Annotated in this window: 42 protein-coding genes (1 of these 42 running past the window's edge); 32 read left to right on the top strand and 10 right to left on the bottom strand. The window is 40.3% G+C overall.

What is annotated here, in order from left to right; all coding sequences use genetic code 11:
- The first annotated feature begins 147 nt into the window (after positions 1–147).
- The 7 genes from ACHWSC_RS21840 to ACHWSC_RS21870 all read left to right on the top strand — a co-directional run bounded on the left by ACHWSC_RS21840 (position 148) and on the right by ACHWSC_RS21870 (position 10,089).
- Positions 148–495, top strand: coding sequence for a helix-turn-helix domain-containing protein (locus ACHWSC_RS21840; RefSeq protein WP_075991827.1), 348 nt, complete (start codon positions 148–150; stop codon positions 493–495).
- A 176-nt stretch (positions 496–671) separates the two neighbouring features.
- A complete protein-coding gene (locus tag ACHWSC_RS21845; protein ID WP_201670561.1) occupies positions 672–1,265 on the top strand; it encodes an RNA polymerase sigma factor in 594 nt (197 codons plus the stop codon).
- A gap of 96 nt (positions 1,266–1,361) precedes the next feature.
- Positions 1,362–2,501, top strand: a complete 1,140-nt coding sequence (locus ACHWSC_RS21850; protein WP_394678163.1) for a FecR family protein — start codon at positions 1,362–1,364, stop codon at positions 2,499–2,501.
- A gap of 94 nt (positions 2,502–2,595) precedes the next feature.
- On the top strand, positions 2,596–6,204 hold the full coding sequence (locus ACHWSC_RS21855) for a SusC/RagA family TonB-linked outer membrane protein (protein WP_394678164.1): 3,609 nt from the start codon (positions 2,596–2,598) through the stop codon (positions 6,202–6,204).
- Positions 6,205–6,216: 12 nt separating this feature from the next.
- Complete coding sequence (locus ACHWSC_RS21860) at positions 6,217–7,665, top strand: RagB/SusD family nutrient uptake outer membrane protein (protein WP_394678165.1); 1,449 nt, start codon at positions 6,217–6,219, stop codon at positions 7,663–7,665.
- A gap of 76 nt (positions 7,666–7,741) precedes the next feature.
- Positions 7,742–8,932: a DUF255 domain-containing protein gene (locus ACHWSC_RS21865; RefSeq protein WP_313183370.1), complete on the top strand. Its 1,191-nt coding sequence runs from the start codon at positions 7,742–7,744 to the stop codon at positions 8,930–8,932.
- Positions 8,933–8,940: 8 nt separating this feature from the next.
- On the top strand, positions 8,941–10,089 hold the full coding sequence (locus ACHWSC_RS21870) for a TlpA disulfide reductase family protein (protein WP_313183368.1): 1,149 nt from the start codon (positions 8,941–8,943) through the stop codon (positions 10,087–10,089).
- 480 nt (positions 10,090–10,569) lie between these two features.
- Here the strand turns inward: ACHWSC_RS21870 and ACHWSC_RS21875 are convergent, their stop codons facing one another.
- The 5 genes from ACHWSC_RS21875 to ACHWSC_RS21895 all read right to left on the bottom strand — a co-directional run bounded on the left by ACHWSC_RS21875 (position 10,570) and on the right by ACHWSC_RS21895 (position 13,951).
- On the bottom strand, positions 10,570–11,103 hold the full coding sequence (locus ACHWSC_RS21875; protein ID WP_201665094.1) for an NADPH-dependent FMN reductase: 534 nt from the start codon (positions 11,101–11,103) through the stop codon (positions 10,570–10,572).
- Between the two features lie 558 nt (positions 11,104–11,661).
- Positions 11,662–12,195: a GNAT family N-acetyltransferase gene (locus ACHWSC_RS21880; protein WP_394678166.1), complete on the bottom strand. Its 534-nt coding sequence runs from the start codon at positions 12,193–12,195 to the stop codon at positions 11,662–11,664.
- 86 nt (positions 12,196–12,281) lie between these two features.
- Complete coding sequence (locus ACHWSC_RS21885; protein ID WP_394678167.1) at positions 12,282–12,680, bottom strand: DNA mismatch repair protein MutT; 399 nt, start codon at positions 12,678–12,680, stop codon at positions 12,282–12,284.
- A gap of 20 nt (positions 12,681–12,700) precedes the next feature.
- On the bottom strand, positions 12,701–13,099 hold the full coding sequence (locus ACHWSC_RS21890; protein ID WP_182980963.1) for a hypothetical protein: 399 nt from the start codon (positions 13,097–13,099) through the stop codon (positions 12,701–12,703).
- Between the two features lie 201 nt (positions 13,100–13,300).
- On the bottom strand, positions 13,301–13,951 hold the full coding sequence (locus ACHWSC_RS21895) for a hypothetical protein (protein ID WP_394678168.1): 651 nt from the start codon (positions 13,949–13,951) through the stop codon (positions 13,301–13,303).
- A gap of 336 nt (positions 13,952–14,287) precedes the next feature.
- Here ACHWSC_RS21895 and ACHWSC_RS21900 point away from each other — a divergent pair, with 336 nt between their 5' ends.
- From ACHWSC_RS21900 to ACHWSC_RS21920, 5 genes are all read left to right on the top strand, one after another.
- The gene (locus tag ACHWSC_RS21900; protein ID WP_394678169.1) at positions 14,288–15,793 is read left to right on the top strand and encodes a sensor histidine kinase; all 1,506 of its coding nucleotides are present in this window, start codon (positions 14,288–14,290) and stop codon (positions 15,791–15,793) included.
- Positions 15,794–15,860: 67 nt separating this feature from the next.
- A complete protein-coding gene (locus ACHWSC_RS21905; protein ID WP_394678170.1) occupies positions 15,861–17,357 on the top strand; it encodes a TlpA family protein disulfide reductase in 1,497 nt (498 codons plus the stop codon).
- Between the two features lie 5 nt (positions 17,358–17,362).
- The gene (locus ACHWSC_RS21910) at positions 17,363–18,037 is read left to right on the top strand and encodes a LytR/AlgR family response regulator transcription factor (RefSeq protein ID WP_394678171.1); all 675 of its coding nucleotides are present in this window, start codon (positions 17,363–17,365) and stop codon (positions 18,035–18,037) included.
- A gap of 268 nt (positions 18,038–18,305) precedes the next feature.
- Positions 18,306–19,004, top strand: coding sequence for an RNA ligase family protein (locus ACHWSC_RS21915; RefSeq protein ID WP_394678172.1), 699 nt, complete (start codon positions 18,306–18,308; stop codon positions 19,002–19,004).
- Positions 18,962–20,113: an AAA family ATPase gene (locus ACHWSC_RS21920; RefSeq protein WP_394678173.1), complete on the top strand. Its 1,152-nt coding sequence runs from the start codon at positions 18,962–18,964 to the stop codon at positions 20,111–20,113. The genes ACHWSC_RS21915 and ACHWSC_RS21920 overlap by 43 nt, the downstream gene beginning before the upstream one ends.
- Positions 20,114–20,251: 138 nt before the next feature.
- Here ACHWSC_RS21920 and ACHWSC_RS21925 read toward each other — a convergent pair whose 3' ends face one another.
- On the bottom strand, positions 20,252–20,746 hold the full coding sequence (locus tag ACHWSC_RS21925; RefSeq protein ID WP_286732503.1) for an STM3941 family protein: 495 nt from the start codon (positions 20,744–20,746) through the stop codon (positions 20,252–20,254).
- A gap of 289 nt (positions 20,747–21,035) precedes the next feature.
- On the opposite strand from ACHWSC_RS21925, the gene ACHWSC_RS21930 reads away from it, so the two are divergent.
- Positions 21,036–21,608 (top strand): Crp/Fnr family transcriptional regulator, encoded by a 573-nt coding sequence (locus ACHWSC_RS21930; RefSeq protein WP_286732502.1) that lies wholly within the window; start codon positions 21,036–21,038, stop codon positions 21,606–21,608.
- Positions 21,609–21,640: 32 nt separating this feature from the next.
- On the opposite strand, the gene ACHWSC_RS21935 is transcribed toward ACHWSC_RS21930, so the two are convergent.
- Positions 21,641–22,126: a hypothetical protein gene (locus ACHWSC_RS21935; protein ID WP_286732501.1), complete on the bottom strand. Its 486-nt coding sequence runs from the start codon at positions 22,124–22,126 to the stop codon at positions 21,641–21,643.
- Positions 22,127–23,109: 983 nt separating this feature from the next.
- Here ACHWSC_RS21935 and ACHWSC_RS21940 point away from each other — a divergent pair.
- From ACHWSC_RS21940 to ACHWSC_RS21965, 6 genes are all read left to right on the top strand, one after another.
- Positions 23,110–26,277 (top strand): SusC/RagA family TonB-linked outer membrane protein, encoded by a 3,168-nt coding sequence (locus ACHWSC_RS21940; RefSeq protein ID WP_394678174.1) that lies wholly within the window; start codon positions 23,110–23,112, stop codon positions 26,275–26,277.
- A gap of 10 nt (positions 26,278–26,287) precedes the next feature.
- Positions 26,288–28,165, top strand: coding sequence for a RagB/SusD family nutrient uptake outer membrane protein (locus ACHWSC_RS21945; protein WP_394678175.1), 1,878 nt, complete (start codon positions 26,288–26,290; stop codon positions 28,163–28,165).
- A gap of 248 nt (positions 28,166–28,413) precedes the next feature.
- Entirely contained in the window at positions 28,414–29,805 is a 1,392-nt protein-coding gene (locus ACHWSC_RS21950; RefSeq protein ID WP_075991844.1) for a DUF1080 domain-containing protein, read from the top strand.
- 11 nt (positions 29,806–29,816) lie between these two features.
- Complete coding sequence (locus ACHWSC_RS21955; protein ID WP_394678176.1) at positions 29,817–31,232, top strand: Gfo/Idh/MocA family protein; 1,416 nt, start codon at positions 29,817–29,819, stop codon at positions 31,230–31,232.
- Positions 31,233–31,486: 254 nt separating this feature from the next.
- The gene (locus tag ACHWSC_RS21960) at positions 31,487–33,169 is read left to right on the top strand and encodes a glycoside hydrolase family 32 protein (protein ID WP_394678177.1); all 1,683 of its coding nucleotides are present in this window, start codon (positions 31,487–31,489) and stop codon (positions 33,167–33,169) included.
- Positions 33,170–33,545: 376 nt separating this feature from the next.
- Positions 33,546–34,043, top strand: a complete 498-nt coding sequence (locus ACHWSC_RS21965; RefSeq protein WP_394678178.1) for a DinB family protein — start codon at positions 33,546–33,548, stop codon at positions 34,041–34,043.
- 29 nt (positions 34,044–34,072) lie between these two features.
- On the opposite strand, the gene ACHWSC_RS21970 is transcribed toward ACHWSC_RS21965, so the two are convergent.
- Complete coding sequence (locus ACHWSC_RS21970; protein WP_236590272.1) at positions 34,073–34,462, bottom strand: helix-turn-helix domain-containing protein; 390 nt, start codon at positions 34,460–34,462, stop codon at positions 34,073–34,075.
- Positions 34,463–34,589: 127 nt separating this feature from the next.
- On the opposite strand from ACHWSC_RS21970, the gene ACHWSC_RS21975 reads away from it, so the two are divergent.
- The 13 genes from ACHWSC_RS21975 (at position 34,590) to ACHWSC_RS22035 (ending at position 53,721) form a co-directional block, all read left to right on the top strand.
- Positions 34,590–35,120, top strand: coding sequence for an NAD(P)H-dependent oxidoreductase (locus ACHWSC_RS21975; RefSeq protein ID WP_394678179.1), 531 nt, complete (start codon positions 34,590–34,592; stop codon positions 35,118–35,120).
- 282 nt (positions 35,121–35,402) lie between these two features.
- Positions 35,403–36,083 (top strand): response regulator transcription factor, encoded by a 681-nt coding sequence (locus tag ACHWSC_RS21980; RefSeq protein ID WP_088160929.1) that lies wholly within the window; start codon positions 35,403–35,405, stop codon positions 36,081–36,083.
- Between the two features lie 2 nt (positions 36,084–36,085).
- The gene (locus ACHWSC_RS21985; protein WP_394678180.1) at positions 36,086–37,432 is read left to right on the top strand and encodes an ATP-binding protein; all 1,347 of its coding nucleotides are present in this window, start codon (positions 36,086–36,088) and stop codon (positions 37,430–37,432) included.
- 90 nt (positions 37,433–37,522) lie between these two features.
- Positions 37,523–38,797 carry a TolC family protein gene (locus tag ACHWSC_RS21990; RefSeq protein WP_394678181.1) on the top strand — a complete coding sequence of 425 codons (1,275 nt, stop codon included), beginning with the start codon at positions 37,523–37,525 and terminating at the stop codon, positions 38,795–38,797.
- On the top strand, positions 38,794–39,900 hold the full coding sequence (locus ACHWSC_RS21995; RefSeq protein ID WP_394678182.1) for an efflux RND transporter periplasmic adaptor subunit: 1,107 nt from the start codon (positions 38,794–38,796) through the stop codon (positions 39,898–39,900). Before ACHWSC_RS21990 ends, ACHWSC_RS21995 begins: the two co-directional genes overlap by 4 nt.
- A 1-nt stretch (position 39,901) precedes the next feature.
- Positions 39,902–42,997 carry an efflux RND transporter permease subunit gene (locus tag ACHWSC_RS22000; protein ID WP_394678183.1) on the top strand — a complete coding sequence of 1,032 codons (3,096 nt, stop codon included), beginning with the start codon at positions 39,902–39,904 and terminating at the stop codon, positions 42,995–42,997.
- 407 nt (positions 42,998–43,404) lie between these two features.
- On the top strand, positions 43,405–44,304 hold the full coding sequence (locus tag ACHWSC_RS22005; RefSeq protein WP_120334805.1) for a dihydrodipicolinate synthase family protein: 900 nt from the start codon (positions 43,405–43,407) through the stop codon (positions 44,302–44,304).
- Positions 44,305–44,473: 169 nt separating this feature from the next.
- Positions 44,474–45,931: an aldehyde dehydrogenase (NADP(+)) gene (locus ACHWSC_RS22010; protein ID WP_394678184.1), complete on the top strand. Its 1,458-nt coding sequence runs from the start codon at positions 44,474–44,476 to the stop codon at positions 45,929–45,931.
- A gap of 35 nt (positions 45,932–45,966) precedes the next feature.
- On the top strand, positions 45,967–46,965 hold the full coding sequence (locus ACHWSC_RS22015; RefSeq protein ID WP_394678185.1) for a 4-hydroxyproline epimerase: 999 nt from the start codon (positions 45,967–45,969) through the stop codon (positions 46,963–46,965).
- A gap of 40 nt (positions 46,966–47,005) precedes the next feature.
- A complete protein-coding gene (locus ACHWSC_RS22020) occupies positions 47,006–48,268 on the top strand; it encodes an NAD(P)/FAD-dependent oxidoreductase (RefSeq protein WP_394678186.1) in 1,263 nt (420 codons plus the stop codon).
- A 31-nt stretch (positions 48,269–48,299) separates the two neighbouring features.
- Positions 48,300–50,072, top strand: a complete 1,773-nt coding sequence (locus ACHWSC_RS22025) for a DUF885 family protein (protein ID WP_394678187.1) — start codon at positions 48,300–48,302, stop codon at positions 50,070–50,072.
- A gap of 6 nt (positions 50,073–50,078) precedes the next feature.
- Positions 50,079–51,503 (top strand): APC family permease, encoded by a 1,425-nt coding sequence (locus ACHWSC_RS22030; RefSeq protein WP_394678188.1) that lies wholly within the window; start codon positions 50,079–50,081, stop codon positions 51,501–51,503.
- The gene (locus tag ACHWSC_RS22035; RefSeq protein WP_394678189.1) at positions 51,490–53,721 is read left to right on the top strand and encodes a DPP IV N-terminal domain-containing protein; all 2,232 of its coding nucleotides are present in this window, start codon (positions 51,490–51,492) and stop codon (positions 53,719–53,721) included. Before ACHWSC_RS22030 ends, ACHWSC_RS22035 begins: the two co-directional genes overlap by 14 nt.
- A 251-nt stretch (positions 53,722–53,972) precedes the next feature.
- Here ACHWSC_RS22035 and ACHWSC_RS22040 read toward each other — a convergent pair whose 3' ends face one another.
- Together ACHWSC_RS22040 and ACHWSC_RS22045 are read right to left on the bottom strand one after the other, a co-directional pair.
- Positions 53,973–55,646, bottom strand: coding sequence for a M1 family metallopeptidase (locus tag ACHWSC_RS22040; RefSeq protein ID WP_394678190.1), 1,674 nt, complete (start codon positions 55,644–55,646; stop codon positions 53,973–53,975).
- A gap of 22 nt (positions 55,647–55,668) precedes the next feature.
- Positions 55,669–57,671 carry the 3' portion of a DPP IV N-terminal domain-containing protein gene (locus tag ACHWSC_RS22045; RefSeq protein WP_394678191.1) on the bottom strand. Its footprint extends 172 nt past the window's final position, so only the last 2,003 of its 2,175 coding nucleotides appear in the window; the start codon falls outside the window, past its right edge — the gene reads right to left on this strand; the stop codon is at positions 55,669–55,671.

The raw sequence follows: 57,671 nt of genomic DNA on the forward strand, positions 1-57,671 counted from the left end.
TACTCAAATGGATTAAAAAGTGTTTGTATGCTCATTTTTCTTGTTTTAAATCGTGAATCTTCACAAAGATATTTTAAATAGTATATATTTGTAACTATTATTGGTATAAACTAGTTACCTTTGCGTAACTATTTTGAATATATTCAAATGAAAAGGACTGAATTTAAAAGTTGTTCCTGCGCCATGCAGCGTTCTATGGCAATTTTAGGTACCCGATGGAAGCCCGTGATTATCTATACTTTGCGTGATCGAAAAGCCCGATTTGGCCAATTGGACGCGCTTATCGAAAACATTTCTCGGAAAGTCTTGACCAGTTCATTAAAAGAATTGGAAGAGGATGGTGTAATTTTGAGAGAAGAGTACAGGGAGCTTCCGCCACGTGTAGAGTATTCTTTGACAGAAAAAGGTAAGGCATTAATACCTATTATGTGCCAATTGGCAAAATGGAATGAAGCCTACTATCAAGAGCCTGTGTCAACTGAATTGATCGCGTAGAAATTATAATCTAAATACATAGATCTTGCTTCGTATTTACGCCAATCGCTATCGAATGGAATAGTATCTTGTCAACCGGTTTGGCCTGTACGTTTTCTATCGCTTGCCAGCGCAGGATTGTTGGTCACAATAAATGAAATTTTCATATTTATTTAAAATTTAAGTAATATTGAATTGTGAAAAACAAGGTAAACCAAGAATTTAGCAAGCAAGATTTTTTAAAATCGTTTCGAGAGGGCAGAAGGGATGGTTTACAGTTTCTGTACAAAACTTTCTATAGTCCAATGTGCTATTTTTTAGAAAAGATGAATCTTGATAAAGGTACCATCGAAGAAATAGTGCAGGACGTATTTTTAAAGCTTTGGGAGCGCCGGATTGATTTTGATCATGTTGAATCAATCCGTGGTTTTCTCTACACAAGCTGTAGAAACGCCGCTTTAAACAGGATTCAAAAAGAAAATCGGATTCAACAAAAAAACAATTTTTATACGTCACAAGTTGATCTGGTCGATTTACCGATCAGCCATCAAATGATCTATATGGAAACGCTTCGAACGATCCATGATGCCATTGATACGCTGCCTGAGCAGTGTAAGCAAGTGATGCGTAAGTTGATTGTTGAAGATCTAAGCCCACAGGAAGCAGCAATCTCCTTAGGACTAACCACTAGTACGATCTACAATCAAAAGAAAAGAGGAATTGAACTTTTGAGATTAAGACTCAAGCCTGACCAGTTTTTTTGCCTACTTTTGCTTTTACTCTATTATTAGAAAATTTATACTTCTGATACATAGTTTCTTGTGGAAATATCTGCCATCTTTTTAGAGAAACGAAATCAAAATATTGTTTTAAGTATATAGAGCAATATGGAGCAAATACCCCAACATATCATTTATTTACTGAGCAAATCTAAGCTGGAAGGATTGCGCGATGACGAAAAATTGCAGTTGGACTTATGGAGGTCCGAAACGGATGCAAATAAGGGGCTATGTGATCTCATTGACAACAAAGATCAAATGCAAGCGGATTTAGACGGGATAGCCCGTTATGATTGGGAGGAATCATTTGCCCTCTTTGAACAAGATTACCTCAATACCCCATACACTAAACCTTTTTATAAACGCATGTGGTCTTACGGTATTGCAGCAGTACTGATAGGATTATTGGTGTTATTTTTTATCCATAATCTTTCGGATACGGTATATCAGGAGACTCCGGATAAAGATATTCAACCCGCTCAAATGACGGGGGTAGTTCGTCTGGGAGATGGACATTCAATTTCGATGGTTCCAGGAGATACTTTATTATCGTTTGCTGCTCCCATGAAAAATAGAACCAGCCAAACGGATAGCTTATTCGCGACAACACCCAAAGGGGGAAAAATGACCATGGTATTACCTGATGGGACCAAGGTATGGATGAATGCCAAAACGAAGTTAGATTATTATGAAATAGATAGTATGCGGGAAGTTCGTTTAGTGGGGGAGGCTTACTTCGAAGTTGCCAAGAAACATTTGCCATGGGGAGGTGAGGTCCCAAAATTGAAACCTTTCGTGGTACAAGCAGGGAAGGTCAATATCTCTGTATTGGGGACACATTTTTATGTGAAATCAACCAAGAATCTAGAAGACTTTAGAACGACATTATACGAAGGTAAAGTTCGGGTTCGACAGGGCGACAGGCAAATTATACTGTTGCCAGGGGAAGAATCTTATATCAAACTCGGGCAGATCGAACGACGAATAATTGATCTTGACGTGCGTAACGCATTGAAAGACGGATATTTTGTGTTCAATTCGGAAGCTTTAGGGGGTATAATGGATGAGTTGGCGTCTTGGTATAACGTAGATGTCGTCTATCTCGATAACCAAATAAAATCGGAAAAATTTGAAGCGATGTTGTCGCGTAACAGCAGCCTGAAAGATATCATCAACGTACTGGAGAGTACAGGGAAAATTAAGTTTAAATTTAAAGGAAAGACCATTTATGTAGACAAAACAACCTAAATGAAAAGAAGAAACCCTAAACGCTTGCAACATTTAGGGCTTCAGATCAAGTAATTCTAACTGTAACAGAATTTTAATTCTTAACCTAAAACAAATGTATAAAAATTATGCACAACTTGGTCGTGCCCTACACGATCAAACGCAACAAATGAAAAACAGCGATCGCCCAGATATTTGGGGTAGGCCGCAATGGAGGGGAAACATTATGCGCATATCGCTTACAACCATCATGATGTCTTGTTGTCTGCTTCATGTTGGAGCTAAAACGTATGGACAGGACATATCGATACATGAGAAATCTGTGTCATTGAGAAAGGTTTTTTCAGAGATCAATAAGCAGACCGGCTATTCTTATGTATGGGCGGCCACAACCATCGACCCAGATACAAAGGTTAACTTAACTGTTAAAAAGGAATCGTTAGGAAATGCACTTGGGAAGTTATTGGACGATTTGGATCTCGATTTTGAGATCAAGGGGAAGATTATTGTCGTACATGAAAAATCTCAACAAACACAACGATCGATCGCTAATCAGTTAATGACGGTAAAAGGTTTTATTGTCGATTATAACAACAGACCACTTCAAGGTGCAACGATTCGTGTAAAAGGTGTTCCAAAAGGGACCGTTACAGATCAAAAAGGACATTTTGAAATTGACGGTGTTAGTTCAAATAGCTTTTTGGACATTACAATGGTCGGATTTGCTCCGCTTACGATTGCAGCTAAGTCCGATTTGGGTACGATTACCTTAAGAGCCTTGGATGAGCAATTGCAGGAAGTAAATATTACGGTCAATACAGGATACCAAAAAATAAGCAAAGAAAGAGCAGCAGGTTCAATTGCGCAGGTCACTGCCAAAGACATGGAAGGACGGCTCCAGCCTAATTTGCTGGACCGGATCGATGGATTGTTGCCGGGACTAAATTTGGTTCGGAATACGTCAAGTCCGCAGAATAATAAAAATAATCTGGGTATCGAGGTTCGCGGACGATCTACAATCAATGCCCAGGCTGCGCCTCTGATCGTCGTTGACGGTATGCCTTTTGAAGGCGACTTAACAGCCATTAATCCCAATGATATCGCTGCTATAACCGTTTTAAAAGATGCGTCGGCAGCCTCTATCTACGGCGTACGTTCCTCCAATGGTGTCATTGTGATCACAACAAAAATAGGCTCCGCAGGTAAAACAAAGATCGACTATAGCAATACACTTTCTTTTAGGGGACTTCCAAGCCGTAGCTATCTTAATCAGATGAGCAGTGCTGAACTGGTCAACTTTCAAAAAGAAATGTTTAATTATCGTTCGGGCGATTATGCTGTTATTGATCCTAGAAAAGCAATGAATGATGTGTATCGGATTTTGTACGATCGTAAAGGTGGTCTTATTTCAGAAGAAGAGATGGAAAAACGTCTGGATGTATACCGAAATCGTGACCGCTTCAGTCAAATGGATAAGTTTCTGAACACTACTCGATTCGATCAGCAACATAACCTCGCTGTTTCTGGAGGCTCCGATCGTTATACCTATCATTATTCCCTCAATTATACCCAACCAGGAGATTATAATAAAGGCCGTGCAACAAATAAGGAGCTGGGATTCAGTCTGAAAAATAATTTTAAGTTTACCGATTGGTTTAGTTTACGCGCAAACGTATTAGGGAAAAATCAAAATAGAGAAGGCGATATTGGCTTCAATTTCTACGATAACTATATGGGGGGCAAGGCATCCTATTATCTTCTTGAAAATGAAGACGGTTCTCCGGCGCAATGGTATAATTCAAAATCGCAATTTGAGATTGATCGTTTGAATGCCTTGGGACTGGAAGATGAAACTTATATTCCTTTAAATCACGTCGCAGCGATTCATGAAAAGTTCTATAATAAATACCTTAATTTAAATTTTGCTGCCAACTTTAAGCTAGTTAAAGGGTTGGACTTCGATCTATCCTATCAAAGTGAAAGAACAGAAGGGTACAATGGAACTTTAAATAGGAAAAATTCCCAGTCCGTTGTAGGTATGGTCAATGACGCGACCCAAATTGGAAAGGACGGGGCAATCAAGCGCAATATTCCGCAGGGGGGACAATTTGCCGAACAACGTAACGATGTCAACAGCTATACCTTACGTGGTCAATTCAATTATCAATATAACAGTCGGGATAAACATGAAATTATAGCTATTGCAGGTGCTGAGCGCAGGCAAATTAACAATCGTTATACAAATATTTATAAATACGGGTACGATGAAAGCAGTTTAGTCTATAAGGGGATTAATGAAGAGCTTTTTGGTATTCAGATCCAAAATACACAGGCACTTTTTAATAGCTATACTATTTCGAAAAAAGAGACTGGATTTAAGGATCTAGTCGATAGATTTGTTTCCTTCTATGCCAATGGATCTTATACCTATGATCGTAAGTTGACTTTGAGTGGAAGCATCCGGATGGATCAATCTAATCTGTTTGGCACAAATATCAAAAATCAATACAAACCTCTTTGGTCCATAGGCGCTTTATATCATCTGCCAAAAATTGATTGGGAACCATTAGATCGTTGGTCGGTGCGTGCGACTTATGGCGTAAATGGAAATGTGCCAAAGGATAATGGACCATATTTGATTTCAAGGGTGAATAACAATCTGAACTACTTTAACGGTGAAATGCAAGCCTACATTGATTCTCCGCCTAATCCATTGTTGCGATGGGAGCGAACAAAAGTATTCAATGTTGGATTTGATTTCTCACTATTTAAAGATAGACTTACGGCTACCCTTGATATCTACAATAAAAAAACTTCTGATTTATTGGGGAATACGCCATTGGATCCAACCTTGGGATGGGATATGGTGTTGCTTAATTATGCTGATATGCAGAATCGAGGGATCGAGTTGGGGCTGAATGGTAAAGTGATCCAACGTAAAAACTTCAGTTGGAACAGCACAATAAATTTTAGCTACAACAAAAACAAGATCACAGACCTCTACGTTGAGCAGAATACACCGTATTACTACTATTATGCTCCTCAAAATCGTGTTGGAATCCCAATGGGTAGTTTATATAGCATAGATTATGCGGGATTAAATGATAAGGGACGGCCTTTGGCACGAAAGGCTGATGGTAGTCTGGTCGAGACCACGCAAAAATTGACTGTCGATGATTTAATCTATGAAGGTACGACAGTACCTCCCTACACTGTTTCTTTCAGAAATGGATTTCGATATAAAGATCTGACGCTTTCCTTTATGTTCATTTTCAATGGTGGTCATGTGATGCGGGGAGTTCATCCAGAGTTCCTGAGTAAATACGCGGAGCTTAACTACAATAGTAACTTCGACAAATTATGGTTGAATTATTGGAAGAACCCTGGTGACGAAAGTAACCCTGATATTGCTCCTGCATTTGTTTCTGCTGCTTCAGGCAATGTTTCCGATATTTTCAATGCTGCACATAAATTTGTTCAGAAGGCTGACTATATTAAATTGCGCGATATTTCATTATCCTACAATCTTCCTGCACAATGGATTGCACCGACAAAACTTTCTTATGTGCGTCTAACGGGACAGGTATTGAATGCATGGCGTTGGGTCGCTAACAAGGATAATCTCGATCCCGAGGTTTGGGCTGGGTATAGTACGGTAACGAGTCCAAGTAGAGGTATACAAGCACCAATAATTTACAATTTAGGTGTATCTGTAGGATTTTAATAAGAAAATATCATGAGAAAAATATATATAGGATTGCTATTCGGTTTATTGACATTGAATAGCTGTAGTAAATATCTGGATATCAAACCTAAAGGTTTTACAATTCCAGAGAATCTGAATGATTACAAATTGCTTCTAAACGATCAATCTTTAGTAAGAGCTTCCGCTGTCTATCCGAACTATTTAGTAGATAATTTACAGTCCGGAGACCCTCAGGATGTACAATCAGCAGCAAGCTATGACTATTATGACTATGTGAAAAAACAACTCTATAGCTTTGCCCACGGTGCTATATTTGAAGATGGCCAGTATGATCCATACTGGGAATCGGCTTATAGCCATATATTCACTTACAATGTTGTTATTAATAATGTATTGGCAGCAAAAGAGGGTTCCGAGACAGAAAAGAAAAGGGTTTGGGCTGAGGCTAAGGTCGGTCGTGCATTTGAATACCTTAGTCTAGTGAATATCTATGCCGCGCATTATAATCCTGCAAGTGCAACAAAAGATCTAGGGGTACCTTTGGTACTGAAAGAGGATATCAATCAAAAATATGAGCGCGTGTCTGTTCAGGCGATCTATGATCAGGTAATTAGCGATCTTAATGATGCGCTGCCAAATTTGAGTACAGTGCAGTCAAATAGATTTCAAGCAGTGCGTTCAGTCGGTTTCTCTTTTCTAAGCCGTGTTTACCTCTATCAGGGAAAATATAAAGAGGCCCTTGAGAATGCAAAACAAGCACTTGCGGTCAATAAAACGCTCATCGATTATAGTTTATATACCAATAAGGATAAGACGACTTGGGGACGGGTTTGCCTAAAAACAGATAATTCTGTCCAATTTCCCGACTCCAGAACTAATACGGAGGCCGTATGGTCTCGGTTAGGAACAAGTTCATTAGGTAGTCCCAATGCCGAATTTTACGCCTCTAAAGAGCTGATTGATACTTATGTTAAAGATTTGCCTGCAGGTGCAAAGGATAAACGTTATGAATTATTTTTCTGTCGCGATCAGGCTTCTTTAGGTGCTACTATTGTAAAATTTCCAGGACGGGTTCTTTTTGCTCCCTACGTCGAATTTAGCACTGGATTTAATACACCTGAATTGTTTTTGATTGCTGCAGAAGCCGCTGTTCGAACAGGTAATGCGACCGAGGCCCTAGGTTTCTTGAATACATTACGAAATAGCCGAATAGAGAATAATAAAGCGTTAACCTCAACGGATCCAAAAGTTGTTTTACAGACGGTACTTGACGAAAGACGTCGCGAGATGCCATTTATGGCATCCGATAGGCTGATTGATTTGAAACGACTCGCTATAGCAGACAATTTTAAAAAGTCAATCCAACATCCATTAGCAGGGAAAGTTTTCGAAATGGAATCCACGGATGCCCGGATGATACTTCCAGTTCCGCCCAAGGTACTTTCCTTGAATCCCGGAATTCCACAATACGAACGATAACAAAATTAGATGTAGACCGCTCATCCTAATCAATTTCTATGATCATAGAAATTGATTAGGATCTTAATAAAAAAAGATGAAAAAGATACTATTGACAGCACTGGCTCTTTCGCAGTCGATGCTATTGCTTGCGCAAGAACATATACAGTTTCAGAAGATCACTTTTGATCAGGCAAAGAAATTGGCTAAGCAGGAAAATAAGCTGATTTTCCTGGATGGATTTACCTCCTGGTGTGCTCCTTGTAAATGGATGGAAGGGAATGTGTTTTCACAGCCTGAAGTGGCTCGTTATTTTAACAGCAGGTTTATCAATACTAAATTTGACTGTGAGATAGGAGAAGGTGTAGATATTGCTAAATTATACCAAATCAGAAGTTTTCCTACTTATTTATTTTTAGATGGACAGGGGACATTGATCTACAGAACCCAGTCTCGCATGGAAGCTGATCTTTTCCTGAAACAGGCACAGCAAGCTAATGATCCTAATTTTCAGATCCCCAATTTGCGTAAATCGTATGATTTGGGTATGCGGGAATCGAATTTCCTGATCCGCTATATTAAAGTGATGGAACAAACCGATAATCAAGCAGCAAATGCAGCAAAAAAGGCATTGGACAGCGTGGCTACCGATGAATTCTTGAAGAGCCCAAATGGATGGGAGACCATAAAAATGATGGCACAAAGCCTGGATGATCGCTACGGTAAATTTTTTGAGTCGAACAAAGCTTATTTTAAAAGTATAGCGACGCCTGCAGATTTTGCAAAAAAGGAGGCCCAGCTGCTGCGTTATGCCATGTATGGCTATATTAGAGAGCATAAAGTAGATGAATTTAATGCTGGCGTAGCCTACTTTGAAGGGTTAAAAGATCCAGAACAAAAAATTGAAGCTGCATTGTATAAAGTAGAGTGGACTGCAGCACATGGAACCGATAAGGAGTTTGTTGTCCTTACGAATACATTGAGAAAAGGCCTGCTCAAGAATGAAGATGAACGGTTGAGTTTTATTGCCCGCCGCAATGCCAATGCGAAGGGAACTGTTGCAGATCCAGTTATCCTAAAACAATGCTATGTGCTGGCTAAACAGGCTGTTGTATTGAATCCATCAAGCTATTCTAATCAAGGAACATTGGCCGATATTTGCATCGCATTAAAGAAAAAGAAAGAAGCCGTTCAAGCGGCGGAAGCTGCACGTGGCTTGGCTGAACTGGAAACTTCAAAAATTATTAAACTGGCCGATGCTCTTGTGGCGCGTGCTAAAGCACTGTAATTATCAACATGAAAAAAATAGCTACATCGTTATTCTTGGTTTTAAGTTGTCTCGGGACAGTATTGGCTCAAGGACAGCGTTTTCAATTAACAATAAAGGGGAAACAATTTCCTGCAAAATCTAAAGCATTCGTTCGCTACATCGTGGACAGAAAATTGACAATTGACTCTATTAATTTTGGTCCCAATGAAGTTATCTATAAAGGGGAAATCATGGAACCAACGCAAGTCATGTTATTTTATTCTAAAGATGGGGCTTCCTTCTTTAATCGCAAAGGTGGACCGATGGAGCGTCTCACATTTTATGTAGACCCTCAGGAACCCAATACGCAAATCACTGTTCAAAGTCCTTTCGAGTCTTCCCTGATACAAGGCGGGAAACTACAGGTAGCCTATAAGCAGTATCAAGATTATTTAAGCTCCTACGACAAGAAGCTCATGGTTCAGCAATCTAAAAGAGCTGATCTGTATCAAGCAAAAAATCGTGATGAAAGTGCACTCAACCAAATTGGGTTAGAAATAGACAAGATCGAAACAGAGCGTAAGAAGGCGCAACGAAATTTTATAGTCAATAATCCAGACAATTACTTCAGTTTATTGGCCTTGCAGGAAGTTGCCGGCTACGATGATAATGTGGTTACCACTGAACCTTTGTTTTTCAATTTGTCATCAAGATTAAGGCAGACAGCAATTGGGAAAAAATTAGAAGCAGATATTCAACTGGCAAAAAAGCTAGGAATTGGACAGCCAGCTTTAGACTTTGCACAAGTAACTCCTGAAGGTAAAGAGTTAAAACTCTCAGATTTTAAAGGTAAATACCTGCTATTGGATTTTTGGGCGTCATGGTGTGGTCCTTGCCGCGCTGAGAACCCTAATTTGGTTAAAGCTTATCAAAAGTTTAAAGGATCAAGATTTGAGATACTGGGTGTCTCACTAGATAAACCCGGGAAGAAAGATAACTGGATGAAAGCAATTGAACAAGATGGATTAACCTGGCCTCAGGTGTCGGACCTGAATGGCTGGCAAAATCAAGCCGCTCAATTGTACGGTATTCAGGCTATCCCGCAAAATTACCTCATCTCTCCCGAAGGTAAGATTGTTGGAATCAACTTAAAAGGAGTAAAGTTGATAGAGAAACTCGAAGAGCTTCTTAAATAAATTTTAAGGAGGGGCAAATCGCCCCTCCTTAATTATGAACCCTTAATAGCTGCTATCGCTATGGGGTCAGTTTTCTGTTATAGCGCTGCTCTTTGGGGGGCTAAGGTAAGGGCTTGCCGCTTATTCGCCATTTGTCTGCTATTCCGTTGGTGTTTGTCTGCTATTTCTCTGCTATTTCTCTGCTGTTTCTCTGCTATTTCTTTGGTGTTTCTCTGCTATTTCTCTGCTATTTCTCTGCTATTTCTTTGGTGTTTCTCTGCTGTTTCTCTGCTATTCCTTTGGGATTGCTAGGGGGCTGATTCGCTTCTTCTTTGCTATTTCTTTGTCGTTTTATTGGTGTTTTATTGGTGTTTCTTTGCTTTCAAAGCAAAGAAAAGGTAAGCAAAAAGTCAATAATATGCAAAGTAATATGTACTCAGTACATCGGCATAAGTTATGCAGAATGCACGAAAAGGCAAATAGATTTTTAGCGGAATGCCACTAGGAGGAAATTTGTTGCTTAAAGTCTGCTATTTTTTCCTTCAGACTATTGAGGTGTTCAGGACTGATTACACCATTATCCTGATCAAAATTTTCGTAAAATTTGGGAAGCGAAAATGTTTCTTTGATGATCGCTCCAAACTGCGGGAAAAATTTCTGCGCTTCGGCCATCACATTTCCGCCACCATAACCTCCTGGTGAAGTTGTCATAAGCAACATGGGTTTATCCTGGAAAACTTTAACATTTATTCTAGATGCCCAGTCAAATACATTTTTAAATGCTACGCTATAGGAGCGATTATTCTCTGCGAGGGAGCAAATGATCATGTCACTGGAGGCTATATGATCTAGGAAAAGCTGTGCTTCCTGTGGGAACCCATTCTTTTCTAGGTCTACAGAAAAGACAGGCATGTTATAGTCATTCAGGTCGATCAAATTAACCTCGTGCCCCTCGAAGCTTTTGAGTACAAATTTGACCAATTGTTTGTTAATTGATGTGGAAGAATTACTACCAGCGAATGCAAATATTTTCATGTTTTATCCTTTATGATTATCGGTTGTTTAAATTTAGTCAATTTCTCGAAACAATTAGAGATTTAGAATTGACTTGTCGTTTCTGATAGGTTTTGATTATATGGTATAATTTTTTGAAGTCCTCGCTATGCATATTTCGTTCATTTATTATCATGATTAAATTATCTGTTGCCTGAAGTTTTATGGTTCTGAATTTAAAATATTTTTCCTCCTTACTGAATAACTTTATGATATTAAACGGATTCCGAAAGTGATTCATATCAATCACTTTTTTTGTATATCTGGTTATATGACACATATTTAAATCCTTTCGATATAATCCACCTAAGTTTACTTTGGTAAGTGTATCTCCAGATATTTCGAAGTGCTCAAATCTCCAAACGCCAGTAAATATGATGAGCCCACAGCAAGTCTCCCATATTATCCCTAACAGAGAAATGGAATACTTAGAAATTATTATTGGGAATATAGCAATACAGCCAAAAAGAAGAATAAGTATAGGAAATGTATGATCACAGTGCAACTTGATATTCTTTTTATCCATGAGAAATTGCTGTTTTATTTTTCCGTTCTAAAAATAGCGTATAATGAAATATCGTAATAGCGGCCGTCTTTCTTTAGATGTTGTTTTAACAGTGCCTCTTTTTTCATTCCTATTTTTTCCATGACTTTTCCCGATGCTGGATTATGAGGGAAGTAGGTCGCAAAGATTTTGTTAAAGTTTAATTCTTTAAATCCAAAATCAATGATTGCTTTTGCAGCTTCAGTGACATAACCTTTATTCCAGTAAGGAATACCTATCCAGTATCCCAACTCAGCCTTATCCGAGCCTTCATCATGCAGACCAATAGCTCCGATCAGTTTTTTATCTTTATTTCGAATAGCAAAAGTGAATCCTTTACGATTGGCAAATGCTTCTTCCGCTAATTTAAGCCAGTATTCAGCATCCTCCTTTCGGTAGGGATAGGGGATATTTGATGTAAAGTCCGAATAGACCTTGTCTTGCAGATAGTCTACAATCTGTGGAATATCAGTCGGGTCTATTGCGTTAAGAATGAGTCGTTCTGTCTCTAATTGTGGGAAATCTTTCATCTGATTAAGTCTTCAGTATGGCAAAAATGAAATTAGGGGTTACTTAGTTTTTATAAATGTAGGGAAGTTTTATGAGATTCTTTTCCTTATATTTTTTCGGGTGTAATAACTGTAAAATACTCTTCTACAATTGGTCGATCGGTATCGGTCCAATCAAAATGCGATAGTTCTGCCGAGGAGACCCATATTGCTTGGACATATTCTAGCATGTCAACTTCGCCAGAAGAAAAGGTGCAGAGAACAGGATAGCGACAAGGTGCCGGACTTTTATGGGCTTGTTGCGTCATCTCTAAGGGCCTTCCGACAAGAACATCTATACTTAGCTCTTCCCTGATTTTGAGCGACAGATTTGCTTTCGTTGGCAGGTGGGACTCGGTTATGCGACCAGGAAATTCCCACTTTAAGGCATGTGTCACCGATGGCGGGCGCTGACAAATGAGTACCTTATCATCCTTCCTTATAATCGCACAAGTCAAATAATGCATAACGGTTTAAAGATAGACAATTAGGAACTAGATTCTTTACTTTCAATCTGATGACTTTCAAACAGCTCAATGCGGCCTTCAATAATTAACAAATAAAAGTTTTCAAAACAATCCTGATAGATCTTTTGTTCCAATGATTTTATTTCTTCAAAGAGATGTTCTTTCGCTACTGCAGCGTAACATAGCTCATTTTTTGATGTTGTTATCGTTTCTTGGCAGGGTGTATCGTGAAGCTGTTTGTACAGGTCGCCTAAATCTGAAATGTCTTCACTACGGTGGTAGGAGGGATGAAACCATACCCAAAAGTCTTCTTGATTTTTATAGGGATGAGGTAATAATTGAACAGACGTATTTCTGAATAGATCTCCCGGATGCTTTTTATAACGGAAATGAGTGGCTGTGGTCTTTAAACTATTCATAAAGTTAATTTGTTTGTAGGTTTACAAAAAATAATTCAAGAATAAAGATGTCATCTTAAATATAGGTATTTTTTTTAGTATTAAAAATTTACAGTTGACGTTAGCACTAATTAGATCGCGATAGGATACAGAATACCACAGTCACAAAGCTGCACTTGAGCTGTTCCGCTAAAAAATGTAAATCGTATTCATTTTATATTATCATCCCCAGAGCATTTTGATGAGAACGGATATTGTGAATACGAATAATCCGATATAGAATATGTTTGTCCCATGTTTTCTGTCATGATCCGAATAGGAAAATATCCGTTCGCCATTCGGTAGGCTCTTTTTGGAACTAAACAGCATATACCCGATTGCAATTCCTAAAAGTCCACCTAGAAATGCTGAAATATAGCCGAAAATAACCCAATACTTCTGTTGCGGTTCCGGTTCCCGTAGTTGCATGAGTCGCTTCTGTTTCAAAAGATCAAGCTTTTCCTGATCCATCTCTTTCCCTCTTTTTAATAAAATTTCTCTAGCCAGTGCGTAGTCTAATTTGTTCCATTCATCGGGTTTTTGAAGAATTTCTAAGAGCTCTTCGTCGGAAAACTGATACAGGTAATGGTCGTCTTCAACCAAAGGGAGAGACTGCATTTCCTGCTCTTCTAAAATAGATTCTGCATTTGCGAAATTGGCAGGGTCTATTTGAACCTCATATTGATATCCAGCCGTGTTTCCTGAAAATGTAATATCCACGGGGGGGACATTATCTGCCAACCGCGTTGTTACACCTTTTTCCGAAAGTAGTTTACGGCATTCTTGAGCCTCCTCTAAACTAGAGAACCTTTTTAACACGATATATGTATCCATGTGATCAATTATTTTTTAATCCCTGTATTTAGATCATCTGACAGTCCAATGCTGTGTGCAATCTTGGCTATTTGCCGTAACACCGCAAAATCGGACGTGAATGTGTAAATAGTGGATTAATTATGTAGTGTCTTTTTTGAATAAAGTTAATAAAGCCGGTTTGATACTTTTCAGCTTAAAGATAGTAAAATCAAATTCTATTTTATAGAAACAACAATAGAATCCCAGCTATAAGGTGCAGAAAAATTTTATTCATCACATTTTTGGTGGTATTCGTCACATTTTTCTGTTTTATGTTTTCATTTCAATTAATATTGCCTCATCAAAACCAATAACATGAAACTGAAAGACGTAAGAAAAATAGAATTTTGGATGGCAACTGTCGTATTTGTCGCTGTTGTTTATGCTTTGCTTGTTGATACAAACAATCGGGATGATAGCGGTATGCATAACTATTTCCTTCACCAAAAAATAAGCTACTCCTATTTCTTTAATTTTTTTGTACCGAACTTTATCATTGATTTGCTTCTATATGTGTTGTTTCTCCTTTTAAATTTTGTCCTTATTCCTTCCCTCATCAACAGAAAACGTGAGCTGCGGAATTATTCATTACTAGCTGCTCTGATCTTGATATCCGGACTGATATTAGGTGTATGCCGGACCTATAGCCACGCCTACGAATTGAAGGATTATGACAGTATTCAAAGAAGCTATAATAGTATATTTTTTAAGGCTTTTGCGCAAGCTATTTTATTAACAATTATAATTTCTTTCTACACCTGCGCGCAATATCTGATCAGCTATTTGCTTAAAAGCAAGGCAGAAAATCTGACCCTGCAAAAGCAGCTAAAAATGGATTTATCCTTTGGAATTGGTTTCTGGTTTATTGGATTGTTTTTTTTGATTACATCGCGATCCCATTTACAACTTTCGGTATTATGGACTTTGGTCGTGTTGTCTGCAGTCGGTATTGTAATCTATTCCTTATACTATTTGTTGCCAAAATTACAGGAAAAACAAAAGAAATTCCGTGATTTCTTCTGGACTATCTTTGCTATTAGCTTGATTTCAGTCCTGCCATTAAGTGTACCGGCGCTATTTTTCTTTAATCAGACAAACGAAGTGATCTTTATCGTTGCGATGTTTCATTTACCCACGCAATTATTGGTTAGTATTCCGCTGTCCTGGTTTCTCTTTAAAAAACGTCTAATGCGTCAAAACGAAATAGCATCCCTACGTACGGAGCTCGGGCAGTCGGATGCAAATCTGACCTTTCTAAAATCTCAAATAAATCCACATTTTTTATTTAATGCCTTAAATACATTGTATGGCACGGCATTGCAGGAAAAAGCAGAACGGACGGGGGAGGGAATTCAACGCTTGGGTGATATGATGCGGTTTATGCTACATGAAAATACACAAGATAAAATTTCGTTGATGCGTGAAGTTGAATATTTGAATAATTACATCGCCTTACAAACGCTCCGGACTTCAATGTCAGACAAGATTACCCTTATAACCGAAATAGAGGAACAGTTTGAAAATTATCACATTACACCTATGTTGCTTATACCTTTCGTTGAGAATGCATTTAAGCATGGTATAAGCCTTCAGAAATCGTCTTATATTAAAATCTCTTTGCAAGTGCGGGACCAAGTCCTGTTTTTCGATGTAAGCAATAGCATTAATCCAAAAAGTGATAACGATCCCGAAAAACTAAAAAGCGGCGTAGGCTTGGAAAATGTAAGACAACGCCTGTCATTACTGTATCGAGATCGGTATGAATTGATGATACATGAAAATGCCAATGAGTTTTTTGTCCATTTAACATTACATCTTTAGATCAAGATAGTTCCACTATTTTTCAATCCATTATTTATATGGTTTATTGGTTCCTTAATTAACAGCAATGAAAAAAATACTTGTTTTTTTGCTTATGACCTTGTTTTGTCTAAGCAGTCATGCTCAGTTTAAATTGAGCGGTAAGATTTGGAATTATGATCCAAACAAGACCTTGGAAATCAATATTCCTCTTGTTTTCGGTTTTTATAAAGAAAATTCGCAACGGATAACCGTTGCCGGCGATGGTACATTTGAGGTCGCGCTGCCAGTAACAGCTCGAAAATCCGCGACACTAATTTACGGCGGTGTGTTTCAAACCTTGTTATTAAGCCCCGGTAAGGATCTTATCGCGAATTTAACTGATAGTACGATCGTATTTACAGCCGGTAGTGCTTTAACAGAAAATAGAACTATTCAGCAAATAAAACTGGATGAAGTGCCGTTTTTTATGAAAGCCCCTGCCTTAAACAATCTTGCTAAACGCTCTTTGGCTGAATTGAGACAGCAGCTGTTAATTCCCTTTTTAGCAGATTGCAATCAAATGAACGAAGTGATCCAAACTACTTCATTGCCCAGCCAACTAAAAGACTATATCCGTGCTGAGCTTTACGCGCAAAGAATTAACCATCTGAACGATTTTGCCCGTGTAGCTGAATTGCCAAAGCCGACCTCAGATAGTTTAGTGCTAGAACTGTTTGGAAAAGCATCGATTAATTTACAGGATAACTTTGGAGGCCCCTCTTTCTATTCTTTCCTTGACAATTACCTGCGTTATTTGGAAACGAAAGCATTTGTTAAGATTCGGTCGGAGAAGATCCCTTCAAGCGAGCCGATTCCTTATTTCCGGATAAGCCTAGACAGTGCAAATAGATTAATGAATAGCTATAGTAAAGATTATTGGCGGTTTATTGGTGCTTTAAATAATTTTCCCAAAACTATCGTAGAAAAATACAATTTTCAGCAACTGGTCAATCTATATCATGATAGGGACTTACCACATTTAAAAGCATTGGCAGGAGCGCATTGGAAGATATTTCCAACGGATAAGCATAGGCCGCTCGTTGAACGCTATATTGCCGATCTTGACTCTCTTTTGATAACGAATAAACAGAACAAACAGATCCGGTTGATTGAGGATGATCAACCTATTTCATCGATCTACGACCTGATTGCTGAATTGAAGGGAAAAGTGGTCTATTTGGATGTTTGGGGTACCTGGTGTGGTCCTTGTAAATTTGAATTGAAATATACACCTGAACTGAAGAAAAGATACATGGATAAAGATATTGCCTTCGTTTATTTGGATATGGATGAAGACCATCATGATCAGGACTGGAAAGACTTTATACGTGTCAACAATTTAACCGGAATCCATTTACGTAAAAATAGGAAACAGATTGAGCCCTTTTGGAAGGAATTACTGCTAAATGCAAAAGACAAAGTGGAATATTATCCGCAATATTTTATATTTGATAAAACAGGAAAATTAGTTGTAGAAAAGGCTCTTCGACCAAGTAATGGAAAACAACTGTATGACCAAATAGATCAGATTTTAAATCAATAATTGTTATGATAGCCATCGCGATAGATGATGAACCTGTGGCATTGCAGGTTATTGAACACCATATAGCTAAAGTCCCTTTTATTGAATTAAAAAGTACATTTACGGATGCGTTTATGGCGATTGATTATCTCCAGAAGGAGCAGGTGGACCTTATCTTTTTAGATATAAAAATGCCCGATATTTCAGGTATAGAGTTTCTGCGGAGTTTGAATACTTCGCCAATGGTGATTTTTACGACGGCTTATTCTGAGCATGCGCTATTGAGTTTCGAGCTCGATGCCATCGATTACTTGCTTAAACCATTTTCTATGAGCAGGTTTTTGAAAGCCTGCAACAAGGCGAACGAATTGTATAGCCTTCGGGCAAAAATGCTACAGCAGAACAAAGACTATCTGTTCGTGAAAGATGGCTATGAACATGTTAAAGTTGAAATTGATCGTATCCTGTATATTGAAGCATCAGGTAATTACACCCAGATACATTTGGGCGATAAATGTGTTAGCTCCAGAATTACCATTAGCGAGTTGCTGGAACTGCTCCCGAAGAACGAATTTGTTCGTTGCCATAGAGCATTTATCGTCGCACGAAGTAAAATGATTAAGTTCGACAAAACCCAAATTTGGGTAACAGACCGGGTTATTCCCATTGGAACAACGTATACTGAATTGAAATTATATTAATGCTAAATACGCATTTTTTGATACGTCAGGGCTGATTAGAAAGTAGGGAAGGGGTTGCGCTGTCAAAAGGTTAAGGGAACGTGTTTATGTTTTTAAGATAAATTTAATACTTTTGTAGCAATAGATCATTAGTGTTGTCAATTTTTAAAATTTAAAGTCATGTAATGCATTGTCGATATTTAGGAAGAAAGTAAACAACGGGATGTACCCGATTTGTTTATCCTATACCTATATCTTCAATTTTTTAGTATGGATTTAAATTTTAAAAATGGAATCAACAAAATATGGTCGTACCTATCATTTTCCATTTTCGCCAGGGACAAGCAGCGACGATCGTTTTAATCAACATTATTGGAAGGATATACAATCTTTCCATAAACTGTTATTTACAGAAAAATTAGATGGTGAAAATAATTGCCTTTCACGGCGTGGAGTATTTGCACGATCCCATGCAGCTCCAACCACGTCGCCATGGACGGCTCAGCTTCGGGAGCATTGGTCTAGATTAAAAAACGATCTGGATGATTTAGAGTTTTTGGGTGAAAATCTTTATGCTGTGCATTCTATCGAATATGTGCAACTTGAGCACTATTATTATGTTTTTGCTGCTCGAATTAAAGATCAGTGGCTTTCATGGGAAGAAGTTACTTTTTATGCTAGTTTATTTGATTTTCCTACTGTACCTTTTTTAAAACTCGAAATTGTAAAGGATTTGACTGAGTTGGAACTTCGGCGTTCAGTCGAAAATTTGGCCATGCAGTCTTCAATATTTGGATCGGTTGACCCTAAAACTGAAGAGGTATGTACGATGGAAGGGTTAGTCTGCAGGAATGCTGATGCATATCCCGTCAGCGAATTTCAGCACAATGTTTTTAAATATGTTAGAAAAGGACATGTGCAGACCGACGAACATTGGACAAAATCATGGCGAAGAACAAAAATGATTTGGGAAAGGAAGGATTTCTAATGGAATGGACAATAGCAGTAAATAAGAATTGGTCGGCTTTAGAGACGCAATTTTCTTGGGTCAGGGATATGGAACAGGTACAACAAGATCCTTTACATCATGCCGAAGGGAATGTCGCGATTCATACTCAAATGGTATTACAGCAGCTGGAAGGATTGCCTGAATACCGGAATCTGGATTATCAAAAGCAGGAGCTCCTCTGGGCTTCCGCTTTATTGCATGATGTCGAGAAGAGATCGACGACAATTGTCGCTGCAGATGGTCGTATCAGCTCTCCAAATCATGCCAAAAGAGGAGCACAGACCGCACGGGAGATTTTATTTCGTGATGTGGAGACCCCTTTTGTATTACGGGAGGAAATTGTCGCATTGGTACGCTATCATGGATTGCCATTGTGGTTGATGGAAAAAGTCGATCCAATGAAGAGCGCCTTGGAGGCGTCACTGAGTGTCAATATGGGCCAACTTAAGTTGTTGGCCGAAGCAGATGCTAAAGGAAGGTACTGTGCCGATTTGGATGCTTTGCTCTACGCATTGGATATGTTCGAACTGTATAGTAAAGAGATTGGCTGCTGGGATGCCACGCGTTCTTTTTTGTCTGAAAATGCACGATTTACATATTTTAATGGAAACAATAGCTATGTTGATTATGTGCCTTTTGATACATTCAAATCCACGGTGACTGTACTTTCAGGTTTGCCGGGAATGGGCAAAGATTATCAGATTTTAGCCATGAATACCGACCTTCCTGTTATTAGTTTGGATGACATCAGACGCAAATATCGCATTGATCCTACTGATAAAAAGAGAAACGGATGGGTTGTACAGGAAGCTAAAGAGCAGGCAAAAAAATACTTACGCTGTGGACAGGATTTTATCTGGAATGCCACCAATATAACTTCCCAGATGCGAAAACAATTGATCGATCTTTTCGTAAGCTATCAAGCTTATGTGAAATTGTTGTACGTTGAAAAACCCTATAAGATTTGGCGCGCGCAGAATAGCGATAGGGAGTACCCACTGCCAGAAGTTGTCTTGGATAAAATGTTTCATAATTTGGAAGTTCCACAGTTGACAGAGGCGCATGAGGTTCACTACATTACGGCATAGCGGATGCTTTTAAGTAGGGGGTATTTAAGCAGGACTGTGCTGCATCTTTGATTGATTTTGCGAATCAGCCCACTTATTTGGATAGGGGGCTGATTTTTTTATATAGTACCTTTTTTCGGAGAGAGAGGCAATTTTTAGCTACTTTTTCAATCGCTGTAGCAACATAGATAAAAGCTCCTTTTCCTTGATATCGATGACATCCATGTCGATCCAAAAAGATGCAGGTTTTGTTGATAGATTGCGGTCAATAAAGCTTAATAAATAAATTAGACCGCTTGTTTTTTCTTTTTTTAACGATGAAACGTCATTTAATTTTATAAAAATAGAATTTGTCCGATATAAACCAGTAACAAAATAATCGATATCAGTCCAAGGGATTTGCTGCGGTTTCAATACGCTGTTGTTTAGTAATGTATGCTCATCTATCGTGAGTGCGGCCTCTCCTCTTCGATAGCGGTTCAGCTGTTGTAGTCGAAGATAAAAAACCGTTGCCGCAACGAGTATCCATATCGTCGAGGTTAGCTTAAAAATGAGATCATAGTATAACCAAGCATACAACCCAATGACTGCTGGAAGAAAACATAGCAGCATGCTGATGATAATTTTTCCTTTGCTAAAATTAATTTTGATCATTGCTTTCTCTTTTTTCAAAAAGTACAAACTCCGCAAAAAATGGAGCCTGCCATTTTCATCATAGCTCCAATCTGTTAATCATATTATTGGAGCGCCTGTTATAAAGATAGGGGGTAAAGGCCATTGAAACTATTCCGATTTATGATTCGTGCTTGTTGAATGATTATTCGTATTACTTGAATTTATCTTGCCATCCCTTCCGTATTGCGCTTAATTGAAATGGTACCGCGTGTCTTTTTTTTGATAAAAGGAATGAGTAGCTTTGTTTGTATAATAAAGTGATGGACTGTTGGAAAAACTTAAAGAACATTTAAAGAAATTTATCGATGTCGATCCGATCGAATTAGAAGAAATATTGCTTTACTTTAAGACGAAAACGGTCGCGAAAAAAGAAAATATACTGGAGGAGGGCCAAGTATGCAGATACCATTTTTTTGTATTAAAAGGTATTCTCCGTAAATTCTTTGTTAATGAAAAGGGAGTCGAACAAACGACTGAATTCGCAATAGAAAATTGGTGGATTACAGATAATATGGCTTTTGAACATAAGCTTGTTACGTCATTTTACATTCAGGCCGTAGAGACTTCAGATTTAGTTTATATCAGTCAAGAAAATCAAGAGAAATTGGTTGCTGCATTTCCGATCATGGAGCGTTATTTTCGCTTTGTCTATCAAAGGGCTTATGCTGCTGCGCAAATGCGGGTTAAATATCTATTCTCTAAATCTAAAGAGGAATTCTACCATGATATGCTCCGTAAATATCCTCAGTTTGTACAACGTGTTCCGCAATACCTGATTGCTTCATATCTGGGATTTACTCCAGAATATTTAAGTGAAATCCGTAAAAAAATACTTCCCTGAATCTGCTGCTATAATCTCGTTGCAATTGAAGGCTAGTAGCATTGGTCCGAATCTGCAATGCGAAAAGGGCTAATTTGAAATTGCAGCTTGTGTTCTTTTGCATAGTCTTGCACTAATTTTGCGAATTTTTCCATTGCCTTTTCCTCAGAAGCAGCAAAACAGTGCAGGTTTAATTCCAAAGGTTTCTCTGAGGTGGCAGGATCGATACGCAATTGTTCAACTTCGGAGAGGACAACAGCAAAAGAAGTTTTACAGATTTCAACTTCTAGATGCGGCCCCATTAATTGAGATGAAATGCTATAATAAGAATCGTTATTTTGTATTTCTTTCTGAAAGGGGTCTAAATAGGTCGTAACAATAGATCGATAACCATATTTAGCATTACCAAAAAAGTGATCAATATATTCCTGTGCTTTTTCATATGTTGAGAAGACACCTTCCAGATTGGTGAATAAATCTGGATCTTCTTTTACTTCTTTTGAAACTACTGTATATACCTTAATGGGGTTGGTTGTCATATTTTGTATGCTACTGTTTGTACATTAAGTAAAAGTAAGTTTTTCTGCAAAAAAACTAATTTAGACTTTTATCTATGAGTGATTCTAAGATAAAATCCTCTTTTTAAAATAAAAAATTTCCTTTGTTAACTTGTAGCCTGTTTAGAGCAGGTGTTTGTGCTTTAAAGTTGTATATAATTTTCGTATTCTCCAAATTTTTTACTGATTGTTTTTATTTGCTTTTCTAAAATAATGCGGATTGAACATATAATCCTATTGTCGAGCTTGCTTTATTACCAAGCTCCTCCTGCAAGTAGCCTGGGCCCAGGTTGAGTCTACTTTTTTAGCTGATTTCAATGTGGAACCACCTTGTTTACACGGTTGGGGCAGGGCGATGTAGGACAAGAGCAATAAACCAATTACTTCTGACGCCGAATGATGGAAACCTGTTTTGACTAACTCATCAGAAATATGGTTTTGTTCCCAAGTCATATTTTTTCATTTGATTGGACATAGACAATGCATGCGATCTTTGTTTCTCTTGCTGAGGAAGACTTCTCGGTCATTTCGGTCTTGTGTTTAGTTTAGTGTGTGTGTTATTTCGTTAAATTTAATTTTATTAAATTTATTTTAATTTAAAAGATAGTGAAATTATAATTGAAAAAGATATCATTTTTTATCAAAACTATGCTCTTTTGTCTCAATTTATTTTTAAATTTTATTTGCTTTAAAGCCTGTTTAGGGCTGTTTTTGTTCGCGTAATGTTGTTTTTGGGCTTCAGTAGCACCTGTTCTCTTTCTCTTGTCGGAATCCAGCGATTTGTTTTTTATAGCCATTCAAACGTTTTCGTAAATAAATGGATTAAAAAGGTTTGATTGTGTTTTCTTAATTAATACTATTGTTTTGTGTTGATTAAATAATAACCAATTGATATTAATGACTAAAAGGTCTTGTTTTTGGGCTTTTTATAGTTTTATTTATTAATAACCAATAAATCTTAATTTATGAGAAAATTTAATCGTTTGATTTTCGTTAGTTTTTCTTTTTTGTGTATGCTATTGCTGTCTACAGGAATTGTTTATTCACAAGGAACTGGAAAAGAACTAAAGGGTATCGTCAAAACAAATGATGGGCGTTTTTTGGAGAAAGTTACCGTTTTGGTGAAGGGAACTTCAACGGGTACAGTAACAGATAGCTACGGTCGCTTTAGTTTAAAATTGCAGCAAAGTACTGCTAAGGTTACTTTAAGTTTTACCCATACGGGATACTCGTCCAAGGAACTTGACGTAGAAGTGGGTAGGGAAATAGAGATCACCCTTTCTGAATCTACTGAGAATCTAGATGAAGTCGTCGTTATTGGATACGGAACTGCCAAACGTAAGGATGTGACAGGCGCAATTGTTTCGGTGCAGACCGAAAAGCTTGAAAAGGAAGCGCCCAGGTCTGTTCAGGATCTATTAAGGGGGAATGCCGCCGGCTTAATCATTGGCCAGGGTAATTCTGCTAAAGGGGATGCTAGCCTACAGGTAAGGGGAAAAGGAACATTAAAGGCGGGAAGTAGCCCATTAAATGTCGTGGATGGCGTTATATTCGATGGAACATTTGCAGATCTTAATCCCAATGATATTCAGTCAATTGACGTTTTGAAAGATGCGAGTGCTACTGCTGTGTACGGTGCAAAGGCCGCCAACGGCGTTATCTTAATAACGACAAAAAAAGGGAAAAAAGGGAAGCCAAGCATTACTTTCAACGGAAATTTTGGTATGGTTGAAAGCGCGGGGATGCCACGCGTAATGACCGCTGATGAGTTTTTGAAATATCGCTATGACTTTGAAGTAGGCCGAAGAACCGCCGATTACCTTAAAGCGCACCCCGAAATGTTTGTGGACCCAAGACTGCTCAGTGGAGCCAATCAGTTGGACTGGTATAATTACGATCAAAAGACCCCCGTTACAAATGTAACAGAGGATCAGTTGATCAGGTCTTGGCTTTCTCGATTGGAGCTAAAGACTCCGGAAATTGAAAATTACATGAACAATAAGATTACGGATTGGCAGGATTTGGTTTTTCAAAAGGGGATCCAGCAGGACTATGCTGTTGCTGTATCGAATAGTAATGAGAACGCTAACTACTATTTTTCCTTAAACCATGTTGATAGGGAGGGAGTAGTGGTTGGAAGTCGGTTTAAAAATTTCAGAACACGACTAAATATCGAAACTAAAATTACATCCTATCTAAAAGTCGGGGCGAATACCAACTTTGCTGTTCGAAATGAGGGCTTTCTAAAATCTGATTGGAAACAATCAGCAGTGATTTCTCCCTTTGGATCAAATAATCTTGATGATCCTTCTAGTATTTATCAAAGACTGCCGACAGGTGATGTTACTCCGGTAAACCCGTTCTTTGATAATCAGTTTAGAGATCGAAAAAATAACTATAATACGTTGAATTCCAGTTTGTACGGTGTGATTACTTTGCCCTTTGGGATAGAATTGCAATCCAATTTTACGCCTTCGTTTATCTGGCACGAGTATTATAACCACGATTCTTCTAAAAATCCCGAGTGGAAGGCAAAAGGTGGAAGCAGCGAACGCTCATTTGAAAAAACATATAATTGGCAGTTAGATAATGTATTGCGTTGGAAGCGACGTTTTGATGTACATAATTTTGAAGTAACATTGCTTCAAAATGCAGAGAAAGGACAATTTTGGCAGACCAAGGCCACAGCTTCTCAGTTTGTACCTTCTGATGTTCTGGGCTGGCATCGTCTGCAGGCAGGGACTATTCCATTGAATGAAAGTAATGATACCTACCGGACAGGGGACGCCTTGATGGCTCGCTTGTTTTATTCCTTTAAAGATCGCTATATGTTGACAGCTTCTGTGCGACGTGATGGGTATTCAGCCTTTGGCGCTCAAAATCCAAGAGCAACCTTTCCCGCCCTGGCTTTTGCCTGGGATTTTACAGCGGAGGATTTTATGAAAAATACCAAATCCTGGTTGGATTATGGTAAGCTGCGGCTTTCTTGGGGAAGAAATGGTAATCGTGATATTGGAATGTATGAAGCTCTTTCCGACATGACCTCTGGGTTACATCCCTATATTGACGCGAGTGGAAACCTCTATCTTTCATCTCAGTTATACGTGAATAGAATGGCCAATTTGGACTTAAAATGGGAGAGTAAAAGTTCGTATAATGCCGGTTTGGACTTTTCAATCTTCCATGGCCGTCTGAGTGGTGCACTGGATTTTTATACGGCAACAACCCAGGATTTATTGATAGATCGTGAATTGCCAGAAATTATCGGATTTAGCAGTGTTGCTGCCAATCTTGGTGAGCTCTCAAATAAAGGTTTTGATATTTCCTTGAATAGTAATATCATGAATAAGGGCGATTTTAGTTGGAATGCTACGGCGATCTTTATGTTGAATCGGAGAAAAATCGTGAAGTTGTATGGCGATATGGTGGACGTAAAAGATAGTGAGGGAAATATCGTCGGCCAGAAGGAAGCGGACGATGTTAAAAATCGATGGTTTATTGGACAGGATCCCGACCGGATATGGGCTTACAAACGAAATGGAATCTGGCAAATAGGGGAAGAGGAAATGGCTGCAAAATATGGTAACCAACCTGGCGATTTTAAATATATAGATCAAAACGGAGATGGGGTCTTAACGGATGCCGATCGGGTATTTCAGGGGTATACAACACCGCGTTTTCGCTGGTCGTTTCGAAATGAATTGCGTTATAAAGAGCTGAGTTTTTCATTTTTAATTTACTCCAATTGGGGGCATTATGGGGATTTTTATCAGGCAGCAAACAATAGTAATTTTGCGGATCGCAGTACAGACTACGCGCTACCTCGCTGGACGCCAGATAATCCGATTAACGATTATGCGCGTATTGGATCAAAAAATAATGGCACAAACTATGTCAACATGTCCTTTATGCGTTTGGACAATATGGTGCTTTCCTATAATCTGCCGAAATCATTGTTGCAATCGTTAAGAATCCAGCAGCTTCGTATTTCAGCTTCGGTTAGAAATGTAGCCTATTTGACAAAAGATTTTAAATTTGGCGACCCCGAAAGAAGCTGGAAAAGTGACGCATTGGCAGATGTAGGTGACCCAGCTCCCCGTACGTATAACCTTAGTTTAAACCTTACCCTATAATTTTTAGATCATGAAATTGAAAAAAAATATAATATTTAGTTTATGTATTGGTTCAATGGCTGTTTTTACATTTTCTTGTAGTAAGGATTGGCTTAAACCGAAACCTTTGTCTTTCTATGAACCTGATGTTGCACTAGCCGATGCGCAAGGTATGTACTCCGCTTTAACGGCCTGTGAAAGAAATATGCGGCATGAGTTTTTTGGCGATGCTGCACCAATTCTGACCGAGATTATTCAATCTGAAGTAGCCGTAGAGGGTACGACAGATAAGGCTGGTCCACAGATGGATATGGATATTGCACTGCTCCCCGATGCAAATCTCAATAACAACGATAGAACTAAAGTCGGTTGGTATTGGTACGAGGGATTTAAGGGTATAAAATACGCTAATCTTATTATTTCAAGAATAGATGCAGGGACTTTTAAAGACGAAAATGAAAAAAACGCGATTTTAGGAGCAGCTTATTTTCAACGTGCCTATCGTTATTTTAAATTGGTGCATCAATTTGGCGATGTTCCTTTTATTGATAAAGAAATAAATGAACCGAAATATGATTTCTATAGTTACGATCGTTGGAGCATTCTTGAAAAATTACGGAAAGATCTGGAGTTTGCCTACCAATGGGTACCCGAAAAAGTAGATCGTGGGCGTACCTCTAAATCTGCTTGTGGTATATTGTTGATGAAGGTATGCATGGCTTTGGCAGATTTTGATCGGGCAGTCGCTATTGGAAAAGAAATTGTCGCTATTCATCCACTTATGAAAAGCAGATTTACGGTGAATAAAAGTAAACCAAATACCAATCTGATGTTTGATCTTCATAGTGTTGAGGCAAAATTAGATGGAGCCAATACCGAAGGTTTAATGTATGTAGTTTCTTATCCTGGAGTTGATGGTTCTGATCGTATCAGAACAATGCGTAATGGCGTTCCTTTCTGGAACAACGGCGGTATAAAAACACCGGACGGAAAAACGGGGACAGGCCTATCATTAGCAGCGGATGAAACTGATCTTTCATTGGATTTAAATAAGAACTATGGTCGTGGTATAGGACGATTGCGTCCAACTTGGTATTTTACAAATCAGATTTGGAGATCTGGGAAAGAAGATAATGATTTGCGGGGGATCTTTAATCGGGATAGTTGGAGAAAGATGGAAGATTTGAAATATAATGAGCCCAACTTAAAAAAGACCGGCAATCCCTGGTATGGAAAAAATCTGGTTAAACCGGCGGGGATGAGTGTTGAGGATTCAATTCGTCTATGGTTCTCTTGGCCGCATTATAAATTATTTGTACCGGATCCATTGCAAACACAATGGGAGGGCGGGGAAACCCCATGGTATATTTATCGTTCTGCGGAAGTCTATTTATTGTTGGCAGAAAGCTACTATTGGAAAAATGATCTTGGTCAGGCTGCCATTGCCATTAACGAAGTCCGTCAACGCGCCGGTGCATCACAGCTGACAGCAGACGAAATCAATATCGGTGAGCTATTAGATGAGCGTGCACGTGAGTTGTATTATGAAGAAAACAGGCATATTGAGCTCGTAAGGATTGCCTATATCTACGCAAAAACCCGAAAACCATGTGAAATTTTTGGTGGCCGTGTTTATGATTTAAAACAGATTAGTGGTCCAGGTGGAACGAATGCGAATATTAAACAAGCTGGAGTTAATTTTTGGTACGATAGAGTGGTTGCCAAAAGTAATTTCTATAACAAAGGGGTCAAACATAAATGGGCCGAATATAAAATTAGTGTGCACCATATCTTATGGCCTGTGCCTGCCAATGCAATTAATACAAATATCAAAGGTGTTATCAATCAAAATATAGGTTATCCTGGAGCCGAGAAAAATAAAACGCCGTTAGTGGTTGAAGATAAGTAACAAGTGTTTTCAAACGTTTTCGTAAATAAATCACATCATTTGATTCATTTCACTTATATTAATTAATATCTTGTTTTATTAAGTCAATTGAATCAATAGCCAATAAGTAAATGGGGCCCTGTTTGGCGTGAAAGTGAAGTGTAGCATCGTCTCCTGGCTTTCGCTAGTATGGTCCCGAACGTGTTATGATTGACGAACCAATGATGAATAAATAAACCGGGTCGATAGACTCAAGATCAAATTTTACAATGAAAAGAAATACACTATTTAAATCTGTTGTAATGGCAGCGATCGTTAGCAATGCTGTATTATCGTATGCCCAGACAGATAAAAGTAATGAGAAAGGTTGGACAAACCTTTTTGATGGAAAAACGCTGAATGGCTGGAAATCCGTCGGAGGAAAAGCTCCATATTCTATTGAAGGTGATGCTATTGTCGGTAGAATGACAAAAGGTACGCCCAATTCTTTTTTGATCACTGAAAAAGAATATGGTGATTTCATATTGGAACTGGATGTTAAACTTGAAGGCAATGAAACAAACTCAGGTATTCAGACAAGGAGCCATCTTGATCCAAAGGCTAATGATGGGCGCGGACGCGTATATGGAAGGCAAGTTGAAATAGACCCCTCTTCACGCGCATGGACGGGTGGAATATATGACGAGGCGCGTCGTGGATGGATTTATCCACTTGATTTAAATGAAAATGCAAAAAAAGCCTATAAAGCAGAGGAATTCAATCATATCCGAATAGAAGCAGTCGGCGACGAGCTGCGTACTTGGATCAATGATATTCCTGTAGCTTATGTCGTTGACACGATCGATAGAACAGGTTTTATCGGATTACAGGTACATGGTATTCCACCGCAATTGGATGGAAAGAAAGTTTATTTTAAGAATATTAAAATAAAAACAACCGACCTCAAATCAAAAGGTTTTCCGAAAGACCTTTATATCGTTAATCTGAAGCCCAATGATTTGGCAGATGCCGAAAAGAAAAAAGGAGTTAAGCTCTTGTTTGACGGTAAAACCAATAAGGGCTGGCGGAGCATACACGGCGATAAATTTCCAGAACGTGGTTGGGAAGTTAAGGATGGGCAAATGACTGTCCTGAAATCCGATGGAGGGGAGTCAACCAATGGCGGTGACATCGTCACAAAAGATAAATACGCCGTGTTTGATCTTTCATTTGAATTTAAGCTTAGTCCGGGAGCGAATAGCGGCGTTAAGTATTTTGTGACTTTAAAAGAAAAATCAAAAGGATCAGCTATTGGTTTGGAATATCAAGTACTGGATGATGCTTTACACCCTGATGCGAAGTTGGGACGAGACGGAAATCGTACATTGGCATCGCTTTACGATCTCATCACATCCAATCGTGACGAGCGTGCGCGCAGACCCATCGGTGAGTGGAATAGAGGTAGAGTTGTGGTCACAGCAGATAACAAAGTGGAACATTATTTAAATGGAATTAAGATGTTGTCTTATGAGCGGGGCTCCAAAGCGTTTAAAGATTTGGTTCAGATCAGCAAATATAAAGATTGGGAAAATTTTGGTGAAGCGAAGGAAGGTTTTATTCTTCTCCAAGACCATGGCGATCGGGTTTCATTTCGCAGCATAAAAATCAATACACCCAATTAAGCTTATCTCTTATGAATCATTATTTATCGCGCAGAAGCTTTGTTAAACAGTCTGTTATCGCTGCAGGAGCGGTTATGCTGTCCAATAGTGTATTGGGAAATGTCAGTTTGGCCAAACCAAATGAGCGTGTCAACTTAGCTTGTGTAGGCTTAGGAAATAGGGCCGCAGAAATCATTAAAGAGCTGTATAAAACAGGACTCTGTAATATTGTCGCGCTATGTGATGTAGATCTTGGCGCGAAACATACACAGGAAATTTTGGGCTTGTTTCCTGATGCACCTAAGTTTAAGGATTTTAGAGTGATGTTTGACAAAATGGGAAATCAGATCGATGCTGTAAGTGTCGGAACTCCCGATTTCTCACACTTTGCCATAACAATGCTTGCACTGGACTTGGGTAAACATGTTTACGTGGAAAAACCAATGGCGAGAACATTCCTTGAAGTTGAACTGATGGCAAATAAAGCTCGGAAAAACCCTAAACTTGCTACCCAAATGGGAAATCAAGGGCACTCCGAAGCAAATTACTTTCAATTTAAAGCCTGGAAAGATGCCGGTATTATTAAGGATGTGACGCGCATCGATGCGCACATGAATATGCCGCGTAGATGGCATGGCTGGGATGTGAATATGAAGGGTTTTCCTGCCGCTGAAATGATCCCCGAAACATTAGATTGGGATCTTTGGCAAATGCAGACTATAGGCCATAATTATAATAAGGATTTTGTGAATGGTCAATGGCGCTGTTGGTATGATTTTGGAATGGGGGCATTGGGTGATTGGGGTGCACATATATTGGATACGGCGCATGAATTTTTAGATTTGGGGCTGCCTACAGAAGTGTCCGCTGTGAAACTCGATGGGTATAATTCCTATTTTTTTCCCATGTCTTCGACCTTGAAATTTCATTTCCCAAAAAGGAAAAAGATGCCAGCAGTAGATATCAATTGGTATGATGGACTGGATAATTTGCCACCTATACCGGAAGGCTACGGTGTATCCGGACTGGATCCCAATATTCCTGCACCAAGTACAGGGAAATTGGAACCCGCCAAACTAAATCCTGGGAAAATTATCTATAGCAAGGATTTGATATTTAAAGGTGGCTCTCATGCTAGTACCTTGCAGATTATTCCAGCGACGAAAGCCAAGGAAATGGAGTCTCGGTTACCGGAAGTGCCAACATCACCGTCAAATCACTTTGCTAATTTCTTAAAAGGTTGTAAAGGCGAAGAAAAGACCCGCTCGGCTTTTGAAATTGCAGGTCCTCTGAGCCAAGTATTTTGTTTGGGCGTAATTGCACAACGCTTAAACAGCAAGTTGATCTTGAATACACAGACAAAAGAAGTGACTAATGATAAGTTTGCCAATGCACTCTTAGCTGGACCTCCACCTGCGAGAGGCTGGGAGCAGTATTATAAGATGTAATACACCAGTAACTGGGCATAGAAAGTAAAGGGCAATGTGAACATTGCCCTTTTTGTTTTTGAAATGAAAAGTCTTTCCTGAAATATACGATTTGCTTGCTCTTTATATAAAAGTGCTGGAAAGGTGGAAAAAGCATGATAATCCCTAGCAAATTGAGACAAATCAGCGCTATTTTGATCAGTCCTAGTAGAGCGTAATTCTCCTCCCTTAGGTATATTTGTGATGCAGCAATTCAATTTTTAAACCTTAACGTCATGTATAAAGTATCCCTGCTCTTTATAGGCATTGTAGCATTGGTCCTTAATGCCAATGGTCAGAATTCATCAACCCAATCTTTTCAGGCAACCCATCGGTATCTTAAAATTCCAATTAAAAATGGTGCTCCCAAGCGTCATGTGGAGGTATGGCTGGGAAATGATAAAGTAAGGTGGTTTGATGTCGAACTGGCTGATAGTACCTATGATTGGATAGCCTATCTTGATATAGGGAAGTGGAAGGGACAGCAGCTTAAGGTGGTGGCAAATACATCAGACAAAGAAATTCCTTTGTTTAATCCTATTGCACAGAGTGATACCGATGATACCGATAAGGTCTATGCTGAAGATCGGAGGGGACAATTTCATTTTTCGGCCAAGAGAGGTTGGTTGAACGATCCGAATGGTCTGGTCTTTTTTAATGGACAATATCACCTGTTTTTTCAACATAATCCCTATGGAACCAATTGGGGCAATATGCATTGGGGGCATGCCCTGTCCTCCGATTTGTTACATTGGAAGGAATTGGGAGAGGCTTTGTATCCAGACGAATCTGGGGTCATGTTTAGCGGTGGAGCTGTAGTGGATAGTAACAATACCGCTGGTTTTGGAAAAAATGGTGCAACAAGCCCTATGATCCTGTTTTATACCGCTGCGGAAAAATCATGGGGACAGGGTTTGGCATATAGTCTGGACGGTCAGAAATTTGAGAAAATGCCAAACCATATTTTGGATAAAATAACAGCAGGAAACCGAGATCCGAAGGTAATTTGGCATGGCTCCTCAAAGCAATGGGTTCTTGTACTTTATGTTGAAGAGGAACAGGAACAACACACGATGCAGATTTTTACCTCAAAGGATTTGAAAATGTGGACATTTGCGAGCAAAGTAAAAGGCGGGCGGGGTAATGACCGTTATTTATTTGAGTGTCCCGAATTCTTTGAATTGGCGGTAGACGGTAACCCGAACAATAAAAAATGGGTTTTGACGGGGGCTAATAGCCAATATGCGATCGGAGAGTTTGATGGAAAATCTTTTCATCCTGAGATCGAGCGCCTGTTTAGTCAATATGGTCGTGATTATTATGCCGCGCAAACTTTTAGCAATGAACCGAAGAAGCGACGCATTGAAATCGGCTGGTGGCGCACACATACAAATCAAGGGAACTCCGCTTTTAATCAATCCATGAGTATTCCAATGGAACTCAAATTGAAAAGTACGGAAAAGGGCATTCGCCTTTTTCGGGAGCCAGTGACAGAATTGCAAAAATTAAGAAAAGAAAAACTCAGCATCAGCCGAAAGAAAATTAGTTCGAACGATTCAAGTTTGTTTCAGCATTTTAAGGCTGAGCTTGCTGAATTGGATTTGGTCATCGATCCGCAGCAAGCCAAAAATATTCAGATCAATGTGAGGGGCTTGGCAATTAATTATAACGTTTCGACCGAAGAGCTCCTTGTTGACAATGTAAGGGCCCAGGTACCGCTGCGAAATAAAAAACTCGCATTGAAGTTGCTTATCGATCGGACAGGACTCGAGCTTTTTGCACAAAATGGCGAAGTTTACATGCCCATAAATTATAATTTTGATCGGAATAATTTAACTTATCAGCTCGTAGCTTTTAATGGTGAAGCCGTATTGGAATCTGCTGACCTCTATGCGCTTGACGGTATATGGATTAAATAACACTTTTATGATATAGCAATAATGGAGAGATTGTTTTTGTTAATTCGGCAGGATGATAAAAATAGTGCTGGAAGACTCTATTTATTTGGTCATTTATAAAAAAAAAGGTTTTCAAACGGGGAGAATGAAAACCTTAAATAACCAATTATAAACCTAAATTATGATGATACAAATGTAAGTGTATTTTCTACACTATGTAAATTTATTTTAAAAAATAATTTAATCTTCTTTAAACAAGCTATAGGAAGTACTTATTTTTATAAGAGTAAACTGTCTTTTTTTACGAAAACGGACTGCTCTCTGCATTCTTTTTGCACGCTTTGGCTTGGTGGACTTTAAAAAGCATCAGTTGTAGACAATTAGCTATTTTAGAAGCATGGAAAATTTAGAAGTATGGATGCGTGGACCTATTGAAGGGATTCCCGCTCTTCTCCAACCTGTTGCTCATGCACTCTTGCAAGTTGATGAGGATATTTTAAAGTATACTAAGCAGCTGTCCTCAGCGCATCTCTGGACAAAACCGGGGGGCAATGCCAGTATAGGTTTTCACCTGCAACATATTCGTGGGGTGATCGATCGCATGTTTACTTATGCCGAAAATAAATCCTTGTCGGATGAGCAATTTGAGGACCTCTATAAGGAAGGTATAGAAAATAGCGATGTGAGCGTAACAGCGCTTGTAGAAAACTTACACCGACAGATTCAGCAATCCGTGCAAAAACTAGCGTTAATTGATCCGGAAACCTTGACGGAAGTACGTTTTTTGGGTAGAAAACGGATCCCTACGACCTTGATTGGTTTGTTGTTCCACGCTGCTGAGCATGCACAGCGCCATGTTGGCCAATTACTGGTAACGGCACGATGTATCAATTAAAAACAAACTATATTTTTGTCCGCTAGAGGTTATGATTTTTGAACTTGTTGTAACTTTTCTCCCCATTTCCCAAGTTCTTGAATAATTGGTTTGAGTTCATAACCCAGCGCAGTCAGCTCATAGAGTACGCGTGCCGGCACCTCTGCATATACAGTACGTTTTATAATGCTATCCTCTTCCAGCTTTCGCAATTGTAGGGTGAGCATACGTTCAGTGATACCAGGTAAACATCTTTTGATTTCAGAATAACGTAGCGCGCCATTGATGAGATAACAACAAATGGCTAGCGCCCATTGACCGCCAATCACATTAGCGGCAAAGACTTCGGGGCAATTATGCTCAAGTTGCTTTTTATTTGAAAAGTTAGTGGAACTCGTCTTGATTTTAGTCATACGCACATTTTTTATAGTACCTAACATTGGGTTACTGATAGGGCAAAATAAGAATTATGTCGCTACTTTTAAATCACAGTCATGTCGTTTATTAAAATTGCCGCAATGAATTGGCTAGACCTGGTGACTTGTGCATAGATACATAAATAAAAATATGAAAACTTTAATAGTCGTTATTCACCCTAATTTTGGGACCTCTCTCGTAAGTAAAAGTTGGGTCAGGGCCTTGGAAAACCACCCCGATTTGTATGAGATCCATCAGTTGCATCAAGTCTATGCTGACGGTAAAATTGATGTCGTGGCAGAACAGCAGATGATGGAGAAATATGATAAAATTGTATTTCAATTCCCTTTTTATTGGTTTAACTGTCCGCCTTTTTTTAAGCAGTGGTTGGATGAGGTGCTTACCTACGGGTGGGCTTACGGTAAAAAAAGTGGATATAAACTGGAAGGAAAGAAAATCGCATTAGCGATTTCGGCTGGGATAGACGAGCAGGAGTATGGGGTTATGGGTAAGTATAAATATAGCATGGAGCAATTAACAAGTCCTTTTGAAATTACTTTTGACTATGTTAAAGCGAATTATCAAAAGCCTTTCGTCTTTTACGGAATAGAAAAAGAGTCATCCAAAGAATGGATAGCGCAAAGTGTTTCGCGGTATCTGAGTTTTCTGGAGCAGTTATAGTCAGTGAATTCATATGTCAACAAGGATGCTTTCACGACTTCTTTTCCTGTTGGAGCGCAATGCTTTGTTCATATTGATTCCTTGCCGAATTGTTAAGCTAAATATAAACAAATTATAGGATGTGCAATATTTTACACCTGAATTGGGTTGGCATTGGTCGTGATGTCGTAACCAAACCGCTATGGCGTACTGAGTGATTAAATTGTAAATTCGTATACTTGTAGAATTCCGGGAGGAATTCGCAATTTTTATAATCCCGCATAAAAATAAACAGCGTATAATATGCAGATACTTTTAGTAGAGGACGATCGCCGGATTAGCAGCTTTGTGGTGAAAGGTCTGGAAGAAATGGGGCATCAGGTCATTTTAGTTGAATCTGCGGAAGCTGCACGTGAATGGATCAATGCAGATTCTTTGGATATTATTGTACTTGATATCATGTTGCCCGGAATTGATGGTATCCAGTTTACGAAGATGGTTAGGTATCGAAAAAATCATATTCCGATATTGATTTTGAGCGCTTTAGGGGAGATTGAAGATAAGGTAGAGGCCTTGGAAAGTGGTGCCGATGACTATCTCGTCAAGCCGTTTTCCTTTAAGGAATTGGTGAGCCGTATCAAAGCCCTGGTGCGCCGGGACAATTATAAAAACGTGCCAAAGGACAGTAGCGTAGAAATTCGTGATTTAAAAGTGGATCTTGAACGTTATGAAGTTCATAAGAATGGTAAAAATGTCGATCTCTCTCCTAAAGAATTTAAACTATTTAAGTATCTGATCGAAAATCGGAATAAAACGCTTTCACGGACTGCAATCTTGCAGGCCGTTTGGGGAATCGATTTTGATAACAGCACCAATGTCGTCGATGTGTACGTTTCTTATCTAAGAGGCAAGGTTGATGAAGGGAGCGATACCTCCATTATCAAAACGGTGAAAGGAGTCGGTTATATGCTTACAACGGACTGACAATGAATTTAAAAATTCGGCTTACACTCTTTTCTACGCTGGTATTCACCATTATTTTTGGGCTTGCAACGCTAGTCATCTACTGGATATTTTATAATTCCTCGGAACGACATCTGATCAGTTCCCTCGAAAAAAATGCAAAAATAGCTGGTATTTATTACCTAGAGGCAGATGAGCAGAGCCCACTAAAGCATTTGGAATCTAAAAATCAATATGAAAGCCTGGTCAAACGTGCCATGGTAGCAGTTTATAACGCCGAAGGAAAAGTAAGTTATGGCGGTATGCGTTTTGATAGTCAAATTAATAAGGATTTACTGAACCAGCTGAAAACAGACAAAACGATTTATTTTAAAACAGAAGATAGCTTTTATTTTGGTTTGTATTATCCAGATAATCAGGGCGATTTTTTTGTGTTTGTCAAAGAGTCGAGCGCAGATTTTGATCATCAGTTGAATCGTTTGCTCATTACGCTTGTCTTTGTTTTTCTCGTTGCATTGATCAGTATTGCCTTGCTGTCGGTTTGGCTGAGTAAATATGCTTATCTCCCCATTCGTAAAGTGATCCAAGAAATTCAGCATAAGGATTTAAGCACGATCCAGGAGCCCCTGACGACTATAAAAACGAAGGATGAACTACAAGATCTTATTGAGAGTTATAATGCGCTCCTACGTCGGATCAGCGAAAATATGATTATTAGAAAGAATTTTGTCAGTTATGTTTCACACGAGTTTCGAACGCCTTTGGCGGGAATCCTAGGCTCAATGGAGGTCTTCGGCACAAAGGTCAGAAGTGAAGAAGAATATCATGAATTGGCCGAAACCATTACTGAGCATGTGAATTTTCTGAATCAGCTTATTGGTAATTTTCTATTGCTGACCGAAGATCAGGCCCTGAAACGTTCACTGGAAACCTTTCGCATAGACGAGATCGTATGGGATCTTGTTCCCAAGTTTTCGAGATCATTTGCCGTGCCCTTGAAAGTCGATATACAGGTCGATGAACCGCGATACTTTAATTTTCGGGGCAATAAGATGCTCGTCAGTCTGTCTATTTCCAATTTAATCGAAAATGCACTTAAATATGCAAATGGGCAGGAAGTTCTTGTCCGAATGACAGGTGTAAATGGCAGACTGTCTTTGCAAATCATAGACCATGGTATTGGTATCCCACAAGCCGAACTGGAGTCTGTGAAACAGACTTTTTATCGAGGATCAAATGTTGGTAAAGTTAAGGGCAGCGGCATAGGTCTCTCTTTTGCGCAGATTGTATTTAAGGATCAAGGGGTAGACTTTGATATTCGTTCAAATGATCTAGGTACAACGGTATCCCTATTATTCCCCCAGTTCTAATCATTTTCTAATCTCTTCTAATCAAACTTTAATTTAACCTAAAGTTGCCTGTAATCCCTGTCATTTAGTTTTGTGAAAATTCAAAATTAAGTGAGAAAACTACGTATTACATTATTTTTACTTCTTGGCCTGAATAGCAAGCTATTTTCGCAGGAGGCGGTTGAAAACCGTTTGCGAAAGGAGGAGATCGAGCAGGTATTCCTTGCCCATAACCTGACCTTAATGGCGCAGCGTTTTCATATGCAGCAAGCCGAAGCTGCCGTACTTCAGGCAAAGTTGTGGCCCAATCCAACGATTTCCATCTCCGAAGTCAATCTTTGGAAAAACCCTTCCAGCGAATCCTTTCCGGCGCTGATCGGAAATTACGGTAAGTATCAGCAGGTGGCGATCGAGCTAGAACAGACTATCGAAATGGCTGGCAAACGAAAAAAGCGAGTGCAATTGCAGCTTCTCGAAAAAGAAAATGCCCGGCTTCAATTTGAGGAATTGCTGCGGAACCTAAAATATGATCTCCGGAGCCAATGTCTCGAATTACAGATTCTGCAGGAAAAGGAGAAGTTATACAATAGTCAGGTGGATATCTTTCAGACGTTGGCAAATTCATACCAAAATCAGTGGAAAGAAGGCAATGTAAGTGAGATGGACTACCTCAGGATTCAAAGCGAGTCTATCGCATTTGGTAACAAACTGAATGAAATCCAACAGGAAAAAATTACAAAAATGAATGAGGTTGCGCGCTATCTCGGAGACAAAGGGACCGCACTCACTATATCAGATACGATCGGCATTCCGCATTTTCTCCAGGGAAAAAAACAGGAGTGGAAAATGATGGCGCTCGACAATCGCAGCGACTATAAGATCATCCATAACGAATTGAAGAAAAGTGATGCTCAGCTGAAAATAGAAAAGGCCGAACGTATACCAGATTTGCAGGTCTCCATGAATTACGACCGTGGTGGAAATATCATGCGCGATTTTATAGGGCTGGGGGTTGCTATGGATCTTCCTCTATTTAACCGGAACCAGGGGAATATCAAAATCGCTAAGCTGGAACTTGAGAAAAATAAAGTGGAAATCGAGCAATTTCGTATCGACATCGAACGGGAGATCGACTTCCTTTCGGAGCGGCTTAGCAACCTTGAAACGAGTTTGAAGACAACGGATATCGGCTTTGATGGCAAATTGGACGTAGCGCTAGAACGCTATGTGCGCAATTTCCAACAACGGAGACTGACCATCGTTGAATTTATAGATTTTATCAATAATTATATGGAAAACAAAGAATCAATATTGGAACGCAGAGCGAAATATCTTCAGTATAAGGAGGAACTGATGTACTTGATCGGAAAGGATATTGTCTCATGAAAAGTAATTTTTTAACGCCATTGACACTGCTGTCTATTTGTTTATTGTGGAGCTGTCAGCCAGCGAAAAATGATGAGCAGCCTATTCCTGCTGCTAAAGGCTTTTGTCTTAGCGCCGACTTTAAAAACCAAATTAAAATTGATTCGATACAGAAGCGAACGGTATTTGAACAGATCGCTTTAAATGGGGTCATTCAATACGATCAGGATGAACTTGCAGCGCTAAAGAGCCCTATACCCGGTATCGTGCAGTCTGTTTCGGTCAAGATGGGCGATTATGTAGAAAAAGGACAGATTCTGGTATCGCTTAAAGGGACCTCGGTCAATGATTTAGGAAAGGAACTGCGGGAACTGGAAAATAGCAAGCGGCTGACGGAGAGTAAATTGCTTAGCCTGCGTAGCCTGCTTAAAGATGGTATGGCTTCCCAGCGGGAGCTGGAAGAGATGGAAAGTGAATTGAAAGCCGTGCAGATTGGAATCCGCCATGTAAAAGCGAACATGAGTTTGCTGAACGGCTCCTCGGAAAATGGTGTGTTTTACATCCGTGCACCCAAAGCTGGCTATATCGTAGATAAAAAGGTGAGTCCCGGTATGACTGTTGGCGATGACGCCGATCTGCTGTCGGTCAGTAAGCTGAATGAGGTATGGGTTTCGGTCAATATCTATGCAAATAATTTACCTTTTGTCAAAAACGGGGCTCCTGTCAAGATCACTACACTGGCTTATAAAGGTGAAACTTTTGACGGTTATATTGATCAGGTAGCCAACTTCTTTGATCCGGAAGAACGTGTGGTCAAAGCGCGCGTAAAGTTGTTGAATAAAGACCTGAGATTGAAGCCGGGCATGAGTGTGGATGTGCTGGTCGAAAAGGCAGTTTCGGGACAGGAAGAGCGTATGCTGGCAATTCCGAAAGATGCCATTATCCTCCATAACAATCAGAATTTCGTTGTACGCTACAAAAATGACTGCGACCTGTCGGTTAAAGCTGTTGATATTGTCGCTGAGAATGAAACATACGCTTTTGTCAAATCTGGTGTGGCCGAGGGAGATCAGGTGCTGACCGAAAATGAGCTGATCGTATTTGATGAACTGATAAATAGATAGGATGAAGAAAGTTGTACAAAATATTGTTTCATTCTCATTGAAACATTCCTTGGTCGTCCTGTTTTTTACGCTGGCATTATTGTTCGGCGGGATATATGCCTACCTCCATACGCCGATTGAGGCTTTCCCCGATGTGACCAACACACGGGTCAGGATTATCACGCAGTGGCCCGGGCGAAGTGCTGAAGAGATAGAAAAGTTCGTTACACTACCTGTTACCAAAGAAATGAATACCATTCCAAAGAAAACGGATGTTCGTTCCATCTCCTTGTTTGGGTTATCTGTTGTAACAATTCAATTTGAGGATGGGGTAGCGGACTTTTATGCCCAACAGTATGCGGGTAATAAGATGCGTTCCATTGAGTTACCGGAAGGAGCCGAAAGTTCCATCGAACCACCATCTGGTGCTACCGGAGAAATTTTTCGCTATGTGGTGAAAAGTAATCTTCCGATCAAGGAAGTCTCTGCCATTCAGGATTGGGTGATTGAACGGGAGCTTGTCGGTGTGCCCGGCGTGGCGGATGTCGTCAGCTTTGGGGGGGAGGAAAAGATCTATGAAATAAAGATCAATCCAACAGAGTTGGCCAATTATAACCTGTCGCCACTGGATGTTTATGAAGCCGTATCACGTTCGAATATAAATGTCGGCGGCGATGTGATCCAGAAAGGAAATCAGGCTTATGTTGTGCGTGGGGTAGGCTTATTGGATAAGATCGATGATATCGGTAATATTTTGATCAAGGTGGTCGGCAATACACCGATTTTAGTCAAGCATGTAGCAGAAATCGAACTGGGCGCAAAGCCACGGCTTGGACAGGTGGGACTCAACCAGGAAGATGATCTTGTCCAGGGAATTGTCATTATGCTCAGGGGAGAAAATCCATCTGCAGTTGTGACAAAGTTAAAAGAAAAAATAGCGGAGCTGAATCAACGTATTTTACCTGCAAATGTCAAGATTGAACCCGTTATTGATCGCACAAAACTGGTGAATAATACCGTGCATACGGTTTCCAAAAACCTGATAGAAGGGGTTCTTCTGGTTTCGATTATTGTCTTTATCTTTTTGAACAACTGGAAGACAACCTTTATCGTTGCATCGGTGATCCCATTGGCCTTCCTATTTGCGATTATTTGTTTGAAAATACAGGGGCTCCCTGCAAATTTGATTTCCATGGGGGCATTGGACTTTGGATTGTTGCTCGAAGGAACGCTGGTCATCGTGGAGACTGTTTTTGTCTCCTTGGAAAAAGAGGCTCATCGGCTCGGGACGGAACGCTTTAATAAAATCTCCAAACTAGGAATCATTAAGAAAAGTGCCGGCTCTGTAGCAGGCTATATCTTTTTTGCCCTATTGATCTTGATTGTCGCATTGACGCCGATTTTCTCTTTTCAAAAGGTGGAAGGAAAGATGTTCTCACCATTGGCTTTTACGCTCGGTTATGCCTTATTGGGTTCCTTGATCCTGAGTTTGACCTATGTGCCCGCGATGTGTAAATACTTATTGAAAAAGAACATCAAAGAAGATGAGAATAAGATCACCAAGGTCAGTCGCAATGCCATTTTTAAAGGTTTTAGGAAAGCTTTCGACCATCCAAAATGGACATTGTCGATTTTTATTGCTGCTTTGCTCGTCTGTATTTTTCGGTTTAGCCATTATGGCTCAGAGTTTCTTCCGAAACTGAATGAAGGTGCAATTTATGTCCGCGCAACCTTACCCAATAGTGTCAACCTAGAAGAATCTGTGAAGCTGACCAAAACCATGAAAGCAAAATTGATGAAGCAGTTTGACGAGATTGATTTTATCATGACGCAAACAGGCCGCCCCAATGATGGTACAGATCCAACCGGTTTTTTCAATATTGAATTCAATATTGAATTGAAACCCGAAGGCGAGTGGAAAAGAAAACTGTCAAAAGAGAAATTGATCGGTCAGATGCGGGATAGTCTACAGACTTTTCCGGGAATAAATTTTGGTTTTAGCCAGCCGATTCAGGATAATGTAGAGGAATATGTAGCCGGAGTAAAAAGTCCGCTGGTAATCAAAATTTTTGGTGAGAATTTGCAAGATTTAGAAAATAAAGCCAATAAGTTTGCCGAATCACTTAAAAAGGTGAATGGAATTACGGACATCAATGTTTTCAAAAATATTGGTTTGCCTGAGCTAAGGATTCAGCTGCATGATTCAAAAATGGCCAAATATGGTGTTTCGACCAAGGATGTGCAATCTGTTATTGAAATGACTATTGGCGGGCAATCTGTGACACATTTCTATGAAAACGAGCGCATCTTTGATGTACGTCTCCGCTTCCAAAAATCGTATCGTGACAATCCTGAGAAGATCGGAAATATCATCATTCCCACGATGAATGATCAGAAAGTACCACTGCGGGAGATCGCAACAATAGATTATCATACCGGTCCGGCATTTATTTACAGAGAGGGCAATTCCCGTTATATTGGTGTTGGCTTCAACATTGAAGGTCGGGATTTGGGAAGTACAATTGCCGATGCAAAAAAACAGATAGAAAAAGATATTAAACTGCCCAAATCTTATAAGGTCGTTTGGGCCGGAGAATTCGAAAGCAAGGAACGGGCTACAAAACAGCTGATGAATGTTGTGCCAATTTCTCTTATTTTGATTTTACTCTTGCTGTATGCCAATTTTGGCAACGTCAAAGATACGTTGATTTCTTCGCTGACACTGGCATTTGCATTTATAGGCGGTTTTGTATCGCTGTGGGTTACTGGGACGACATTTGGAATTTCGGCGGGTATCGGATTTATTATTCTCTTTGGCGTAGCCACGATTGACGGCATCGTTTTAATAGGGATAATGAAAGAAAATCTGTTGAATAAAATGAGTTTGAAACCCGCTATTTATGAAGCTGTAAAAAGCCGGATCAGACCCATCCTAATGATTGCGTTAATGGGGGCAATGGGGTTATTGCCGGCTGCACTTTCAAACGGAATGGGATCTGAAATCCAAAAACCCTTGGCTATTATGATTGTCGGCGGATTGATTATTTGTATGATTCTATCGTTTTCCGTACTGCCAATTGTTTTTTACTTCTCTTATAAAAAGGAGAACCGCGATTAGTTACCCATTTTTAATTATTATATACGATACAAAGGTTGCCTGTCAGACAGTGCAACCTTTGTTATTTCTAATCTGCAGCTATACATTCCATAATAGCTGTCAAAATTTTACGCCGATAAACATGTATATATATCTTTTACATGCTATTTTTTGTAAATCTTGTTATAAATGTTGAACTTACATTTAAGTTACTGAAGTCAAATTTCAACTTTAAAGGCACTAATCTGAAGTTTTGCTGAAATAAGTTATAAATCTGTATTTAAAATTAGAAAGCCATTCTTCCGCTTCTTCATGAGTTGTATTTACTAGAAAAGGTCAATATTAGGTCAGTGTTGATTAATTCATAAGAAGATTGACCTCGCTATTCCAAATAGATTTGTGATAAAGAAATATTAAAATAATACGCTATGGCACAATTTAAATGGGAAGGAATTTATCCTGCAATGTTATCACCATTTGATGAAAATGGAAATTTGGATTTTGATATGTTTGGTAAAAACATTGAAGCACAATTGGATGGAGGTGTTCACGGTTTGATTATCGCTGGATCATTGGGTGAAGCAAGTGTTTTGAGTACGGAAGAAAAGTATGATTTATTGACATATGCGTTGAAGGTTGTCGCTGGGCGCGTACCGGTGCTGTTGAATATTGCAGAAAATACAACTGCTGCTGCGATCAAAGTAGCTCAGACCAGTGAAGAATTGGGCGCAGATGGTTTGATGTTATTGCCACCGATGCGCTATAGAGCTGATGATAGAGAAGCCGTCGCTTATTTTCGTTCCGTTGCACAAAGCACCAAATTGCCAATCTTAATCTATAACAACCCTGTTGACTATAGTACTTATGTATCGCTTGATATGTTTGAGGAACTCTTATTGGAACCAAATATTCAGGCAGTGAAAGAGTCTACACGAGATTTAACAAATATCACGCGTTTGAAAAATCGTTTTGGTGATCGATTAAAGATTATGGCTGGCGTAGATACGTTGGGGCTTGAGTCTTTGATGTTAGGAGCTGATGGTTTAGTTGCTGGACTGGTCGACGCATTTCCAAGAGAAACTGTGGCCATGTACGATCTTGTAAAGGCTGGCGAGTACAGCAAAGCTGTAGAAATATACCGTTGGTTTATGCCTTTATTGGAATTGGATATTCATCCTAAGTTGGTCCAATATATTAAATTGGCAGCTACAGCCGAAGGAATTTCAACACCTTATACACGTGCTCCCAGATTGCCATTGATCGGCGAGGAAGAACAACGCGTTAAAAAAATTATTGCAGATTCAATCGCAACTAGACCACAATTATAGGAATGCTTCTGAACTTTCCGGACGAAGGTTCAGAAAATTTCCTTTTTAGGGCCGGGTAAAAATAGGCGAAAAGGACCTTCTTATTATATTTAATGCCGCAAGGAATGAAGATATCGGGAAGGTTTTTATTGATTTTTGAAGATAGATACTTACAATAAAAACAAAAGGAATGGATAGAAACGAAAATGAGATTGATTACGTCGTAAAACAGGCGGAGGCTGGGTTTCAGTTTCTCCAAAAAACTGATGTCATTGAACGAGCGGAATTGATGTATGCCATTGCCGCTGAAATTGAGGCATTGGGAGACGTCCTGATTGAAACGGCCCATCTGGAAACGGCCCTTCCTTTAGGAAGACTGCAAGGTGAAAAAGCGAGAACGGTCAATCAATGGCGTCGATATGCCGATGCTGTGCGAACTGGTTTATACAGTGAAGCACGCATTGATCGAGACCCAAATGGCCAATTTGATTTACGGAAGTATAATAAAGGGCTTGGTCCTGTTGTGGTTTTTGGCGCAAGTAATTTCCCTTTAGCTTTTTCAACAGCAGGTGGGGATACCGCCAGTGCCATTGGTGCGGGCTGTTCAGTTATCGTAAAAGCGCATCCCGCTCATCTTAAAACCTCGCAATTAATGGCTGACGCTATTGATCGGGCGATTTCAAAACAAGGAGCTCCAACTGGCGTTTTTAATCATGTGCTGTCGGATTCATTTGCTGCTGGACAACAATTGGTCTGCCACAGATTCGTAAAAGCAGTCGCATTTACAGGTTCTTTCCGTGGCGGGAAAGCTTTATTTGACCTGGGGCAGTCAAGACCTGATCCTATTCCGGTATTTGCCGAAATGGGGAGCGTAAATCCGGTTTTTCTTTTACCGGACTACTTAGCTAGCAATCTGGAACCTTTTGCTAAGCAGTATATTGCCTCATTGCTTTTAGGTGTTGGTCAATTTTGTACCAATCCAGGTGTTCTGGTAAGTGTCGGCGGCAAACAGCTGGATCTTCTTAAAGCGGCGTTGAAGAAAGAACTTCAAGCTGCCGCTACCGGCAAAATGCTGCACGCAGGAATATTGGATAGCTACAACCGTTTAAAAGGGGAAATGGTTCAATACGATGGTGTCAGTATATTGGAAGAAGGGCAGGATAATACAGCGCAAGATTTTGCGCAGGCCCTGCTTGCTGAAGCGGAAGCAAGCCAAGTTTTGGCTAATCCCAAGTTATTGGAAGAGGTTTTTGGACCTTTTGGGCTAATTATATCTTGTGCGGACCTCAATGAAATGAAAAATGTAATGGAGCAGCTCGAAGGACAGATAACCATCACTTTTGCGGCATCGGCGCAGGATATCCGCGAATGCCGGGCACTCTTTTCAATTGCACAGGACAAATGCGGAAGACTTTTGTTTCAGGGTATGCCAACTGGGGTTGAAGTACAGTATGCTATGCAGCATGGCGGACCTTATCCGGCAACCACAGATGCGCGTTTCACTTCTGTAGGGCCCGATGCGGTAAAGCGTTTTATTCGCCCCATTAGTTTTCAAAATTGGCCAAATGAATTTTTGCCTAAAGAACTGCAGGACGGAAACCCACTACAAATTGACCGTTTGGTCAACCAGCAATGGACTAAAGCATGATAGAAACAAATGACCAGATAAACAAGTGATCAGAAATGAAGAAGACTTTTTTTTGTATTGATTCGCATACCTGTGGTTGTCCCGTGCGATTGGTGGCAGGAGGAACCCCATTATTACAGGGGAATTCCATGATGGAGCGCAGGTTGCATTTTATACGTGAGTACGATTGGATCCGTATGGGATTGATGTTTGAACCAAGAGGGCATGACATGATGAGCGGCAGTATGCTTTATCCACCCTTTGATCCGCAAAATGATATTGGTGTCCTTTACATTGAAACCAGCGGCTGCCTGCCGATGTGTGGACATGGAACGATCGGTACGGTGACGATTGCCATTGAGGAGGGGCTCGTTCAACCTAAAGTTCCCGGAAAATTGAGGTTGGAAACTCCGGCTGGACTTGTACATATCGACTATGTCCAAGAGGGACCTAAGGTGAAAAGCGTAAAGCTTACCAACGTCAAGTCCTTTTTATATGCTGAAGCCTTAACGGTCGATTGCCCGGATCTAGGCAACATCAGCGTCGACGTTGCCTACGGTGGAAACTTTTACGGCATTATTGACCCGCAGACTAATTTTCAAGATATCAGTTCCTATTCCGCCAGCCAGCTCATTCATTATGGAAAAATAATCCGGCAGCTGCTGAACGAAAAATATTCTTTTGTTCATCCCGAAGATGCTAATATACATGGATTGACTCACATCCAATGGACAGGGGATCCTAAACTCCCCAACTCGTCGGGACGCAATGCGGTACTGGTTGGCGACAATGCATTGGATCGTTCACCATGCGGTACAGGAACTTCGGCCCGTATGGCGCAATGGTATGCTAAAGGGAAACTCAAGAAAGGGATGGAGTTTGTACATGAAAGTTACATCGGTTCACAATTTACCGGTAAAATTGAAGCTGAAACAACCGTCGATGGCAAACCGGCCATTGTCCCATCCATCGAAGGCTGGGCACGGATAACAGGCTATAATACCATTTTCTTAGATGATGAGGATCCTTATTTTGGCGGTTTTCAGGTGATTTAATAGTTCAGGTGATTTAAAAAATTAATAAGACAAGAGCAACGTGAAAGAAAATAATAGAGGTACGGTTGTCGTCGTTGGTGCAGGAATTGCAGGACTTGCTTCCGCCTATTACCTTGTAAGAGACGGATGGGATGTGAAAATCCTCGAAAAAAATAGCTTGAACAATAACTGTTCTTATGGCAATGCCGGCATGATTGTCCCCAGTCATTTTACGCCCTTGGCTGCCCCTGGTATTGTAGCGCAGGGGATAAAGTGGATGTTCAATAGTAAAAGCCCTTTTTATGTACGGCCTTCGCTAAATCCACGAATGATCAATTGGGGATTGAAGTTTTTAAAACATGCTAATCGCTCACATGTAGAACAGCATGCGACTGCAATACGTGATTTGAATCTCTACAGCAGCAGATTATATGATGAATTGGCGCAGGAGGAAGGGTTTGATTTTGAACTGAAGCAGAACGGGATCCTGATGATGTATAAATCCAAGGAAATGAAGCATGAAGAAATTGAATTGGCTCATCGTGCTCAGGATCTTGGACTTGATGTCGATATTCTAGAGGGAAATGCCGTTCAAGAACTGGAGCCTAATCTGAAGCTGGATGTTTTAGGTGCTATACTTTATCGCTGTGATGGAAAATTATACCCACCAAAGTTAATGCGGCAATTGATTCAATATTTGAAAGCCGCAGGGGTCGCTTTTTTCGAAGAAACAGAGGTCAGTAAATTTATAACAGCCGGAAATAAGGTGAAAGAGGCGATCAGCAACAAAGGAAGTTTTCAGGCGGATGCTTTTGTCTTGACTGGTGGCGCTTATTTACCGCAGCTGACATCAAAGTTGCACGTAAATACACCGATTATGCCAGGAAAAGGGTATTCTTTTATGTATCAGCCCGAGAAAGAGAATACATTGAATCATGCGGCATTATTACTGGAGGCTCGTGTTGCTGTAACACCCATGAATGGCCAGATCCGATTCAGCGGTACGATGGAATTGGGACCAGCAAATGACAAAATTTATGAAAACCGTGTCCGCGGAATTGTAGAATCCATTCCTAAATATTATCCGGAATTGAAGGTCGATTACCCAAACGAAAAAATATGGTATGGTTACAGACCCTGCTCGCCTGACGGATTGCCCTATCTGGGAAGATTGAAAAAAATTGATAATGTCCTAGTTGCCGGTGGGGGTGGTATGATGGGCTTGAGTTTGGGCCCTGCCTATGGGAAAGTTGTTGCAGATTTATTGGCAGGACAGAAAATAGAGTCTGAAATCACTGGTTTTAGACCTGATCGTTTCGACTGATAAAATTATGATATAAACCAACACCCGAATTATGAATCGTTCTTTTTCTTTTATAGCCCCCAAAACATTGTTTTATGGACTGCTCTTTCTATTCCCGATCTCCATGCATGCACAAAAGATGAAATTATACGACCATACAACTCCTATAGAGCCTTATATTGTACAATATGGGCATGATGTTGAGGCGATCAACTATTTTTATGGCCCTATGCCCAAAGGCTGGGGCAATCAGCGGGCTGCCGCTTCGCCCGAACAGTTAGCACGTCTTCAGCGTTTGGATAACGAATATTTGAACAAGCTGGACAAGTTCCCTTATGAAGAACTCGAAACATCGGGGCAGGTAGATTTTATCTTACTGAAGCGCAAACTAAAAAGTGATCTCCTTTCATTGAAAGAAGATGAGTCGAATTACAACCGGTTATCTGTGTATTTACCTTTCGCACAGCGAATTTTTGCACTTGAAAAGGAACGCCGTAGGGGGAAACGTTTGGCAGGAGAAGATGTCGCGAAAGAGCTGACACTGGTTGCCGGTGAAATCGATCGGTCAATAGCTGCGCTGCAGGAAAAGACCAATATTCCTTATTCAGATGTCAACTTTCTGGTTGCCTTATTAAATTCACTGGACTTAAGGATCACCAGCACCTTCGATTTCTATAATGGATACGACCCTGAATTTACATGGTGGGTACCGGCTATATTTCAGCAGGTGAAAGGCAAGCTCTCGGATTATAAGGAGAAATTGGCTGCAAAAAGTGATTGGAAAGTGTTTGATGACGGTAGTCAGATTGCTGGTTGGCCTATTGGGGAAAAAGAGATAAACCGAAGGCTCAAAGCAGAAATGATCAGTTATACAGCTGCCGATCTTTTAAAATTGGCCGATCAAGAGTTTAAATGGTGTGAGGCCGAGTTACTGAAAGCGAGCCGTGAAATGGGGTTCGGCGATGACTGGCGGGCTGCACAGGAAAAGGTTAAAAACTCCTACGTACCCATTGGACAACAGCCGGAGCTCATCATGAGATTGTATAACGATGCGCAGCAATTTATTGAACAAAATAAACTCATGAATATTCCTGAGCTGGCAGACGAGACTTGGGGTATGATCATGATGACACCTGAACGGCAGCGGGTCAATCCCTTTTTTACAGGCGGACGGGAAATTAGCATATCCTATCCGACAAACACGATGGATCAGCAGGCGAAATTGATGAGTATGCGTGGCAATAATCCTTATTTCTCCCGTGGCACAGTCCAGCATGAATTGATTCCTGGTCATCATCTGCAATATTTTATGAATAGGCGTTACAAGCCTTACCGCGAAGAGGCATTTAATACGCCATTTTGGACGGAAGGATGGACATTGTACTGGGAATTGTTGCTGTATAGCAAGGGATTTGCTAAAACTCCGGAGGAGCGAATCGGGATGTTATTTTGGCGCATGCACCGCTGTGCAAGAATAACCTTTAGTATTAAATTTCATTTAGGGGAGTGGACGCCGCAGCAATGCATCGATTATTTGGTAAACCGCGTGGGATTTGAGTCGGCAAATGCGCATGGTGAAGTAAAGAGATCGTTTGAAGGTTCCTATGATCCTTTATATCAGCTGGCCTATCTCGTAGGCGGCTTGCAATTGATGCGTATCAAAGAGGAGGTCGTAGATCAAGGGAAAATGTCATTTGCTGCATTCCATGACCGTGTGATCAAAGAAAATTATCTACCGATGGAAATGTTGAGAGCGATTATCAAGGGCGAGAAGTTAAAGCCCGATTATGAGACAAACTGGAAGTTTTATCATTTTAATAACTAGGTGTTTATGAGTGAGTCGAAACAAACTTTTCAAAAGTCTCTCGGGTTACTGGATGCTACTATGCTGGTGGTTGGAAGTATGATCGGTTCTGGGATTTTTATTGTATCTGCGGATATTGCACGCAACACGGGGTCTGCAGGCTGGATGATGGTGGTATGGCTGATCTGTGGTTTTATGACATTGACTGCAGCGTTGAGCTATGGTGAATTGAGTGCGATGTTTCCAAAGGCAGGAGGACAATACATCTACCTTCGGGAGGCTTATGGGCCAGTATTGAGTTTTGTATTTGGCTGGACATTTTTTGCCGTTATACAAACTGCGACTATAGCGGCTGTGGGGGTAGCTTTTGCAAAATTTACAGCCTATCTCTTCCCTTCTATGGATGAAGATGTTTACCTGCTAGAATGGTCAGATTATCGGGTATCGGCAGCGCAGCTGCTGGCAATTGCCGTCATTATTGTATTAACCTATATTAATTCAAGAGGTGTAAATAGCGGAAAGTGCGTACAGACATCCATCACATTGATCAAGATCGGGAGCCTGTTGCTCTTGTTGCTCTTTGGATTCCTGGCTTTGAAACATGAAGTTTGGGCTTGGAACTGGGACAATATATCACTTTGGTCAATGCGTCGTTTAAATACGGATGGAACCTACACATCTTATGATGGATTTTCAGCAATGGGCGCTTTTTCTGCGGCTATGGTCGGTGCGCTCTTCAGCAGCGATTCCTGGCACTCATCTTCCGCAGTAGCCGGCGAAATTAAAAATCCACAGCGTAATATCGGGTTGAGTCTAGCATTAGGGACTTTACTTGTTACCGTAATCTATCTTCTGACTAATTTGATGTACACCGGCATATTGCCTTTGGAAGCTATGGTCAATGCACCAAAGGATCGTGTAGCCATGAGTGTCGCACAAGAGGTTTTTGGTCCTTTTGGGATTACTATTATAGCGATTATGATCATGATCAGCACCTTTGGCTGTAATAATGGGATTATCCTGGCAGGAGCGAGGGTGTATTATTCTATGGCCAAAGATGGTTTGTTTTTTAAAAGGGCAGGTAAGCTCAATGCGCATGCGGTACCTGCCTGGGCACTCTGGATACAATGTGTCGCTGCGTCAATATGGTGTTTAAGCGGAAAATATGGTGATTTATTGGACATGATTACCTGTGTGGTAGTCATATTTTATGTACTCGCGATTGCGGGTATTATTCGTCTCCGTATCACACGTCCAGATTTGAACAGACCCTATAAAGCATTTGGCTATCCTTTTCTTCCCATTCTTTATATTCTGATGGGACTTGCCTTTATTGGGTTGATGGTCATTTTCAAACCCAATTATACCTGGCCGGGCATTATCATTGCACTATTGGGTATCCCGATCTATTATTTAATCAATCCTAAGCGAAGAAAGTATGAAGTTTCTTAGTACAGCGGTTTTGTTGTTGTCTGCACAGTTTCTGTTTGGTCAAGGAACTTTGGCAGATTATACACGTGCACAAAACTTAAAAAAACAATTGACCAACAAAATTGAAAATCTGCCCGGCCAGTTTTATTGGAATGATAAGGGGGATCTCTTTTGGTATGATCGAAATACGTTGCAGGGAAAAGAGTATATTTTGGTCAATCCCCAGGCAAAAACAAAAGAACAGCTGTTTGATCTGACGAACGTATTTTCGTTAGTGGATGAAAAGCTGGGGCGGAAAATCGAAAATCGTGTTATTTCCAATGATCAGATAAAATTGCTGGACCAGGATCAAGTATCGCTCGATATTGCGGGCTACCTGTGGATCTGGAACCGTCGTTCCTCGCAATTGAGCCAGGGCGCTGCAAGTGGAAATAAAGAACGAAATATGCGATATTGGGGGCAGCGTGAGCAGGGAAATGCCTATAGGGAAGTCGAATCTCCAGATAAAAAACATGTGGCATTTATCCGCAATAATAATGTATTCCTGGCAATAAAGGGAAATACAAACGATTCGCGACAAATTACCTTTGATGGCAACACGGCAAATTATTACAGCAATGACATTCAATGGGCACCAGATAGTCGTAAGCTGGCTACAGTAAAAACTCAAAAAATAGAGATCAGGCAACTGACGCTTATTGAATCTTCTCCTAAAGATCAGCTGCAGCCTAAAATTCAGACACGCGATTACGTGAAGCCCGGAGATGAGCTTGCGCAAAAACTACCCATTTTATATGATCTTGAAAAAGACCGACTATCGGTGTTTGATGCTACACTCATACCAAATCAATTTTACCTTTCGGATCTTTCCTGGCGCGATGACAGCAGAGCATTTACCTTCGAGTATAACAAACGGGGGCATCAAGTCTATGGCGTCATGCAGATGGATGCAAATAGCGGTACCTCGAGTTTTCTGATTCAGGAGCAGAATAAGACCTTTATTGATTATAGCGGCAAGAAATACCGTGAGGATCTGGCCGATGGAAAGGAGATTGTATGGGCCTCTGAGCGTGATGGATGGAACCACCTGTATCTCTATGATGGAATTACTGGTAAAGTAAAGAACCAGATAACGAAAGGAAACTGGGTTGTTCGGAAAGTTGTGCATGTTGATGCTGAAAAACGAACGGTTATTTTCGAAGGCAGCGGAATGAATGCTGCAGAAGATCCCTATTTGGTCCACTATTACGCTATCGGTTTAGACGGAAAGGGCTTAAAACTGCTGACTGAAGAAAATGCAAATCATCAAGCTTTTTTCAATAAAGACTATTCGCAGTTTGTGGATACGTATTCCCGGGTCGATCAGCCGCCAATTTCAGTATTGCGCGACAAAAATGGCCGTCTTATCATGGAGCTGGAGAAAACAAACAGTAGTCTGCTCGAAACTGCAGGGTGGCGTGCACCGGAAGTTTTTAAAGCTAAGGGACGTGATGGCGCAACGGATATCTGGGGGATTATTATTCGGCCGACGAATTTTGATCCTGCTAAAAGCTATCCTGTCATCGAATACATTTATGCGGGACCGCATAGTTCTTTCGTACCAAAATCATTTTACAGCAACCCGAGCGGGATGTACGAACTCGCTGAATTGGGCTTTATTGTGGTGCAGATCGACGGGATGGGGACCTCAAATCGTTCGAAGGCTTTCCATGATGTCTGTTGGAAAAATATGAAAGATGCGGGCTTTCCGGATCGAATTGCCTGGATGCAGGCCGCGTCAAAACAATATAAATACATGGATATCGGCAGGGTAGGGATCTATGGCACATCTGCCGGGGGGCAAAGTTCAACCGGAGCGCTGTTATTCCATCCCGAGTTTTACAAAGTTGGCGTTTCCTCCTGTGGTTGTCACGATAACCGAATGGATAAAATATGGTGGAACGAGCAATGGATGGGCTGGCCTGTAGGTCCTGAATATGCGGCTAGCTCTAATATTGAAAATGCCGCTAAGCTGGAAGGAAATCTTTTGCTGATTGTTGGAGAACTTGATGATAATGTGGATCCTTCATCGACTTTCCAATTGGTTGATGCCTTGATCAAAGCGCGTAAGAATCATGATTTTATTATGGTTCCTGGAATGGGGCATTCTTCCGGGGGAGATTATGGTGAACGAAAAAGAAGGGACTATTTTGTAAAACATCTTCTTGGCGTAGATCCACCTGCCTGGAATCAGTATTGATCTTTCATCAGGACAATAATCCGCTAATGTAGGTCTATTTCCTGTTTTTTCTGAACGAGTCTGATCTTATTGGTCAGAAAGAACCTTCAATTTGCTTTTATTGCTATAGATGTCTGCGAAGTCATGAAGGTTTTATTCGAATTTGGAAGAGGTATGGAGCGATAAGAGTGGCTCAGAAATATAGCGCCCCGGAAAGTAAATTGCTTTCGGGGCGCTGTGTTTATTTCATGTTGGTAACGTTGAAGTTGTTTTTATTCGACCAATACGCCGACATAATAGTTAAACGTATCAATATCGATATTCTCTTTCGTTAAACCGGCTACTTTAATCGGTCTGAAATGTTGGTCCAACTGGATAAGTTCTCTTTTTTGACCTTTTACGCCAATATGTATGGGCATATGGAAGCCTTTGACTTCGCTGATCCAGCGGCCCAATATTCTGCCTGAAGGATCTTGTTTGATTTCCAGTGTAGGAATGGCAGTATGCTTTACATACTGTTCAAATACTTTTAACAGATCTAGACCGGACTGCTGGCTTACGTAGTTGACAATATCAGTATAATCGACTTGTTGATGATAAAACTTGCTGTTTAATCCCCGGAGAATATTCCGCCACTTTTCATCATTGTCGATCATCGTACGGATCATGTTGAGCATAACACCGCCTTTGGGATACATATCCCCGGATCCCTCTTTATTTACATGGTAAGGGCCCTGGATGGGGCTATCATTTTGGATTCCGCTCCGGATACCATGGGCGTAAGCCTGGCTGGCTTCCTTACCATAGAAGTAGTCGATAAATAAGCCTTCGGAATAATTAGTGAAGCTTTCGTGGATCCACATATCGGCTAGATCAGCTGAAGTAATATTGTTGCCAAACCATTCATGACCAGATTCGTGGACCACAATAAAATCCCATTTATGTCCCCAGCCGGTTCCCGACGCATCCCCGCCGCGATAGCCATTCTGGTAATGGTTACCATAGGCGATGGCACTCTGGTGTTCCATGCCGGTATGGTAGGTTTCAACAAGTTTATAACCATCTTCATAGAATGGATATGGACCAAACCAATGTTCAAAGGCTTCTAGGGTCTGGTTGGCGTTTTTTTGAAGATGAGCTTTTTTTTCTGCCGTATCGTTTTCGCGCAAAATATAGTAGTCTATATCCAATGGCCCTTTTTCACCTTTGTATTTTTCCTTAAAATGAACGTAGTCGCCGATGTTGATGGCGACATTGTAGTTGTTGATCGGATTGGCAACTTTCCAGTGGTATTTGGTGTAACCATCCTTCATCTTTTCTACCTTGACCAAACGTCCATTGGAAACATTCATCACCTCTTTCGGGACAGCGATGGAAATCAGCATACTATCCACTTCATCGGATTGATGGTCTTTGTTTGGCCACCAGACACTCGCACCCATACCCTGGCAGGCCGTGGCCACCCATGGCTTTCCATTGCTATCTTTTTTCCAGTCAAAGCCGCCGTCCCAGGGAGCCTTGACCGCTTCAGTAGGATGGCCTTCGTAATATACCGTGAACTCTTCCTGTATTCCTTTCTTGATAGTCGCAGGAAATTCGACAAAGACAGCATTGTGCTCTCTGGTAAAGGAAAGTTCTTTCCCCTTATATACGACTTTGTCTACTTTGAGATTTGCAAAAAGATCAAATTGAAGGCGATTAAAATCAGTTGTGGCCTTGAAACGGAAAAGGTTTGAACCCGAAATAAACTTATTGTCTATATCCACCTTAACATCCAAATGATAGTATTGGATATCGTAGCAGGTTCGCAGCGGTGACAGGTATCCGCGCAGTGAATCCGCTCTTGTGAATTCATTTTTTTCTTTCATCAGCTGGGCCGCTGATTGCTGTATGCCTGCGGTCAGTAGACCGCAGGTTCCCAATGCATATAATAATATTCTTTTCATCTGTAAACGATAACTATTCGGTCTATCTTCCACCTGGAGGGCAATGTAATTTTAGATAGTTTGTAAATAATGTTTTTAAATGTTCATGTGTTCCTTGTCCCTCGCTGATCGAATGGCTGCGGTTGGGATAAGACATCAACTGGAACTGCACGTTATTTTTGATCAGTTCATTGATCAGGACTTCTGCATTTTGATAATGCACATTGTCGTCTCCGGTTCCATGGATATAGAGTAAATTACCTTTGATGTTTTTTGCATATTTCAGCGGAGAGCCGTTTTCAAAGTCTGCAAGATTTTCTTGGGGGAGGCCCATGTAGCGTTCTTGGTATACGTTGTCGTAAAGGAGCTGATTTGCTACAGCTGCAATGGCGATACCCGTTTTATAGATTTGAGGATATTGTCCCAGTAGGTTAAGCGTGCTTGATCCGCCACCGCTCCAGCCCCAGACGGCCACACGTGAATTGTCGACAAAAGGCCATTTCAGGATTTCTTGTGTTGCTAAAGCCTGGTCGCGAATATTGAGCTGTCCGATATTGCGGTAGATGCTTTTTCGCCACAAGCTGCCTTTAGGAGCAGGAGTTCCGCGATTATCCAAAGAAATATAAATGTAGCCATCCTGTGCCATATTTCCTTTATATAAACTGTTATAACCTGCACCGAAATTGTCTAATACAGTTTGTGATGCTGGTTCGCCGTAGACCATAAAGACGACAGGATACTTTTTATTGGGATCGAAATCAAGTGGTTTTACCATCCAGCCGTCTAACTCAATACCGTCCGTTGTTTTAACTTTAAAAAACTCGGCAATACCATCGCTGACTTTCTTTTCACGTTTAAAATCAAAGTCTACGAGTATTTTGTGCGTCGGTAACTCAATAACGGCATTGTGTTTTAATGTTGCCCGGTTGCTAAAGCTGAAGATGGCAATTTTACCGTCTTTTGAAATATCATAATCGCAGGTGCCTTCGTATGAGGCCGGGGTCAGTCTTTTTGGAACTCCGCCTTTCGTCGATACACTATACAGATACTTCTGCGTTGCATTGCTTGGAGAGGCGGTAAAATAAATCGTTTCATTTTTCGGATCGAAAAAGTCAAGATTGATCATATCATAGTCCGCTTTCATAACCAGCTTCTCGTTGCCCGATAAATCAATCTGATAGATTTTGCGCCAGCCGTCCTTTTCCGAGACCCAGATGAAGGCCTTGCCACCTTGAACCCAGTCCCATCCCGAAGGATCGTTGTTGTTCCATCGTGCTTTGATATCAATCCACGAGTCGCTTTGCTCCTGATGTATGTTTTGCGCTTTATTATCGGAGAGAGCGACGGTATAGATTTTGCTCTCATTTTGTTTTCTGTTGAGCTGCTCTAGGATAACCTGCTTGCTATCAAGACACCATTCCATGCGGGGAATATAGTGCTGGTTAGGATCTCCCGGGATATTCAGCATGGTATTTTTTCCAGTGGCGATTTCATAGGTCCATATCGAACAGGCACTCGGCGATTGTCCAACTTTAGGATACTCCACGGGAATGGTATAGGAGTAGAGGCTATCCGTATTGTTGATCATCAGAAAATTACGGATGTTGCGGGCATCAAGCTTCCAATAAGCAATGGAAGCACCATCTGGCGACCAGCGGAAACCATCTTTACAGCCAAATTCTTCCTCATATACCCAGTCAAAAGTACCATTGATTAAACGGTCTGTTCCATCTTTGGTAACGGAAACGATGCTGCCATTGGCGAGATCTTCCACGTAAACATTATGGTCGGCTTTATTAACGTAGGCGACTTTATCTGCTTGCGGGTTAAACTTCGCAAACATCAGTTGTGAGGCCGGGAATTTTTGGCCTAGTTGCTGCAACTGATTGGTCTTCTTGTTGTAAACCCAATAATCGCCTCTTGTATTCTCGCGCCATACTCTTTTGCTATTGGTATAGATCAAAATAAGCTCCTTGTTTTTGGAAATGGAAAAATTTTCGACTTTCAAGGCTGCTGTTGCGCCTTTCGGAATAAGCGATTGCTGTG

Source organism: uncultured Sphingobacterium sp., assembly GCF_964277905.1.
In the GTDB taxonomy this organism is placed as follows: domain Bacteria; phylum Bacteroidota; class Bacteroidia; order Sphingobacteriales; family Sphingobacteriaceae; genus Sphingobacterium; species Sphingobacterium siyangense.

Coding starts and splice junctions, on each gene's coding strand:
- ACHWSC_RS21840 (WP_075991827.1), top strand. CDS start 148: ATGAAAAGGACTGAATTTAAAAGTTGTTCCTGCGCCATGCAGCGTTCT.
- ACHWSC_RS21850 (WP_394678163.1), top strand. CDS start 1,362: ATGGAGCAAATACCCCAACATATCATTTATTTACTGAGCAAATCTAAG.
- ACHWSC_RS21855 (WP_394678164.1), top strand. CDS start 2,596: ATGTATAAAAATTATGCACAACTTGGTCGTGCCCTACACGATCAAACG.
- ACHWSC_RS21860 (WP_394678165.1), top strand. CDS start 6,217: ATGAGAAAAATATATATAGGATTGCTATTCGGTTTATTGACATTGAAT.
- ACHWSC_RS21865 (WP_313183370.1), top strand. CDS start 7,742: ATGAAAAAGATACTATTGACAGCACTGGCTCTTTCGCAGTCGATGCTA.
- ACHWSC_RS21870 (WP_313183368.1), top strand. CDS start 8,941: ATGAAAAAAATAGCTACATCGTTATTCTTGGTTTTAAGTTGTCTCGGG.
- ACHWSC_RS21875 (WP_201665094.1), bottom strand. CDS start 11,103: ATGAAAATATTTGCATTCGCTGGTAGTAATTCTTCCACATCAATTAAC.
- ACHWSC_RS21880 (WP_394678166.1), bottom strand. CDS start 12,195: ATGAAAGATTTCCCACAATTAGAGACAGAACGACTCATTCTTAACGCA.
- ACHWSC_RS21885 (WP_394678167.1), bottom strand. CDS start 12,680: ATGCATTATTTGACTTGTGCGATTATAAGGAAGGATGATAAGGTACTC.
- ACHWSC_RS21890 (WP_182980963.1), bottom strand. CDS start 13,099: ATGAATAGTTTAAAGACCACAGCCACTCATTTCCGTTATAAAAAGCAT.
- ACHWSC_RS21895 (WP_394678168.1), bottom strand. CDS start 13,951: ATGGATACATATATCGTGTTAAAAAGGTTCTCTAGTTTAGAGGAGGCT.
- ACHWSC_RS21900 (WP_394678169.1), top strand. CDS start 14,288: ATGAAACTGAAAGACGTAAGAAAAATAGAATTTTGGATGGCAACTGTC.
- ACHWSC_RS21905 (WP_394678170.1), top strand. CDS start 15,861: ATGAAAAAAATACTTGTTTTTTTGCTTATGACCTTGTTTTGTCTAAGC.
- ACHWSC_RS21910 (WP_394678171.1), top strand. CDS start 17,363: ATGATAGCCATCGCGATAGATGATGAACCTGTGGCATTGCAGGTTATT.
- ACHWSC_RS21915 (WP_394678172.1), top strand. CDS start 18,306: ATGGAATCAACAAAATATGGTCGTACCTATCATTTTCCATTTTCGCCA.
- ACHWSC_RS21920 (WP_394678173.1), top strand. CDS start 18,962: ATGGCGAAGAACAAAAATGATTTGGGAAAGGAAGGATTTCTAATGGAA.
- ACHWSC_RS21925 (WP_286732503.1), bottom strand. CDS start 20,746: ATGATCAAAATTAATTTTAGCAAAGGAAAAATTATCATCAGCATGCTG.
- ACHWSC_RS21935 (WP_286732501.1), bottom strand. CDS start 22,126: ATGACAACCAACCCCATTAAGGTATATACAGTAGTTTCAAAAGAAGTA.
- ACHWSC_RS21940 (WP_394678174.1), top strand. CDS start 23,110: ATGAGAAAATTTAATCGTTTGATTTTCGTTAGTTTTTCTTTTTTGTGT.
- ACHWSC_RS21945 (WP_394678175.1), top strand. CDS start 26,288: ATGAAATTGAAAAAAAATATAATATTTAGTTTATGTATTGGTTCAATG.
- ACHWSC_RS21950 (WP_075991844.1), top strand. CDS start 28,414: ATGAAAAGAAATACACTATTTAAATCTGTTGTAATGGCAGCGATCGTT.
- ACHWSC_RS21955 (WP_394678176.1), top strand. CDS start 29,817: ATGAATCATTATTTATCGCGCAGAAGCTTTGTTAAACAGTCTGTTATC.
- ACHWSC_RS21960 (WP_394678177.1), top strand. CDS start 31,487: ATGTATAAAGTATCCCTGCTCTTTATAGGCATTGTAGCATTGGTCCTT.
- ACHWSC_RS21965 (WP_394678178.1), top strand. CDS start 33,546: ATGGAAAATTTAGAAGTATGGATGCGTGGACCTATTGAAGGGATTCCC.
- ACHWSC_RS21970 (WP_236590272.1), bottom strand. CDS start 34,462: ATGTTAGGTACTATAAAAAATGTGCGTATGACTAAAATCAAGACGAGT.
- ACHWSC_RS21975 (WP_394678179.1), top strand. CDS start 34,590: ATGAAAACTTTAATAGTCGTTATTCACCCTAATTTTGGGACCTCTCTC.
- ACHWSC_RS21980 (WP_088160929.1), top strand. CDS start 35,403: ATGCAGATACTTTTAGTAGAGGACGATCGCCGGATTAGCAGCTTTGTG.
- ACHWSC_RS21985 (WP_394678180.1), top strand. CDS start 36,086: ATGAATTTAAAAATTCGGCTTACACTCTTTTCTACGCTGGTATTCACC.
- ACHWSC_RS21995 (WP_394678182.1), top strand. CDS start 38,794: ATGAAAAGTAATTTTTTAACGCCATTGACACTGCTGTCTATTTGTTTA.
- ACHWSC_RS22000 (WP_394678183.1), top strand. CDS start 39,902: ATGAAGAAAGTTGTACAAAATATTGTTTCATTCTCATTGAAACATTCC.
- ACHWSC_RS22005 (WP_120334805.1), top strand. CDS start 43,405: ATGGCACAATTTAAATGGGAAGGAATTTATCCTGCAATGTTATCACCA.
- ACHWSC_RS22010 (WP_394678184.1), top strand. CDS start 44,474: ATGGATAGAAACGAAAATGAGATTGATTACGTCGTAAAACAGGCGGAG.
- ACHWSC_RS22015 (WP_394678185.1), top strand. CDS start 45,967: ATGAAGAAGACTTTTTTTTGTATTGATTCGCATACCTGTGGTTGTCCC.
- ACHWSC_RS22025 (WP_394678187.1), top strand. CDS start 48,300: ATGAATCGTTCTTTTTCTTTTATAGCCCCCAAAACATTGTTTTATGGA.
- ACHWSC_RS22030 (WP_394678188.1), top strand. CDS start 50,079: ATGAGTGAGTCGAAACAAACTTTTCAAAAGTCTCTCGGGTTACTGGAT.
- ACHWSC_RS22035 (WP_394678189.1), top strand. CDS start 51,490: ATGAAGTTTCTTAGTACAGCGGTTTTGTTGTTGTCTGCACAGTTTCTG.
- ACHWSC_RS22040 (WP_394678190.1), bottom strand. CDS start 55,646: ATGAAAAGAATATTATTATATGCATTGGGAACCTGCGGTCTACTGACC.